The following is a 57,671-nucleotide window of genomic DNA, read 5'->3' as shown; positions in this document are numbered from 1 at the left end:
GTGGTCCCGGCAAGGAGTACCCAACGTGCCTGCGGGCGTTCTGGGTCGGCGCCTGCCCAGTGCCAGCGACGGCGGTCGCCGAGCGCGGGCACCAGCAGGAGCAGGGTGAGCACAGCGGTCATCTGGTCGCCGCCGTCACCGATGGCGATGCCGGTAAACACACTGAAGCTGACGTAGGCATGTGGCAGTGCCGTCAGCCGGGGCTGCCAGCCGCTGGCCACCACGAGCAGGACCAGCACACAGGCCCATCGCATCCAGTCCAGTTGATCGTGGCCGGCCAGACAGAAGGCGCCGCCGGCCTCCACGCCGCGACAGGACGGGTGGTCGCCCTGGAAGGCGACTGGGCGGAAGAGTGTCGCGGAGTCGCTGAAAGCCAGAGTCAGCAGTGTGCCGAGGGCGAGAAGGGTACGGGCCAGACCGTAGACATTGGTCCAGGGCGCGGGGATACGTACCGACGTGTTCAGCATGTCACGTCCAGGACGGTGAGACGGTCGGGGGTGTGTGTGCCCGGAAGGAGGTGGCGCCACGCGAACGGCACCGGCTTCTGCTCGACCAGAGCGACCGTGCCGCACAACGTCGGTTCAGGAGTGCGATTGGTGACATGTCCGTGCCGCGTCGCACGCGCCAGACACGCTTCCAAATCCCGGTCGCAGGCCGTCCAACGCAGACTGCGGGCCTTGGAGAGCAGCAGCGCCATCTCGATGCCTTGCGAGCGCGAGCGGCGATTCACCCCGAATGCGTTGTGCGGGGCGCCATGCGGGGCGAGCAGCCGGTCCTGCCAGGCGCCGTCGCGCAGGACGAAGGGCTGTAGTTCGCTCTCGCGTGGCGACTTGGTGAAGAAGCTCCATCCCTGCGGAGCCAGCCGGTTGACGGTGGGCGCCATCGCCGTCTGCCCGGGAAAGGTGAGGGCGTTGCCCGGCAGGTGGATCTGGGCCACGTACAGCACTGGCACCAGCCAGGCCACGGCAGCTAGCACCACCCAACGACGGGTGAAGCGAACGAAGGAGAGTGCTTCCCCCACAGCCAGCGGTAGTCGGTCCTGCCAGTCCTTGAGCCTTGCCATGCCCTTGTGCGTCCTTCCCGCTTGCCCTGCTGCCGGGGATGCGGCAGGCAGCCGGGCAGCTGCCTGCCGCAAGGTGGTCAGTGCGTCAGATGACGCGCAGTTGCTCGGTGAACCGGGCGATCTGCTGGTCACTGCGTTCCGGGGCGGGCGATGCGGCCGAAGAGCCCCACCAGAAGTTCAGCTCCAGTACCACGTTCGCCTGGGTGGCAGCGTTGATGCCGGCCACCACGTTGACGAATGCACCGACGTTCACGGTGACCAGGCAGGTGGGGCTGTTGGCATCGTCCTGGGATTCCACTTTGGCCACCTTGGCCACCTCGGCGGCGCCGTTCTCGACAGCCGCCTTGACGCGGAAAGGGTTTCCGCTGCGAATGTCAGCGGAGAAATCACTGAAGAATTTAGGCGATGACTTGTCTATCGCGGCGGTGAGATCCGCGATCGCCTTGTGAGCCTCGTCCGTGCCGTTCTCCTGGAGCTGGCCCGACTCGTCACCGATGTAGGCGTCGCTCTTGAGGAGCTTCGCCCCGACGTCGCCCTGACCGAAGTACAGGCCGTTGAAAAGGGTCTTTCCGTCGGCCTTGGCGTCGGCCACCTTCACGGGGGCTGACGCCGGTACCGACGCAGCCGACGTCGAGTCGGCTGCGTACGACGCCGTGACGGCTCCGCCGGCCAGGAGTGCGCCAGCGACCACAGCACCAACAATGGATCTATGCATGCCGAATTTCTTCTCCTCTTAATGCGAGAGCGGCGCGTTCCGATACGCGCCGCCGGGAAAGTTGAAGATGGCATGTTTTCGCAAACTTGAGCGAGCGCTCCCCATAGAATTCGCTTTCCAAACATCAAGGAATCGGCCCCTCCGGATATGTTGGACAAATGGGGTAATTATGTAGGTTGCGTGAGCCGGGAAGGCGGAATGGATGATTCCCTAGTGGGTTCCCAACTTTTTACGGCAGTCGATTTGGCTGGGAACGTGGGCGCCCGTCAGTCAGGTCTCAAACGCGTACATGTGCAGTCCATTGGAGGAAGGTCATGGCCACGGCGTGTCGTCGCCTACACAACGACTGCACCGCGCGGCGCCCATGCGGGATACTCGTGGTGCGGGGTCATGTTTTGGATGTACCGCGCGGCGAGCGGTCTGACCAGCAGACAAAGAGTAGTGGGCCGGAAACCTATGCCGACCTGCTAGCCAGTGCCCGGGTCGGCTTAGGTCGGCTCGGGCGCTTCTTCGTTCGCGAGCCACTGCGCGAGCGATGCGTGAGCCGACGAGGTGGACGATTGCTGGGCGGGCGACTCTGGAGTAGCAGGCTTCGGCACGCAGGCGCGGGGGATCAAGCCCGCCGCCTTCTCCGCGATCTCCCGGTCGAGTTCCGGCAGCAGGCTCGTGTACGTGTCCGAGGTCAGCGCGATGGTGGAGTGCCGCAGGGTCGCCTTCACCGTGTGGATGTCGCCGCCTCCGCCGTGCGTGAGCGTCGCGGCCACGTGCCGCAGGTCCCGGAGGGTGATGGGTGGCAGGTCGGTGGTGGCGAGGATGCGACGGAAGGTCGCGGAGAGCGTCTCGGGGTGGAGCCAGGAGCCGTCTTCCTGGGTGAAGACCTTGCCGGTGTTCTGCCAAGCAGGGCCCCACTTCGCGCGCTCCTTGTCCTGACGCGCCTTGTGCTCGCGCAGGACGAGGACGTTCATGCTGGCCAACGCGATGGTGTCGGCGCTGCCGTCCGTCTTGGGATCCGACTCGTACGTGTCCCAGCCGTCGACCACGATCTCTTTGGAAGGCGTGATCTGCCCGCCGACGAGGTCGACGTTGTGCCAGTCCTGGCCGACCGTCTCGCCTCGGCGGAGGCCGCGAGTGCCCATGAGGTGGAAGGCCGCGTACAGGCGATCCCCCTCGGCCGCGTCGAGGAACGCGCCGAACTGGGCGGGCGTCCACACCATGACCGGGCCGGGGATCTCGCCGGTCGCACGCCAGCGGCGGACCCGTTCGTCGGTCCAGAGCAGGGGCTTGGGGCGCCGGCCTGAGGCCATCTCGACGTGGGACGCCGGGTTGAACGTGATGAGCTGCTGCGAGATTGCCGAGTTGAGGGCCGCGCGGAGAGTGCGGCGGATGCCCTGCCAGGTGGAGGGGCCGCTCAGCCTCCGGAACGGCTTCATGTCGGCGAGCTTGGCCCGCTCGGCAGAGAGACGAGCGCGTTCGGCGGCTGCAGGGCGGCCGGGCTTGGGCGGCTTGGTGCGGGCGACTTGTTCGTGGCGGGCCGCGTTCTCAGCGGTGATTACCTCGTTTTCGTCTGCGATGGCGTCGAACATTTCCACCAGGTGGCCGACGTTGAGGCGGTCGAGGCGTATGTGCCCGATGCGGGGCTTCAGGTGGACGCGTATGTGGGAGGCGTAGCTGTTGAGCGTCGTCCGGCGACTCTTCTTCGACGCGAACCACAGGTCCAGCCACTCGCCGACGGTCATGCTGCCGCGTAGGTCGATGCCGGCCTTCAGGCGGCGCCGGGTCTCCTCGATCTCGGGCAGCGGAGCCTTGTCTGTGGTGAGTTCAACCAGGAGGGCTGTGATCCTCTCGACGCTGTCAGGGTCGTCGCTGTCGGCGAGCGCGATGAGGGAGCGGACGTGGTCGAGATCGTTCTGGGCGGCCTTGAGGGTCTCGTAGCCCCCGCGATTGAACGAGCGGCGGGTGCCGTCCTCGCGGGGCGGAAGCTCCTGGCGGATCGAGTACGAGCCGTGCTTTCGGCCTGCGAGCTTGGGGCACTTGCTGCCGAGCGGCTTGCCGGTCTCGGGATCGCGGCAGTAGCAGCGGCGGTGGGTGGAGCCCTTCAAAGGCCGTTCTCCTCCAAGGTGTGGGGATCGATGTCGTCGAGCTGCGATGGAAGGTCGGGCGGGGTGCCGCCTTCGGCGCGGATCAGGTCGCGGTACTCGGCCAGAGCGGACTTGGCCTTGGCGGCCTGGTCGGCATAGCGGGCGAAGGCGCGCTCAGCGGCTTCCCGCTGGATGTGGTTGGCGGCAGTCCTGACCTTCCAGCGCTCGTAGTCCTCGCTCTCCACGGCGGCCAGGGCGGAGCGGAGTTCGAGGTCGTGAGCGAGGAAGTGGTCCAGCATCGAGTCCTCGGAGCCGAAGTCCGGGTCCTGGCCTGTGAACCACTGCAAGACATCCCAGGTCGGGCGCGGATCCTCGTAAGGGAGGGCGCGGACCTCGGGGACGTAGCCGACGGGGTAGATCAGGCTGATGGGAGTCACGCGCAGGGCTCTGGCGAGCACCATGACCTCGACCAGGGGCAGGGTGGCGCGACGGCCGGACTCCATGTTGGCGATCACGTTGCGGGGGATCGGGTAGCCGACCTCCTCGCACTTGTCGGCCAGGTCCTGGGCGCTCCAACGCAGCTCCTTCCGCCGTCTGCGGATCGCGCCGGCCACGGTGGCCATGACGTGGTCCTCCCATTCGAGGACGTCGTCGCCGTCCTCTTCCCTCTCGCTTCCATGGTCGGAAGTGTGTTGTGTCATGGCAACACATTAGCTCGCCCATCCTGGTTCTTGGACGTCTGGAGACGGGCGCGGTCGTCGCGTTCGCCGAGGGCTCAGTCATGGATGGAGTACGTGTGCACGAGAACGAAGCCGCAGGGCGTGAGGACGGCATGAGCCGGGACGAGCTGCTCGCCCTTCCGGTCTCCGTTGACCTGGAGACGGGCAACCGGGCGTTGGGGCTCGGGAGGAGCAAGGGGTACGAGCTGGCCAAGCGCGGCGAGTACCCCTGCAAGGTCCTGAGGCTCGGTAACGCCTACCGGGTGGTGACGGCCGAGCTGCACCAGTTGCTGGGGCTGGCCGCGTGACGGGGCGTGGGCTTCGGCAGGACTTCTGCGCTGAGCTGACACAGTCCCGCTGGACTGTGCCGGGGTGTGGTCATACCGTTCCTGGTCGCTCGCGGGGGCCGTATGCCCGCGAGAAAGGGGTGAGCCTCCGGCGGTGCGTCGCCGGAGGCCCGATGGCTCCCCTGTGGCCCGAAGTGAACCGACACGGCGGCAAGGGCGTGCGAGCCCGCCACCGCCAGACAAGGAGCTGCCGAGTGCAACCCCTGCCCCCAGATCCCTATTCCCCTGACGCGACGATCGTCTCGAAGGACGGGGCCGAGCTGCTGGACGAACTGCGAGCGCAGATAGCCCGGTTCGTGATCCTGCCATCCCAAGATGCTCTGCACGCCGTCACGTTGTGGGTGGCGGCCACGCACCTGCAGCCCGCGTGGCAGCACGCCCCGCGCCTGGCGGTGGTCGGTCCGGCGAAACGGTGCGGCAAGTCGCGTCTCCTTGACGTGGTCACCGAGACGGTGCGAAACCGCCTGATCACGGTCAACGCCAGCCCGGCGGCGATCTTCCGCTCCATCACCGACGAGGACCCGCCCACGCTCCTGGTCGACGAGGCCGACACCCTCTTCGGATCCGTCAAGGCGGCGGAGAAGAACGAGGACCTGCGCGGCCTCCTCAACGCAGGGCACCAGCGAAACCGTCCCACGCTGCGGGTGTCCGGACCCGAGCACAAACCGCAGGCATTCCCTACGTTCGCGATGGCGGCGCTGGCCGGGATCGGCGACCTGCCCGACACGATCATGGACCGGTCCGTGGTGATCCGGATGCGGCGGCGGGCAGCCGGTGAGGAGGTGGCCGCCTTCCGCACCGGACGGGACACACCGGCGCTGCACGCCATCCGTGACCGCCTCTCCGCCTGGATCCAACCGCTGTACCCGCAGGCGCTGGAGGCGGAGCCGGTGATGCCGGTCGAGGATCGCGCGGCGGACACCTGGGAACCGCTGATCGTGATCGCCGACCTGGCCGGTGGCGAGTGGCCCACGTTCGCCCGCACCGCCTGCCGCTCCATGTCCGACTACGAGGCCGGGCAGGACGAGGAAGGCGGCCTGCGGACTCGCATCCTGGTCGACATCCGCCGGGTGTTCGCCGCCGAGGGCGATCCCACCGTGCTGCGTACAAGCCGTCTGCTCGACGAGCTCAACGCGGACAAAGAGGCGCCGTGGGCCGAGTACGGCGCCGGTGGCCTCACCCCGCGTGGACTGCAACTGCTGCTGAAGGACTACGGAATCGGCTCGGCCAACCGCCGTTTCCCCGACGGCACCCAGGCCAAGGGCTTCGCCCACAACCAGTTCCTCGACGCCTGGGCCCGCTACTGCCCGGAGCCGGAGGCCGCGCCCGACATCGCAGCCTGACCCGACTCGACCCGTCGCACTCGTCCCCGCGCAGGTCAGCGCGGGGACGGGTGCCGGACCCGCAACGAGTCGTCTCGGCATCATCAATCCACTCGTACCTGCTCTGACCAGGCGTGCAACGAGTGGTACGAGTCCACGCACCTCGCAGCGGCCACCTTCTGTCCACAGCCTGTGGCCCCTGCCCAGCTCACTGGAGCCCTTCCCCTTGGCCACCACCGCCACCAGCACCTCATCGATACCAGGGACGTCTGCTGTCCGCGCCGGCATCGCGCTGCTGGCCGCGTTCGCCTTCGCCCTCTCCTACGACGCTCTGCGACAGATGGCCGTCGCCATCCACATCCGCGGCCTGCTCACGTACGCCTTCCCGCTTGTGATCGACGGGTTCATCGCCATCGGTGTGGGAGCCCTGCTCATGCTGCGCACCGCGCCGCTGCGCTCGCGCGTGTACGTGTGGGCGCTGGTCGGTGCCGCCACCACGACGAGTATCTGGGCCAACGCCCTGCACGCCGTCCGCCTCAATGAGCAGGGCCGACATGGCGACGGCCTTCGGCTCGACGACGTCACCGTTGGTGTCCTGTCCGCCATCGCTCCGCTCGCGCTGGCCGGTGCTGTTCACCTCTACATCGTCATCCGACGCCATCCCGCAGTCACCTGCGAGGAGACGGCTCCCACGCCTGCCGGCGATGTGACCCCGGATGCCATCAACGTGGCGAATGAGCGCAGGCCGACCGCCGCCTCGCACGACCAACTGCCCGCCGACGTCTCCGCCGAGCGGTTGGCCCTCGCCCGCTCCGCGCCTCTTGGCCGCCACGGCCGCGCCTCGCGCCGCCACATCGAAGCCACGTTTCGTGAGAAGGACCTGACGATCGGGCGGGTCGAGGCAGACCAGCTGAAGGGCCTCGTCCAGAAAGAACTTGATGCCAGCGCAGGCCAGCCAGAGCTCGCCGCAAACGCCGCCTGACGCGGCCCCTCGCCCCCGGTCCCGTACTCCCGGAGAACCAGCTCATGTACGCCCCGCATCACCACGAACCGCACACCGCCCAGCAGGAGGCGACCACCCAACCCAACAGCGCAGCAAGGTATCCCGTTGGACCGTCCAAGGGCCGGTCCAACGGGGGAGCCTCCGCCCCGGGGGAGGCGGAGGCAGCCGAGCGCCAGGGGGCACTCGACCACGAAGAAGCGCGATCCATGCCGTCCCGCGCTGCCGACGAAGCTGCCGTGCACCGCGTCGCCCGCCGCCGACGCCGCGAGCCCGTGCAGCGCAAAGAACGCGTCGACGTCCGCTACAGCAGCGCCGAGAAGGCGGCCATCCTCGCCAAGGCCCGCTCCCTGAACATCGCTGGGGCCCACTACGTCGGTGCTGTCGTCATGGCGCATCTTCACGGAGACCTTGCCCTGCCAGGACAGCGCACCCAGCTCGACGACTACATCGACGAGCTGGCCGCCCTGCGTGAACAGGTCGCGGCGATCGGCCGCAACACCAACCAGATCGCCAAGAAGCTCAACTCCGGCGGCACGCCACACCCCGGCGACACCGCCCTGCTCGCCCAGGCCGAACGCACCCTCACCAAGGCCGCCAGCGCCGTCACCGACATCGCGGCCGGAGCCAACCAGGCCGTCACCAACGGCAGGAAGCCCAGCAAGGCGGTGCCCCGTTGATCGCGAAGATCAGCAGCGGCAAGAGCACTGGCGGCCTCATCCGCTACCTCTTCGACACCAAGAAGGCCACCGACCACACCGACCCGCACCTGGTCGCCTCCTGGGACAACTTCGCCCCCGACCCAGGCCGCACCGCCGAGAACCCCGACGCCGTCCGCAAGCAACTCGTGGCGGACCTCGACCTGCGTGTGAACCAGGCCCGCCGCCACGGCCGCGCCCCCGAACGCTACGTGTGGCACTGCTCGATCCGCGCCGCCACAACCGACCGCCACCTCACCGACGACGAGTGGGCCGACATCGCCCATCGCGTCGTCGCCACCACCGGCATCGCACCGAAGGGAGATCCGGACGGCTGCCGCTGGGTCGCCGTCCGCCACGCGCCCGACCACATCCACATCGCCGCCATCACCGTCCGCGCCGACCTGCGCCCCGCACGCCACTGGAACGACTACCTCACCGCCGACCGCGAACTCGCCAGGATCGAGAAGGAGTACGGCCTCTTCCAGGTCATGCGCGGCGACCGCACCGCCGCCAAGCGACCCACCCGCGCCGAGCAGGAGAAGGCCCACCGCAACGGCCGGGCCAACACCCCGCGCGAGCACCTGCGCACCACCGTGCGCACCCTCGTGGCCGCCGCCCGCAGCACCGAGGAATTCCTGCACCTGCTCGCCCACACCGACGGCGTCCAGGTCGAGGTCAAGCACTTCCCGTCCGGCGACATCCGCGGCTACACCATCGCTGTCACCGGCGACACCAACCAGGCCGGCAATCCTGTCTGGTTCTCCGGCTCCGAACTCGCCCCGGACCTGTCCTTCCCAAAGATCAAAAAGCGCCTCGACGACCTCGCCCCGCAAAACGGAGAACAGTTCGCCGGGCGGCGCACCAACCCCTGGCATCAGGCAACAGCCGCCGTCGAACGCATCCCCCACCACCTCGACGGCAACGTCGACGACGAGGCCGCCCAAGCACACATCAACGCCCTCGGCGAAGCCCTCGACGCCCTACCCTTCGTCGCGCCCGCACCTCTGCAGGCTCCACTTCGGCAGGCGACAACGGAGTTCGAACGTGCCGTCCGCTCTCGCGTACAGGCCGAGCACCAACACGCTCGCGCCCTGCGGGGAGCGGTCCGCGCGATCCTGCGCTCGCCGTCACCGAAGGACGGAGCCGCGTTGGCGATGTTCCTCGACGCCGCGCTTCTGGCCACGCTCGCCGCCGCTCGCTGGCACCAGCGCCGCCACCACAACCAGCAGGTAGCCGCCGCTCAGCGCACTCAGCTCCACATCCAGGCCGCCTACGACGAAGCAGCCGCCGCCCCTATGGCAGCGCTTGCCCGGCAACGGCCTCCCCAGCTCACCGTCGATCGGCACATCGCCTTGGTCCGCGATGTCGTGCCCGACTATGCCGAGAAGATCGTTGAGGATGCCGCCTTCGACGCGCTCACCACAATGCTCGTCCAGGCAGAGGAGGCCGGACACACCCCCGAGCAGATTCTGCGCTCGGCTGTTGACCGACGCACTCTGTCCGACGCCGAGTACCCGGCCAGGGCCCTCACCTGGCGAATTCAACGTCTTGCCGCCCGTCCGGCGCCCAGCCCACTGGCCCGTGCCGCGCAAGCCCGCAGCATCCATGGCGCGCCTCCTCGGTTCACTGCGCCTGCCAGCGTCATCACAGCTGCACAGCAGGCACGCCCCGAGCCCATCCGACGCCCCAAGCGGTGACACGAAGGACTCCTCACACGCACCCGGGCACGGCCCCAACATGCTTGACCCGACCTGATCTCGAAAGAAGGATGACCGGCGACCGGCCGCCGCATCACTGACCAGATCGGCGGTCAATAGCACCAGCATCACCACGGGGAGTTTGATGTTCTCGGCTACAAAGAAGCGTGTCGGCATCACGGCATTGGGAATCACGCTCGGCCTCTTCGGCGCGGCAGTCGCGCCGGCGCAGGCAGCCACTAACCCCAACCCCATCGACTGGAGTGTGTACTCCACCCACTTCGGTCCCGACGGCGAGGACCTCCCGCTGCGCGTAGGGCAGAAGGACGCAGCAAGCATCGACGGATTCGGTAAGCGGCACATCGAATCCGGGCACGGCGACCAGATCTCCAGCTGGTCGAACATGAAACGCGACATCGACAAGACATTGGACCGCGGAAAATGCGGATCCAAGGGCAGCAAGACCACGTGCAAGCTCCAGAGCAACACCTTCAGTAACGTCCGTGCCGGCGCCATGAAGGTGGTGTTCACCGAACGAGTGGACTCCCGGTCCAAGGACCACCGTCCCGTCGGCATCATCACGGCCTACTACTACGACTGCGGCTGCTAGGAAGTGGAATGGCATTGATCACCGAATACGGGGACTACCTTGAGGAGTTCCGGTCGGAGGTCGTCGACGGCCTGGCCTCCGATCTGACGGATCGCGGAGCTACGCTCCGCGACCTCGCCTTCTCGGAGGACGAGGACGGCGTCTGGGTGGAAAGCATCGTCGACCTGCCGAACCAGCAAGAACCATGGGTTCGTCGGCGTCTGATCATCCCCGCGCAGGGCCCCGACAAGGACGCCTGGCTCGCCGGAGTCATCTTCGCCTCGGCCGTCAACGAGGAACTCGACACGAGCCACTAGCCAACTACTGCTGATCACCTCCGGCAGGTGGCCAGCAGGCAAACACGCGACGGACCGGCCCGATCGCTTGGCGGTCGGGCCCGTCCCGCGTCGCCATGGGGACCAGCCGGGAGTCTTCCTGTTACGCCGCTGCTGCCGTGGGCGGTAGTGCCGTCAGGCTTACGGCCCGGATGACCACGGTCAGGAGGTGCTCGGGGAGCATCCCGACGTACGGATCGAACTGCACGAGCAGGGCTGGTGCGAGAACGGCGGTCAGAGCCTGCGCGCGGTGATCAACAGCGTGGTGGGCCACGGAGCGTGGCGACCGTCGTGGAACTCCTGCGCAGAAGTGAGCCCGAAGCCGGCCCAGCGCTGCCTATTGACTGAGGGACTCGGCGCCGTGAGCCTGCGCGATGTCGTCGATCCGGTGGGCCAGGTCGAAGTCAGCGGCGGTCAGCCTGTGGCCCGCATCGTGCGTGGTGATCCCGAAGCGAATCGTGTCCCAGCGCAGGTCGATGTCCGCGTGGTGGCCGATGAGCCGTTCCACGTCGGCCACGTGCACGATCAGCGCGACGCCACCGTGGTACCGGATGCCGAACGTACGCGTGATCTCGTCGCCGTCTCGGCGCCACCCGGGCAGGCCGTCAAGCGCGATCACGATCTCGTCCTCGGTCAGCGGCACCGGGTTCTCGGCCACGCTTCAGCTCCCCTCGATCACGGGCGCCAGGGCCTCGGCAAGCTCCTGGCCAATCGGGGCATCGTGCCACGGGCGCATCGCGCGGTGAAGAGTGCCGAGTTCGCGCCGCATGCGGGCCGACCTGGTCTCCACCGCGATGTCGGCGACGGCCCGCGCGATGTGCACGGCCTGATCGGGATCGCCCGCACCTGCTGCGGCCGTGGCCTGCCGGGCCATGTAGACCCCGCGGTCCCGGCGCGCCGTTTCCGGGACACCGCGGAGGACCTGGTCCCACAGGTCGCCGGCCTCACGGCCGAGACCGAGGCGCCCGTAACAGGTGGCGCGCTGCACCTCCAGATAGCCGGGGGTGCGACGGCAGGTGTTGCCCCAGGGCAGGTCGTCATCGACTCGGGGCAGCAGCCGGTCGGCGTCGTCGAGCAGCCGGTCGACCGCACTGCGGTCGTTGTTCAGGCTCGCACCGTGGGCCTGCTGCTGTCGCGCCATGATCCGGACCTTCGGAACCAGCTGCTGCTCGTCGATCAGCGCCGCCTCACACAGGTCGATGACCGCGTGACCGTCGCCTAGGTCGGTCCTCACCTGGGCCTGGTTCACCAGGCTGTAGCCGACCAGGTGCGGATCGCGGGACCGCATGGCGATCTCCTGGGTGACGCCTCGCCAGAAGCTCGCGCCCTGCATGTCCCCGGCGTCCTGATAGAGCCAGCCGACGAGCGCCGCGTAGGCCGCGCCCACCCGGAGCAGACCGTTTCGGGTCTCGCCCTTCGCCGAGCGCAGGAGCTTGTCGATGAGCTGGTACTGGGCGCTCACCGTGCCGATCAGGTCGTGCGGCCCGAGGAGCATGTCAGCGCGATAGTGGCCCTCGAGTTGTTCCTGAAAGTACGAGACCAGGGCGGGGTCGACGTGCTGCCGCGCAACCGGCCCCGGGACCAGGGCGGCAGCGGTGACGAGGCCGAACTCGCGACGCTTCACCTTTTCCTCTTCGTGGTGTTCCGGTCGGATCCACCCCGGCGGCGTGGTAAACCCGAGATCCTCTGGCCAGCGCCCGAGCGCGTCATGGATCACGATGGCCGTTTCTTCGTTCGGCCATCCAGGGCGCTCGCCCTCCCACCGCCGCCACGTACGCGCGGACACCGTGAAGTGCCGGTCGTCGAGAAGCTGTTGGCCGTGCACGCTCAGCGCGGCGGCGGCCTTCTCCACAGTCCGCCAGCCCTTGCCGAGGCGCGCGGCTCTCAGCGCATCATTGCGGCTCACACGTGCAGTCTGAAGTGCCATCGCGCCCGCTTCCGGCCATGGCCGCACCGTGGCCACACATGGCCACGGCCTGACCTAGTCCCGTATCACCGTGCGTAGACATCATCCTGCTGTGAGCAGCAGACGTGCACCGAACGCGAGAGAAGATGCCACCACGGGTGTCCCGGCCCGCGGTGCAGACGCCCGGGTCGGTCTTCCTGCCGAGGAACCCATTGAGTACCAGCTGGTCCGCGCCGTCGTCCGGAAGGCCGAGGCGCTGGTGTTGTCCGAGACGAGTCGCGGGGGTCTGGACGCGGACAACAAGCTGCTGACGGAGCTGGTGCAGCGGATGATCCGCGCGGACTACCCCGACCAACGCCCCGCCACGATGGCCGTGTTCCGTTCCGCGTACCGCGTGCTGAGCTCACCTGCGAATCCGACGCCGCTCGACAGCGACTACCTCGTGTACGCGCACGTGAAGAACCTTGCGCGCGCCGCTGGCGCCCTCGCGGACGTACTCGATCCACCCGGATCCGCCGCCGGGTTCGTCGCCCGGCCCGGTCTCCCGCCGGAACGCCGACTGCCCTAAGCCCCCTGCCCCGTGGAGGCCCGAGATGCACCGCATGATCGCCAGCCCGTTCCTCGGCAAGTACCTGCTCGTACGCCCTGGCCACGAAGCCGGCGTCCGTATCCCCGAGACCCGCTACAAGGAGCTGGGTGCCGCGACGGCGGCCCGGGCCGCCGCCCCTGACTGGCTGCGCGACGCCGCCCGCGAAGCCTGGGACATGGACCTCGACCACCCTCTCGACACCGACCTGCTCGTACGCGAGCCCTCCAAGCACCCCTACGGGCGCGCGTCTTGGGAGATCAACCTCGGCTGCGACTACGACTGCGCGTTCTGCTACCTCGGCGAGAAGAAGCGCGAGGGGCTGCCCTGGGACAGCAAGCAGCGGCTCCTCGAACTCCTCCGGGACGCCGGTGTCCTCTGGCTGCAGATCACTGGCGGCGAAGCGCTCATCGACCGTGACTTTCCCGCCGCTTACCAGTACGCCAACGAACTCGGGCTGATGATCTCCGTATCGACGAACGGCTCCCAACTCCACAAGCCACGGATGCTGGACCTGTTCGACCGCTATCGCCCCTACCGCCTGACGATCAGCCTGTACGGGGCGACCAGCGAGAGGTACGACCAAGTAACTCGCAACCGAGGCGCGTTCGGTCGTTTCCTCCGCGGTCTCGAAGCAGCCCGCGAGGCCCGCCTGCCCGTCCGGCTCAACATCGTCGTCTCGGACGGCAACGCACACGAACTCGACGCGATGCGCGCCCTGGCCGACCGGCTCGGCTTCCCCCACCACGTCTTCACCAACCTGTCGCCGACCATCGACGGCGCCGCGAACCCGCTCGCCTCCCAGGCCGACGAACACCTCCGTGCCCGCACCCCGTTCCGCGGATGCAACGCCGGCCACACCTTCTTCCACGTAAACCCGCACGGCGTCGCCTCGATCTGCAAGGTCGGCCGCGACCCGAACGTGCAACTCCTCACCGAGGGCATCGACGCCCTGCCCCGACTCGGCGGCATCGCCGAGTCCCTACAGCTCCGCACCGGTGGATGCTCCGGCTGTCAGCTCTCCGGCACCTGCTGGACCTGCCGACCACTGGCCAAGCTCTACCAGGAGGCGGAGGCAGATCGATCGCTGTACTGCCAACACGGAAGGAACTAGCCATGCCCCCACCCACCGCCACCGCGACGCGCCCCGAACCCGTACTCGTCGCCATCAGCCGGCGCCCTCCCGCAGAGGAGGCGGACACCCTCCCGATCCCGCTCGACGTCGACGCCATCGCCGACGACACGTTCATCGTCATCGGCGACATCGACAAGGAGTCCGAGGCCGCGATGTGCAACTGCTCGGCCAGCGACGACAACCCGTACTGAGCCCGGACCCTGCTCAGTAACCGCTGCCTCGCCCCCTACCCTGAGGGCGGGGCAGCAGCCCGTACCCCACCGGCGAGGACACCGCATGGCCATGCCCCGGCTCCACTTCGAGGAGCTGAACGACGCCGTCCGCGAGGCGATCACCGACAAGACCGGCACCATCTACGCAGCCCGCACGGCAGGCGGCGGCATGAACTCCGGCATCGCCGCACTCCTCGACACGGACAGCGGCCACGTCTTCGTCAAAGGCATCCCCCACGACCACCCCCAGGTCCACGCCCAACAACGGGAAGCCGTGATCAACCCGTATCTCCCAGCGGCCAGCCCGCGCCTCCACTGGCACATCGAGGCCGGAGGCTGGGACCTCCTCGGCTACGAGGTCCTCCAGGCACGGCACGCCGACTACCGGCCCGGCTCACCCGACCTCGACCTCCTCGTGGCCGCGATCGACGAACTCCAGAAGGTCGAGGCCCCGGACGTCGACCTGAAACGCGCCGAGCAGCGATGGGGCACGTACGCACCGCCAGGCACAGCCGACCTCTTCGCAGGAGACCGGCTGCTGCACACCGACTTCGCCCCGGACAACGTCCTCATCGACGACCGAGCCCACATCATCGACTGGGCCTGGCCCACCCGCGGCGCCGCCTGGATCGACCCCGCCGTCCTGATCCTGCGCCTCATGGACGCGGGCCACCCGGTGGCAGACGCGGAGGCATTCGCGTGGCGGTTCGCGTCCTGGCGAACCGCACGACGGACAGCCAAGTGCGCCTTCGCCGCCGCCAACGCGGCTCTGTGGCGGGAGATCGCCGAGGAGTCCCCGACACCGTGGAAGCGCGGGATGAGCCGGCACGCCGCCGCGTTTCACGAGCACATGGCCACAGCCGTCTAGAAATCCACTCAACCTGCCTGCCCCACAACCAGGTCGATGAAAGGAACTCTGTGGCCAAGCCGACGACCAATTCGCGCCTTCAAGCCCTCAAGCCCGCCCTCGAATCCATGACCCTGTTGGTCGCGGCCGTCATCGTCCACGACAAGGCCACCAACCGCATCGTGCTGCTGCAGCGCGGCGAGAACGCCAAGTTCGCCCGAGGCAAGTGGGACCTGCCGGTCGGCAAGAGCGAACCGAGGGAGCCGATCACGCGGACCGCAGTACGGGAGCTGTACGAGGAGACCGGCCTGGTCGTGAAGCCGGAGGCGCTCAAGGTCGCCCACATCATCCACGGAGCATGGGGAGTTGAGGCGCCCAACGGTTTCCTGACGGTCGTCTTCGTAGTCCACGAGTGGAGCGGCGACCCCGAGAACCGTGAGCCGCACAAGCACGCCCAGGTGCGGTGGGTCGACACTGACGCCATCCCCGAGGAATTCGTCGATACGACCGACAGCGCGCTGCACCGCTACCTGGAGGGCGGTCCGGAGGTATCCCTCGACGGTTGGAAATGACTGGTCGGCCTATGAAAAGGCTCGGACGGGGTGCGGAACAGTAGTCACCGGAGGCGCAGGCCTTTAGACCTACTCGGGCCCGGCGCTGCTTCGGTTCCAAAGGTCGCCGTAGACCTGGAGTTCCTCTGCCGTCAGCTGACTGAGCCCGTGGGTCCGCACCATTGTTGTGTCCCAAAGGCGATAGCCATCGTGCCGCGGGGTCAGCAGAACGCCGAGAGTGGCTGTCTCTTCGGCTGCGCCGATTCGTTGCTGCACCTCATGGTGGCGGAGTTGGACGTAGGCGGAGAAGGACGCCTGGATCTCCGGTGCAAAGCGGGTGGCAGCGCCAAAGATTAGTTGTCGCAGGCCGTCATCGTCGACTTGGCGTCGGAAGCGCCATTTGCAGTGGCCGTCAGGCACGTGTGGAACATCGTCCAGCATCTCCAGCAGGAGGCGTCCCCAGTCGGCGCGGGTGGCTACAGGCAGCCGGTCGACGTCGTGTAGCACGGTCAGGCGGTTGGCCTCCGTGATCGGTTCTTGAAGCGGGCTGGTGGCAAGGTCTTCCAGAACCATTCGGATCATGCGGTGCGCTTGACTGCCGTCAGCTCCAGCCGGGGCCTGCGGCAACTGAGGAGCGGAGGCTACCTGCGCATCAGGGCCGAAGAGGCGGAGGTCGATCGACCCTGGTGGAGTGTCGAGGTCAGCCCTTGCGAGCTCGTAATAGCGCATGGGCTCTTCCCCCAACGCCACGGCAGGCAAATCGGCCACGCGGAAGAGATAGTCAAGAACTGCTGTGGTTGAGCACAGTTGGTGGAAGAGGAAGTCGAGGTCCCGGCGGGTGACGGTGATGGCCGGCATTCCCGGCGCTCCGAGATCGAGGCATGTCCCTGGAGGGACCTGTTCGTGATCCAGAACCACGAGCGCGATCCACTCGAACGCGTTGCCGTCCACTTGCAGGGATCGACCGCGTCCGTTGGTCATTTCGGCGCTGCACAAGCGCAGTTGCCGCACCGTTCCCTTGGCCTGCTTGAGGGCCTTGTTCGCGTTCTTCTGCAGCCAGGAACGCTCGCCGTCCGTGTCCCCTGGCGTCACTGTGCGACGTTTGCTTTGCAGTACCGTGCCACGGGATCCACTCAGCAGGAGGCGGTCTCCCTGCTCTCGTCGCCCTGAGCCTTTGACAGCGTAGGAAGGTTCGAAGACGAAGTCGGGCAGTCCCCAGGTGGCTGCTGCCTGGTGGATGGCCAACTCCGCGCCCACTCCCGGCTCTACGTGAGACGGAAGTGGAAGGGCCGGGGCGATGCGGCGCACGTGGGGCCCATCGGGTGTCTCCACGATGAGAGTGAGATCTTCAGGGCGATCATCCGGGAAATAGCGCCACAGGCCAGGGACATAGGTGCGGTCGGTCATGAGTGCTATTACAGAGGGCGACTGGGGCGAAATCACCCGGTTTTCGGCAAAGCCCGGTCCGGAGGTCAGTTGCGGTGATCGCCGAGACTGCACTGGAGCGGTAGCCCTGAACGGCGCCAACGCCTGCATTGCGGCCCTGGCCTGCCTCTGTTCATGCACAGGCGACGCGCTCTCTCAGGGGCAGCCAGTACGCACTAGGATCCCGGTCCATGGCCGATCGTCCCTTAGCTCCTTCTCGATCCTCCTCCATGCGGACGCTGGCCGCTCGAGTGCGCAGCCTTCGTGAGCAACGCGGATGGACGCCTGAACGGTTGGCGAAGGAGGCCGGACTCCAGCCTGCGACGGTGGCGCGCCTTGAGGGCGGGGGAGTAATTCAGCCAGGTTTCTTCACGGTTGGCGCAATGGCCGAGGTACTCGGCGTCTCGCTCGATGAGCTGTTCCGTCATGCACAAGAGCCGGAGGCCGGCCTGTGGTCCGCTGGTTATGAGGGGCGGGACATCGATTCGTTCGTCGTCTCTCTGCTGGAAGCCCAGATCAGCATGGTCGCCGATGTCCGCCTGACCCCCATCAGTCGCAAGCCCGGATTCAGCAAGACCCGCCTCGGACATGCCCTCGACGAGGCGGGCATCGCCTACACCCACCTGCGTGCCCTGGGGAACCCGAAGGACAACCGGGCTCCCTTCTGGGAAGGGCGTATCAGCGAAGGCCGAGCCCACTTCCGCAGTCTGTTGCGCACCGACGCAGCTCAGGCTGATCTCGACGAACTCGCGAAACACGCAGCTCAGGCTCGAGTGGCGGTGCTGTGTTTCGAGAAGGACGAGCAGCGCTGCCACCGCCACGTGGTCCTGGAGATGTTGCGTAAGCGCATGTCACTACCTGTCAGCCCCTTGGCCTGACTTCAACTACCTCGCGTGAACGCACTCTTGCGTGTGCGAACCCACTCATTTCCAATCTGGTCCAGACGATACGGACCGGGGGTGGGGCATGGCCGGAGCGTGGCAGCGGGCACGCATCGTGATCACAGTCAAGACGTATCCGGAGCTGTCCGCGAAGTACCGCGAGACGAGTTGCGTCGCCGGGATACGGCTTGACCGCGACAGCCCTGAGCATGTCCGCCTCTTCCCGGTTCCCTTCCGGCTCCTTGAAGAGAAAACCCAGTTCGCCAAGTACGCGATCGTCGAGGTCGACGTCCGCCGTCACCAGCAAGACCGTCGGCCCGAAAGCCTGCGTCCGAACCTGGACACCCTCAAGGTCGTCGACAGGATCGGCACGAGCGACGGCTGGCGTGAGCGCTACTCGATCGTCCGTCCGCTGATCGCCCCGTCTTTGTGCGCCATCAAGCGGGACCAGGAAGAGCATGGCACCTCTCTGGGACTCTTCCGTCCGGCGGACACTGTCGACTTCCGCTTCGAGCCCGCCGATCCCTGGCCCCCCTCCAAGGCCGCCCTGGCCGACCAGATGGATCTCCTCGACCAGGACCTGCGCCGGTTGGAATGGGTGCCCTTGGAGTTCCGCTACACCTTCAGCTGCAACGATTCCCGCTGCACGGGGCACGACCTGGCGCTCAGGGATTGGGAGGCCGGCGAGTCGTACCGCAAGTTCTTGCGTCAGTACGGGCCGCGAGGCGTGGAAGAGAAGCTGCGCGAGGTCTGGTTCACTCGGATGTTCGCCCCGGACCGTGCCGCTCACTGTTACGTCGGGAATCTCGCCAAGCGGCCCAAGACATTCATGCTGCTCGGTCTGTTCTACCCCCGGCGGGAAGCCGTCGAGAACTACCAGGAAGAGCTGTTCTCCCTGTAAGGCAATCGGCCCGCCATGCGTGAGCGATGCGTGAGCGGACGTGGCCCCACAGTCCGTCATGCGGCGGACCCAACCATTCAGCACCAGCTCTCTGACCTGGCCTTTTCGGATAACGCGTCAGTCCCTGCGGCCACCCAGCACAAGATCGCCGACACTTTTAATCCATTGGTTGTGGGTTCGAGTCCCACAGGGTCTACGAGAAGTAGGTGGGGGGATACCCCCTCTGACCTGCTACGCAGCGTCCGGGTCGGCTTCGGTCGGCTCGGGCGCTTCTTCGTTGGCGAGCCATTGCGTGAGCGGTGGCGCGACAGGGACTTGCTGCACGGCCGACCGCGCCGGTGAGCCACCCAGGTGTTTTTCGCCTGGCTCGGGCAGCCACAAGGGGCTGCGGGAAGTGGCGGTCAGCCCGGCGGCTGAGCCGTGGCCGCCCGGTGGGTGTGGGGGGAGCAGCCGAACCAGCGGCGGCACGAGCGGGTGAAGCTGCTCTGTTCGCTGTAGCCGAGGACGTCGGCGAGCTGCGCGAGCGGCATGGTCGTCGTGCGCAGGTAGCGGTCGGCGAGATCGCGGCGCACGTCGTCGACGATCTCCTGGAACGTGGTGCCGTGGGTGGACAACTGCCGTTGCAGGGTGCGCGGGTGGAGGGCGAAGTTCTCCGCCACGTCCTCCAGGCCGAAGCGTCGCGTGGGCAGCGCCCGCTTGACGGTGGCGCGGACCTCGGAGGGCAGGCCGTGGCCGACGGCGCCGCCGGCCATGCCGCTCAGGTACTCCAGGACGACCCGGCGCACCGTCGGATCGCTGCCCTCGACCGGGCGATCCAGCACGTCGGCCGGGAAGCGGAAGCCCCAGTGGTCCTGCTCCACCGCGACCGGGCAGCCGAAGTAGCTCTCGTGTACGGCCGTCGGGGCCGCGGGCCGGTGCAGGAGTGAGACGGACAGCGGTGTGAAGTCCGGGCCGATCAGCATCCGGAAGATCTGCAGGGACAAGCCCAGGGACAACTCGCCGATCTGCACCAGGTCGGTGAGGGTGCGCTGGACCCGCGGGCGGAGCCGGAAGCCGTAGTTGGTCACCGGGCCGGTCGTCTCGAAGGTGATCTCGACCGCCGGGCTGTACTGGTAGAGGAACTGGGCGATGCGGTCGAGCGCGTCGCCCACCGAGGCGGCGTGCCGTCCGATGACGCCGACCGGGCCGAGGATGTCCAGACCCTGATGGGCGGAGAGCCGCAATCCGAAATCGGGTTGGCCGAGCCGCGCGGCGGCCAGGTCGACGGCCATCACGAGCGAGCGGTACGGGACGTACTCGTCCGGGTCGTCGATCGCCTCGGGCCGGATGCCCGCCTGCCGCAGCAGTGCATCGGGGTCTCCGCCGAGCGAACGCACCAGCGTGGGAAACCCGGTGAGGCTACTGGAACGGATCAGCGAGCTCATAGTCGCCAAGTGTCAAATTCCTGTCGCTCCATGTCAATACGTAGCAGACGCGGAGTCGCAAGCTGGGGCTGTTCATCTTTCGGATCCGGCGCAAGGGAGCCCTCGGATGCCCGTCGACTTCGACGTATCAGGCAAGCACGTCCTCATCACCGGCGGCCGCGGCGGCATCGGCGGCGCGATCGCGGCGGCGTTCGTCGAGGCGGGCGCGCACGTGATCGCCACCGATGTCTCGCCGGTACCGGCCGAGCCCCGCAAGGGCATCGACGACCGCGTGCTCGACGTGCGCGACGCCGACGCGGTGCGCGATCTCGCCGAGGACCTCGACCGGCTCGACGTGCTGGTGCAGTGCGCGGGCCGTGCCGTGCCGATGGAGGAGTACGAGCTCGCCACCTTCGAGGAGATCGTCGGCATCCACCTCACCGGCTCGTTCTCGATGGCGACCGCGCTGCGTCCGCTGCTCGCGGCGTCCGGCGGCAGCGTCCTCAACGTCGGCTCGATGTACAGCTACTTCGGGTCCCCGCTCGTGCCCGCGTACGGAGCCGCGAAGGCGGCCATCGTCCAGCTCACCAAGACGCTCGCCGTCGCCTGGGCGGCCGACGGCATCCGCGTCAACGGAATCGCGCCCGGCTGGATCCGTACCGCGCTGACCGCGCCGCTCGCCGATGTGCCCGAGGCGGCGCAGGCGATCGTCAGCCGCATCCCGAGCGGAGAGCTCAGCGCGCCGGAGGAGCTCGCCGGAACCGCCGTGTTCCTGGCCTCCCCGGCGGCCCGCCTGATCACCGGCGCGACCATCCCGGTGGACGGCGGATACAGCGCGAGCTGACCACCCGCGCATCACCTCGCCACCCCGCCCAACTGCCCCGTGAGGAAATGCCATGACGATGCAAGCGGTGGTCCTGACCAACGGCTCACTCGAACTCGCCGAGGTGCCGATCCCCGAGCCCGGCCCCGGTGAGGTCCTGGTCAAGACCCTGGCCAACGGCATCTGCGGCTCGGACCTGCACTGCGTGACGCACAGCCACGCCCTCGCCGCCGGAGTGAAGGCGGTGACCGGCGGCGACCTGCTCGACCCGGACAAGCCGGTCGTGCTCGGTCACGAGTTCTGCGCGGAGGTCGTCCGCAACGGCCCCGGCACGCAGGGCACGCATCGGCCCGGCGCCCGCGTCGTGTCGCCGCCCATGCTGATCCGGCCCACCCCGGTCAACCTGGGCTTCGGCGGCGTCGAGGCGCCCGGCGGCTTCGCCGAGTACATGGTGCTGTCCGAGGCGCTGCTGATGCCGGTGCCCGAGGACCTGTCGACCGAAGTCGCCTCACTGACCGAGCCGTTGTCGGTGGCGCTGCACGCCGTGAACCGCGGCGCGCTCGGCGCGGACGACGTGCCAGTCGTCATCGGCTGCGGTCCGATCGGCCTCGCCGTGATCGCCGTGCTGAAGATGCGGGGCGTCGGGCCGATCATCGCCGCCGACTTCTCGCCGACCCGGCGCGCGCTGGCCGCGGAGCTGGGCGCCGACATCGTGGTCGACCCGCGCGAGACGTCGCCGTACGACTCCTGGCACGAGGTCGCGGCCGTCGACGACCCGGCCCGCTACGGACGGCAGACCGCGCTCTTCCCCGAGCTGCCGTACCGCCCGTCGGTCGTCTTCGAGTGCGTCGGCGTGCCCGGCGTCATCCAGCAGGTCCTCGCCGGTGCCCCGGCCTGCTCCCGCGTGGTCGTCGCGGGGCTGTGCATGGCCGAGGACCGCTTCCTGCCGACGTTCGGTGTGCTCAAGGAGATCGACCTGGTCTTCTCGCTCTACTACACCGTCGAGGAGTTCGCCCAGACCCTCGGGCACCTCGCGGCGGGCGAGCTCCACGTGGAGCCGCTCATCACCGGCCGGGTCGGCCTCGACGGCGTCGCGGACGCCTGCAAGGGCCTCGCCGACCCCGAGAAGGACGCCAAGGTCCTCATCGTGCCCGGCATCTGACGACCCATTACCAAAGTACGTACACCCCCTCAGATCAACAAGGAGACCCGCAGATGGCCGACCAGCCCTCCGCCGCCAAGCTTCCCGTCATGTCGCTCCCACAGGGCGAGCTGCTGACGCTGAACGTCAACGACATCCCGGTGATCAAGGACTCGCTCGGTCCCGGCATCCACTACCAGCCCCTCTTCCTCGACCCCGAGGTCGGCGTCTGGGTCGTCCTCGCCCACTTCGCCCCCGGCGCGGAGCTCCCGATCCACCTGCACACGGGCGCCGTGCACGCGTACACGCTGAAGGGCTCGTGGGCCTACCGCGAGTACCCGGACCAGCCGCAGACCGAGGGTTCGTACCTGTACGAGCCCGGCGCCTCCGTCCACAAGCTGTTCGTGCCGGAGAGCAACACCGAGGACACCGTCGTGCTGTACGTGGTCTACGGCGCGAACATCAACTTCACCGACGACGGCCAGTTCCACTCGGTGCTCGACGCGGTCACCATCCAGGGCCTGACCCAGCAGCTCTCCGCCGCGCAGGGCCTGGACGTCAACTACCTGACCGGCGGCGCGGCCCGCTACGCGGCGAGCAAGGAGGCGTGAGCCGTATGAACAGGACTCCGGGCACCGCGCGTGACATCGGAGGAGTGCCCGCGGGCACGGTGGTGACGGCGGAGTTCGCGCGCCTGCTGGCACGGGACGTGTACGTGTGGGGCTGGCCGATCGTCAACGCATTCCACCGCCGCGCCTCCTTCGCCGCGGCCCCGGAGCGGGGGCTCGTGGGCGGCGTCCTGCCCGCGGCCCCCATCGGCTACGTCACGATGCTGAGCGGGTACGTCGACCCGGCGCAGCGCTGGGTGGCCCACCCCAACCAGGACGTCGTCTACGGCTTCGGCTACGGGGCGGTGGACGACGACCCCGTCGTGCTGCAACTGCCGGACTTCGGCGACCGCTTCTGGGTGTGCTCCCTCTACGACGCCCGCAGCGAGGAGTTCTCCCGCCTCGGGAGCCAGTACGGCACGGAGCCGGGCAACTACCTGGTCGTCGGCCCCCGTTGGGACGGCAGGGTGCCCGACGGCATCCGTGACGTCCTGCACGCGCCCACCGAGCTGGTGGCCATGGGCCCCCGGGTGTTCCTCGACGACACGGCCGAGGACCTTCAGGCCGTGCAGCCGCTCCTGAACCAGCTGGTCATCCACCCGCTCAGCGCCCACACCGGCGAACCGAGCCACGTGGACTGGCGCGAGATCCCGCACTTTCCCGGCGGGGCGAACACCTCGGGCGAGCACCAGTGGGTCGACCCCGGGACGTTCTTCGACGAGCTGCCCGGCATCCTCGACCGCGTCCCGCCGCTGCCGGGTGAGGAGTCCCGGTACGCCATGATGCGGGCGCTGCTGGCCGCGGCCGGCTCGGACCCGGCCGTCGCGGCGGCGCTGAAGGAGGCCGCCGTCGAGACGGAGGCCACGGTCGTCGCGCCGCTCTTCGACTTCCGGACGAACGGCACACGGCTGCCCGGAGGCTGGAACTCGCCGCTCAATGTCGCCCGTTGGGGCTTCGACTACCTGACGCGCACCGCGACGGCCAAGTCGAACATGTACGTGAACCAGCCCGAGGAGACCCGGTACTTCTTCCAGGAGTACGACAGCCTGGACCGGCGCCTCGACGGGGACCGGCGGTACACGATCACCTTCCCGCCAAGGCAGGTCCCGCCGGTGAACGGGTTCTGGTCGCTCACCCTGTACAACCCGGAGCACTTCTTCGCTCCGAACGCGCTCGGGCGCTACTCGATCGGGACGAAGAGCAAGGATCTGACGTACGCGTCGGACGGCTCGCTCACGATCCACATCCAGCACGAGCGGCCCAGTGACGAGCACGCGGCGAACTGGCTGCCCGCGCCCCGTGGCGCGTTCGAACTGACGATCCGTGCCTACTGGCCGGGCCCGGCGATCGAGGACGGGACCTGGACACCCCCGCCCGTGCACCAGGTGTGAGACAGCACGAAGCCCCCGTACGCCGACCGGCACGTACGGGGGCTTCGTGCTGCCACCCGGCTCCCTACTGCAGGGACGCCTTGGCCTTGGCCTCGCCCAGCAGGTCCGTGTGCGCGTCGTCGCCGGACGCAAGCACGACCTTCTGGATACGGCCGCCCGTGAAGACGCCGCGTACGGTCCCGTAGTCGTCGGTGACCGGGTTGCCGTTGTCCTCACCCACGTCCAGGCCGTCCGTCATGTGGTAGATGAACGGCACCGTGTGCTCGATGCGCGTGGATCCGGCCGGCTTCCCGTCGACGAACAGCTCGCCCAGGCCGCCCTTGCCCACGCCCCCGCCGTCGTACGTGAACCGGTACGTCAACCGGTGGGTACCGGGAGCGAGTTGCTCGGGGCCCGCGATCTCGTAGCGCTCGACGTCGACCCAGTTGTAGTGGAACACCGGGATGCCGTCGCGCAGGTACAGCGCCCAGCCCGCGAACCGGCTGCCCTGGGCGACGACGACACCGCGCGCCGGCTGCCCGGGGGCCGCGGTGATCTCGACGTCCGCCGTGAGCGACCAGGAGCGGTTGCGCGTCGACGGCAGCACCGACTCGTGCAGGGCCCGCATGCCCGGGTAGAGGGTGACCGAGTCCGGGTTGCCGATCGTCGGGCGGCCCACCGCGTCACTGTTGGCCCGCACCGCCTTGCGGTCGTCGAGCGGGAAGACGTTGTACTTGGCGCCCTCGATGAGGAAGAGGTCCTTGAGGTTCTCCAGCAGGTCCGGCATCTCGGCCGCCAGATCGTGCGCCTGGCTGTGGTCGCCGGGCGCGTACAGCTCCCACGTGTCCTCGGAGAACGGCAGCTGCTCGCCGTTGAGCTCCCACGGCACGGCGTGCTTGGTGCAGGCCGACCAGCCCTCGTGGTAGATCCCGCGGTTGCCGAAGATCTCGAAGTACTGGGTGGTGTGCCGCTCGGCGGCGTCGGCGTCGTTCAGCGCGTAGGCGAACGAGACGCCCTCGAAGGGCTTTTGGGCCACACCGTTGACCGAGGTCGGCTCGGGGATGCCCGCCAGGTCGAGGAGGGTCGGAGCCACGTCGTTGACGTGCGTGAACTGTTCGCGGATGCCGCCGGGGGAGTCGATGCCCGCGGGCCAGTGCACGATGGTGCCGACCCGGGTGCCGCCCCAGTGCGAGGCCATCTGCTTGGTCCACTGGAACGGGGTGTTCATCGCGTGCGCCCAGCCCACCGGGTAGTGGTTGTAGAGCGTGGGCCCGCCGAGCTCGTCGACGCGCTCCAGCATCGACTCGACCGTGCCCGGCACGATGTTGTACGTCGCGTACTCGTTGACGCAGCCGTCGGGGCCCGCCTCGGCGCTCGCCCCGTTGTCGCCCATGATGTAGAGGATGAGCGTGTCGTCGAGCAGGCCCATCTCCTCCAGGGCGTCGACGACCCGGCCGACCTGCGCGTCGGTGTGCGTCGCCATTCCGGCGTACGCCTCCATCATCCGCGCGTACAGGTGCCTGGCGTCGTCGGACTGGTCGGCCCAGGCGCCGATCTCGTCCGGGCGGGCGCTCAGTTCGGCGTCCTCGGGCGCGAGGCCGAGCTCCTTCTGCCGGGCCAGGGTCCGTTCGCGCTGCTCGTCCCAGCCGTGGTCGAACTGCCCGCGGTACGCGTCCACGTAACTCTTCGGCGCCTGGAACGGCGAGTGGCAGGCGCCGAACGCGAGATAGCCGAAGAACGGCTGGTCGGGCGTGACGGCCTGCTGCTCGCGGATGTCGGCGATGGCCCGGTCGGCGAGGTCCTCGCTGAGGTGGTAGCCGGGCTCGGTGGGCGTCGGGACGGGAGTGGTGCCCTCGTACAGGTTCGGGTACCACTGGTCGGTCTCGGCGCCCATGAACCCGTAGAACCGCTCGAAGCCCTCACCCGTCGGCCAGCGGTCGTACGGGCCCGAGCGGGAGGTCTCCCAGGTGGGCGTCTGGTGCCACTTGCCGAACGCGAACGTGTTGTAGCCGTTGCGGCGCAGGATCTCCGGGATCGGGGCGCACGAGTCGGGCCGCGACGAGGTGTATCCGTCGTGGCTGGTGGCCAGTTCGGTGATTCCGGCCGCGCCGACGGTGTGGTGGTTGCGGCCCGTCAGGAGCGAGGCGCGGGTGGGGGAGCAGATCGCCGTGGTGTGGAAGCGGTTCAGCCGCAGACCGCCGCCCGCGAGCCGCTCGGCGGTCGGCATGGCGCACGGGCCGCCGTACGAGGACGAGGCACCGTACCCCATGTCGTCGACCAGGATCATGAGGACGTTGGGCGCGCCCTTGGGCGGGCGGACGCGCTCGATCGGCGCGGGCTGCGCGGCGTCGCGGACGTCCATCGGGGTCGCGTGCGGGCGCTTGGGCTGCTGGATCGGAAGGGTGGCGCGGTAGGCCGGATTCACCACGGAAGTGGTCCTTTCGGGATGGTGCGGGTGGTACGGATCAGACCCCGGCGGCGCCGGCGAGCGGGGCGCGCCCGGTCTGATCGGTCAGAGCGCGACGAAAGCGCAGGACGAGGGGGAACGTGGTCAGCAGCAGCAGTCCCGGCAGCACGGAGTAGGCGATCCGGATGCCTTCGAGCGCGGTCGAGGACTGGGTGACCGGGTGGTCGAGGGTCGAGGACGCGTAACCCGTCAGCGACAGCACGAGGGTGTACGCCACCGGGCCGAGCGCGTGACCGGCCGTGTCGACGGCCGTCCACACCCCGGAGAGCACCCCCGCGCTGTCGTGGCCCGTGCGCTCGGCCTGGATCCGGATGCAGTCGGTGAGCAGCGCGTACATCGCGACGAGCGAAGCGGCCTGCCCGAGGGCGACCAGCACGCTGACGCCCGCGGTGGCGCCGACGCCGACCCCAGCGGCGCCGTACAGGGCGATCCCGCCCGCCACCCACAGCGCGATCCCGGCCATGAGGAGGGGCACGTTGCCGAACCGCCGCGCGAGGACGCCCGCGCCGGGCACGGCGAGCGTGGAGCTCAGCGCGAACACCAGGAATACGGTGGCCTGTTCCTTCTTGCCGCCGAGGAAGTACGTGGCCACGTACGGCAGTCCCGTCAGGATCATCACGGTCAGGACGTAGTAGAGGAACAGCACGCCGGACAGCAGCACGAACGGCCGGTTGCCGCGGGCCGTGCGGAACGCCGAGCGCAGCGAGGGCACATCGGCGGCGGGCCGCGCCCGCACATCACGCGTGGACATTACGGGGACGAGCAGCACCACGAGCAGCACCACACCGACGATCACGGCCATGGTCCGGTACGCGGCCGGGGTCCCGTCCTTCGTCAGCAGCGGCCCCGCGACGCCACCCACGAGCATGCCGAGCGTGAAGAACAGGGTCCGCCAGGTCATCATCCGGGTCCGCTCCCGCGGCGAGTCGGACATCTCGGCGGGCAGCGCGGTGAACGGCACCTGGAAACAGAGGTAGGCGGCGGACGCGACGAGGAACAGCGCGAACACCCACAGGGCGGCGGCACCCCCGCGCACCGGAGAGCTGAAGGTGGCGACGAACGCGAACGGCAGCACCAGCGCACCCGACGTCATCAGCCGCCGGCGCCGCCCGGTGCGCGTCGCCTCGCGGTCGCTGAGGGCACCGAACCAGGCGCTCGCGATCAGGTCGAACAGCTTCGGCACGGCGACGACGACACCGGCGAGCGCGGCCGGGACGCCGAGGGCGTCCGTCATGTAGATGAGCAGCAGCAGGCCGGGCAGGGTGTTGAAGGCGTTCGACGCGAAGGCACCGACGCCCCAGCCGGCCATCCGGCGAGCGGTCAGGGGCCGCGAGTTGACCATGTCGTGCACCGTTCTTCGCGGGGGCCGTGAGGCCCTGGGAGCAGGCGTGCACGACACCATCCCTCCAGCCACCCGCCCGCGCCTTGGCACGCGACGTCAAAAACCTGTCGTCCCGGGACAAGCGGTCGGCGCCAGTGACGCGCCTCACCAGCACTTTGTCGCCCACGGGCAAGACGCGGCGGAAGCCCTCCGGCAGCCTGCGGAGGCCACCCGGAACATCCCGCAGGAAAGAGGTCGACGGTGACCAATCTCGTTCGCAACCTGGTGCACACCGCCGAGGCCCGCCCCGAGTCGCCGGCCCTGCGCCTGGACGACCAGGTGCTCGACTACCGCACGCTGGACGAGCGCAGCGCCCGGGTGGCCGCCTGGCTCGCGGCCGACGGCCTCGCCCCCGGCGACCGTGTCGCGATCATGCTGCCCAACGTCCCGCAGTTCGCGGTGGTCTACTACGGGGCGCTGCGCGCGGGCGCCGTCGTCGTGCCGATGAACCCGCTGCTGAAGTCGGGCGAGATCGCCTACAGCGCCGGGGACTGCGGGGCCCGGACCGTGCTCACGAGCGGGATGTCGCTGCAGGAGGCCTCGGCCGCCGCCGCGGACCTCGGCATCACCTGCACCCACGTCACCGGCGACGCGTTCGCCGCCGCCCTCGACCGTGTGGAGCCGTCCGCCGCGGTCGTGGAGCGGGCGGACGACGACCCGGCCGTGATCCTCTACACCTCGGGCACCACGGGCCGCCCCAAGGGAGCCGTCCTCACCCACGGCAACCTGCGCAGCAACACCGAGACCGTCTCCCGGCTGCTCGGCGTCACCGGAGACGACACCGTCTTCGGCGGCCTCCCGTTCTTCCACGTCTTCGGCCAGACCTGCGGCCTGAACGCCGCCGTCCTCACCGGCGCCTGCGTGACGCTGCTGCCCCGCTTCGACGCCGCGAAGGCGCTGGGCGTACTGGCCCGCGACCGGGTCACCGTCATGGAAGGAGTGCCCACGATGTTCGTGGCGCTGCTCGCGGCGGCCGAGGCGGCGGGCGGCGCGGGGACGGACACGATCCGGCTCGCGGCGACCGGCGGTTCGGCGATGCCGGTCGACGTGCTGCACCGCTTCGAGGCGGCGTTCGGCTGCCCGGTCGTCGAGGGGTACGGCCTGTCCGAGACGGCCCCCGTGGTCACGCTCGGCGCGCTCGACGGCCTGCGCAAACCCGGCTCGATCGGCACCCCGGTCGACGGGGTCGAGGTCCGCCTGCTCGACGACGAGGGCAACCCCGTCGCCGAGGGTGAGGTCGGCGAGATCGCGGTCCGCGGCCCCAACGTCATGCGCGGCTACTGGAACCGCCCCGAGGCCGACGCCACCGCCTTCACCGACGGTTGGTTCCGCACCGGCGACCTCGCCCGCCGCGACGAGGACGGCTTCTACTTCATCGTCGACCGCAAGAAGGACATGATCATCCGCGGCGGATACAACGTCTATCCGCGCGAGATCGAAGAGGTCCTCTACACGCACCCGGCGGTCGCCGAGGCCGCCGTCATCGGCGTCCCGCACGAGCTGCACGGCGAGGAGGTCTGCGCGATCCTCTCGCTCAAGCCCGGATCGACGGCCACCTCGGACGACCTGCGCGACTACGTCAAGGCGCGGGTCGCCGCGTACAAGTACCCGCGGACCGTCCGTTTCGTGGACGCTTTGCCCAAGGGGCCCACCGGCAAGATCCTCAAGAGGCAGCTGTCCGGAGCCCTCTGACCTACTCAGTAGCGCTCGAGTCGCTTTTGGGTGGCTCGGGCGCTTTCTCGTTCGCTGCCCATTGCGCGAGCGATGCGTGATCGGACGGGGCGTCAGGACGCCGGAAGGACGGCTTCGGTGCGGCAGGCTCAGGCACGCAGGCGCGGGGGATCAAGCTCGTCGCCTTCTCCGCGATCTCGCGGTCGAGTTCCGGCAGCAGGCTCGTGTACGTGTCCGAGGTCAGCGCGATGGTGGAGTGCCGCAGGGTCGCCTTCACCGTGTGGATGTCGCCGCCTCCGCCGTGCGTGAGCGTCGCGGCCACGTGCCGCAGGTCCCGGAGGGTGATGGGTGGCAGGTCGGTGGTGGCGAGGATGCGACGGAAGGTCGCGGAGAGCGTCTCGGGGTGGAGCCAGGAGCCGTCTTCCTGGGTGAAGACCTTGCCGGTGTTCTGCCAAGCAGGGCCCCACTTCGCGCGCTCCTTGTCCTGACGCGCCTTGTGCTCGCGCAGGACGAGGACGTTCATGCTGGCCAACGCGATGGTGTCGGCGCTGCCGTCCGTCTTGGGATCCGACTCGTACGTGTCCCAGCCGTCGACCACGATCTCTTTGGACGGCGTGATCTGCCCGCCGACGAGGTCGACGTTGTGCCAGTCCTGGCCGACCGTCTCGCCGCGGCGGAGGCCGCGAGTGCCCATGAGGTGGAAGGCCGCGTACAGGCGATCCCCCTCGGCCGCGTCGAGGAACGCGCCGAACTGGGCGGGCGTCCACACCATGACCGGGCCGGGGATCTCGCCGGTCGCACGCCAGCGGCGGACCCGTTCGTCGGTCCAGAGCAGGGGCTTGGGGCGCTTGCCCGAGGCCATCTCGACGTGGGACGCCGGGTTGAACGTGATGAGCTGCTGCGAGATTGCCGAGTTGAGGGCCGCGCGGAGAGTGCGGCGGATGCCCTGCCAGGTGGAGGGGCCGCTCAGCCTCCGGAACGGCTTCATGTCGGCGAGCTTGGCCCGCTCGGCAGAGAGACGAGCGCGTTCGGCGGCTGCAGGGCGGCCGGGCTTGGGCGGCTTGGTGCGGGCGACTTGTTCGTGGCGGGCCGCGTTCTCAGCGGTGATTACCTCGTTTTCGTCTGCGATGGCGTCGAACATTTCCACCAGGTGGCCGACGTTGAGGCGGTCGAGGCGTATGTGCCCGATGCCGGCCTTCAGGCGGCGCCGGGTCTCCTCGATCTCGGGCAGCGGAGCCTTGTCGGCGGTGAGTTCAACCAGGAGGGCTGCGATCCTCTCGACGCTGTCCGGGTCGTCGCTGTCGGCGAGTGCGATGAGCGTACGAGTCTCCGCCCCACACGGTGGCCACCTCCTGCTCGCAGCGCCCGTGGCCACCACCCAGTTCACAGGGAGTCCCTCCGCTTGCCCGCCTCCACTGACACTGCGCCCTCTGCGATACCGGGGACTTCTGCGATTCGCGTCGGCATCGCGCTGCTCGCCGCGTTCGCCTTCGCCCTCTCTTACGACGCGCTGCGGCAGATGGCCGTCGCCATCCACAGCCGCGGCCTGCTCACGTATGCCTTCCCGCTCGTGATCGACGGGTTCATCGCCATCGGCGTGGGCGCCCTGCTCATGCTGCGAACCGCACCGCTGCGCTCACGGGTGTACGTGTGGGCGCTGGTCGGCGCCGCCACCACGACGAGCATCTGGGCCCTGCCGGCCGGATCCGAGAGGGCGAGGCTGGCCTGGGGCTTCGACGTTGTGATCAACGGCATCGTGCACACGCCCGGCCCGGGTGCCGAGGGTTGAACACCCGGCCAGAATGGGCCGTATGGACCCTGATGTGCGGGCCTACATCGACGGGATCGCACCCGAGCACCGCCCGCTGTTCGACCGGGTGCACCGGCTGGTCCTGGCGGCCTGCCCCGAGGCCGGACTCGTGCTGTCCTACGGGATGCCGACGTACCGGGCGGGCAACCGCGGGCTGCACGTCGGGGTGTGGCAGCACGGCGTCTCGCTCTACGGGTGGGACAGGGAGCGGGGCGCGGACTTCGTCTCCCGCCATCCCGGTCTCCTCAGCGGGAAGGGGACGATCCGGCTGCGCACCCGGGACGCGGCGGACGTCACCGACGACGAGCTGAGCGACCTCGTCCGCGCTTCGCTGGGAACCTGACCCGCCCTCGTTGCCGTGCATGCGCGAGCGTCAGCACCGCTCAGGAGCACGAGCACAGGTCATGGCTCCAGCCGATCGCCGTGTCGAGGACGAGCGGTTCGGCTGTTCCGGCAGGCCGAGTGCCGCGGACACGGAGTGCGCGAGAAGGGCGGCAAGAAGCGACAAGCAGGGCGTCAGGAGAGGCCGCTGACCGGTCGCACACGACCGGCGCAACAGATCCTGCGGCAGCGGCCTCCACGCGTCAGGCTGCCATTGATCCGACCGGAGGTGTTGCATGGCAGCGGGCGCACGGACGCGACGCGTTCTTCTGGGGGGCCTCGTCCCCCTGTTGGTGGTGGCCGCGACGGCGTGCGGCGCGTCCACCCGGACCGACTCCGACGTGGGGGCGCACCCCGAGCACCGGCCCTCCGGCGGCCCCTTCGCGCACCCCGGCGTCCTCGTCGGCAAGGGTCAACTGGCCGCGGTCCGCGACCACGTGGCCCGCAAACAGGAGCCGTGGATCTCCGCGTACAAGGAGATGAGCGCCAGCAAGTACGCCGACCTCGACTACGAGGCCAAGCCGTACGCGACCGTGGAGTGCCCCTTCGACGCCCAGGCCGGACAGGGCTGCGTCGAGGAGCGCGAGGACGCCATCGCCGCCTATACGCAGGCCCTGCTGTGGAACATCACCCGTGACAGGGCCCACGCCGCCAAGGCCGTCGAGATCATGAACGCCTGGGCGGACAAGGTCACCGGGCACAGCGAGGACAACGCCGGGCTCCAGGCCGCATGGGCCGGCACGTCCTGGGCGAAGGCCGGCGAACTCATGCAGTACACGTACAAGAACTGGCCGGACGGGCAGGAGCTGAAGTTCCAGCGGATGCTGCGCGAGGCGTATCTGCCCGAAGTGCGCGGCGGTTCCGCCGACTTCAACGGCAACTGGGACCTGGTGATGGCCGACGCGACGATGAGCATGGCCGTCTACCTCAACGACCAGAGCGCCTTCGACCAGGCCGTCGGGCACTTCCGCGCCCGCGTCCCCGCGTACTTCTACCTCTCCTCCGACGGAAAGCTGCCGGTGAAACCGAAGGGCAGCGGCATCGACACCCCGAAGGAACTGCAGACGTACTGGTTCGGGCAGAAGACCTTCAAGGACGGGCTCGCGCAGGAGACCTGCCGCAACTTCAAGCACGCCAGCTACTCCCTCGCCGCCACCTCCCACATGGCCGAGACCGCCTGGCACCAGGGCGTCGACCTGTACGGGGAGGTGAAGGACCGGCTCGCCGCCGCGCTCGAACTGCACTCCAAGTACCAGCTGGGCGCCAAGGCCCCGTCCTGGCTGTGCGGCGGGAAGGTGCAGCGCGACATGGGGCCCGACACGGAGGTCGGCCTCCAGCACCTGCAGGGGCGGCTGAAGATGGATCTCCCGCAGACCGAGAAGCTCACCCGCACGCAGCGGCCGGAGGGGACGGACGACCTGTTCGTGGCGTGGGAGACGCTCACGCACGCCGCCGCGTGAGCGGTCACGCGAACCGATTCGCGTTCACTCCCCCTGATGGCGTAGAGTTGTGAACACAACGGCGCGGGGTGGAGCAGCTCGGTAGCTCGCTGGGCTCATAACCCAGAGGTCGCAGGTTCAAATCCTGTCCCCGCTACTGAAGACCGAGGCCGGAATCTCATCGAGATTCCGGCCTCGGTTTTTTTCTGTCCCCGTGTCCGCCCGCGCCGCCTGTGTCGCCGGTGTTGCGCCCGTCACGTTCCCCACCCGTACGGCCCACCCCTGCTCGCCTCGGCGCCGCCGTGCAGGAACTCTTGGTGAGACGCCGGAAGCTGGCAGGGAGCGGCAGGAGACGAGTGGTGGGGCAGCGAACAGGAGGCACCGGCGGGAGACGGAGGGGGCGCGACTCCGAGGTCGCGGGCACCCGGGTCTTCCTGCGGCTGCTGCCCCTGCTGCTCGTCGTCGGCGGCGCGGTCTACGAGTACGTGACCCCCAGCGGCTTTCCCGGCGCCCCCCTGTTCAGCGCGGCGCCCCTGGTGGCCGCCCCGTTCTTCTCGCTCGGTGCGACGGTCCTGGTCGGCGTGGTGTCGATCGGCGCGATCGTCGCGGTGCACCTGCGCTTCACGGAACACCTCGACTCCGTGTTCGTCACCGAGATCGTCACCGTGGCCACCGTCTGCCTGCTGGCCTGTGTGCTCAACCGGATCGTGTACCGCAGCTACCAGCAGCTGGCCTCCGCCCGCGAGATCGCCCAGGCCGCGCAGTTGGCGGTGCTGCCCGAACCGGCCCGCCGGCTCGGCGGTCTCGCCATCGCGGCGCGCTACGAGGCGGCGCAGGCCGACGCGTTCATCGGCGGTGACCTGTATGCGGTCCAGGACACCCCGCACGGCATCCGGATCATCGTCGGTGACGTGCGCGGCAAGGGCCTCGGCGCGGTCGCCGCGGTCGCCGTCGTCATCGGCGCGTTCCGGGAGGCCGCCGAGCAGGAGGGTTCCCTGGAGGCGGTCGCCCAGCGCCTGGAGCGGGCCCTGGCCCGCGAGGGCACCCGGCGCAGCGGCATCGACGACTTCGAGGGCTTCACCACCGCGGTGCTCGCCGAGATCCCGCACGGCGTCGACCTCGTCCGGGTCCTCAACCGCGGTCACCCCGCCCCGCTGCTGCTGCTCGGCGACGGCACCGTACGCGCACTCGACCCGTGCCAGGCGGCGCTGCCGCTCGGCATGAGCGAACTCGGCAGCTGGCCCGACCGGGCCGTCGAGGCGGCGTTCCCGTCCGCGGCCACGCTGCTGCTCTACACCGACGGGCTCTCCGAGGCGCGCGACCCGAGCGGCCGCTTCTACGATCCGGCGGCGCGGCTGTCCGGCCGTGTCTTCCCGGGGCCCGAGGAACTCCTCGCGGCCCTCGCCGCGGAGGTGCGCGCGCACACCGGCAACGGGACGACGGACGACATGGCGCTGCTCGCCGTGCGGCGCACCTGAGGTCCTTGATCGTTTGTTACCCGAGGTAGCCGACCGTAGTCGAACGGCGTCGCTCCGCATAACAATTGACGCACCGTCAGAAGATTGAGTTCGTTGAATGTGGGCAGGGTGTGACGTCAACTCGCCCCGATCCGCCCACTGGTGTCCCGATAAGTCCTGGCCAGAGTCGTGAACGATCAGTGGGAAGCGCTTGGAATTACTGTCTGCTGTCTATTAACGTTCGATAACGCAGCGCGGTCGTCCCAGCCGTCACAAGAGACGGCTCCGTGCGCACGCGCCTAATCCCGCAAGGGAGCCGGGGAACCACCAACTTGGGGTGAATCGGACACCTTTGGTGTTCGTAGGAGACCTTCCTGCTCCGAACCCGTCAGCTAACCCGGTAGGCGAGAAGGAAGGAAAGGAGAGCGCCCCCGTGGCGTCCAACCGGCCTGCCCCCGACTTCTTCTACGGCCCCGAAGACCACTCCGGCGTCGAGCAGGAGACCTGGGAGGAGTGGAATCCCACCGAGGATTCCGTCGCTCCCCTCCGCGGCAGGCATCGCGTAGCCCGCCGTCGCGGTGGATTCGCGCGCAGCTCCACTGTTCTCGGCGTCGGCGTGGTCGCCGCCGTCGGTGCGGGCGGTATCGCCACCGCACAGGGCGGCAAGCCGCCGGTCCACATCTCCATGCCCGACCTCTCCGCGGTCAAGGACTCGCTGCCCGAGGCCAAGTCGCTGCCGGGTGTGGGCTCGCTGATATCCGACGGTTCGGACTCCGGTTCCGACTCCGACGCCACGGCCTCCCCGCTGAGCGGCGCCGGAATCACCCAGGCCGAGGCCGCCGACGGACAGACCGGCGCCGGCGAGGCGCTGCGGGCCCGCATCATGCAGCAGGCCGAGACGCAGCAGGACGCGGCCGACGCCACCGCGAAGCAGGCCGCCGAGGAAGCCGCCGCCAAGCAGGCCGCCGAGGAGGCCGCCGCCAAGCAGGACGCGGCCAGGGCCAAGGAGATCGCCGCGAAGAAGAAGGCCGAGGCGGAGGCCCGCCGCAAGGCCGAGGCCGAGCGCCTGCGCAAGCTGGCCGCCTCCTTCAAGCTCCCGGTCGCCTCCTACACGCTCTCCGGCACCTTCGGCCAGCCCGGCTCCATGTGGTCCTCCGGCTACCACACGGGTCTGGACTTCGCCGCCTCCACCGGTACCCCGATCCGCGCCATCCACTCCGGCACGGTCACGGAGGCCGGCTGGGCGGGCGCGTACGGCTACCGCACGGTGCTCACCCTCGACGACGGCACCGAGCTGTGGTTCTGCCACCAGTCCTCGCTCAATGTCAGCGCGGGCCAGAAGGTCTCCACCGGCGATGTCATCGGCCGCGTGGGCGCCACCGGCAATGTCACCGGGCCGCACCTCCACCTGGAGGTCCACCCCGACGGGCAGTCCACCGGCGTCGACCCGGCGTCCTGGCTGCGCGACAAGGGCCTCACCCCCTGAGAGCCTGTGAACCCCGGCGGTCCTGGCGCTGACCCCCCGACGTCAGGGCTGCCGGTTCGCCCTTGCTCCGCCCGATCCCGGAATACCGTGTTCCGTACGGGTGTTGAGGCAGGGCATGACTTCCTCCTCTCCCTCGCTGCGCAAGCTCGGCACCTCCGACCTCGAGGTCTTCCCGCTGAACCTGGGCGGCAACGTCTTCGGCTGGACCGCCGACGAGGCCACGTCCTTCGCCGTGCTCGACGCGTACGTCGCCGCGGGCGGCAACTTCATCGACACCGCCGACGTGTACTCGGCCTGGGTGGACGGCAACCGGGGCGGTGAGTCGGAGACCGTCATCGGCAAGTGGCTCGCCTCGCGCGGCCGCCGCGACGACGTGGTCGTCGCCACCAAGGGCAGCCAGCACCCCGAGTTCCAGGGCCTGTCCGCCGCCACCATCAAGGCCGCGGCCGACGCCTCCCTGAAGCGCCTGGGCACCGACCACATCGACCTGTACTACACGCACTACGACAACCCCGAGGTGCCGGTCGAGGAGATCATCGGCGCCCTCGACGAACTGGTGAAGGCGGGCAAGGTACGACACATCGCCGCGTCCAACATCTCCGCGCGGCGCCTTCAGGAGTCCCTCGACTTCTCCGACCGCGAGGGCCTCGCCCGCTACGTCGCGCTCCAGCCGCACTACAACCTCGTCTCGCGCGACACGTACGAGGGCGAACTCCAGGACGTCGCCGCCCGCGGGGGCCTCGGGGCCGCGCCGTACTCCGCGCTCGCCTCCGGCTTCCTGACCGGCAAGTACCGGCCGGGGCAGCAGGTCGACAGCCCCCGCGCGGGCAAGGCCGGCGCGTACCTGGAGACCGAGCGCGGGCAGCGGGTCCTCACCGTCCTCGACGAGGTCGCGCGCGCCCACGACACCGAGATCGCCACGGTCGCCCTCGCCTGGCTCGCCGCGCAGCCCACGGTGACGGCGCCGATCGCGTCCGCGCGCACCCGCGAACAGCTCCCGGCGCTGCTCGCGGCGGCGGACCTGCACCTCACGCAGCCGGAGCTCGACCGGCTGACGGCGGCTTCCGCGTGAGCCCTCGGCAGGGCCGGCCTCAGTACCGGTAGGGGTTGTAGGAGTACGTCGGGTACGCGAGGCCCTGCGCCAAGGGGCCCGCGTACACCGGGGGCAGCCACATCGGCGCCGCGATCTGGGAGCCGTACGCGAGCGCCGGCCGCGCGTAGGCGCGCCGCGCCCACAGCGCCTCGAGGAGCTCGCGCTCCCGGGTGACGAAGTCCGTGCCCGCCTTTCCCCTGCGGCCGCGGTGGCGGAGCAGCGCCAGGGACGTCGCGAAGTCCTCGTACTCGGCGACGGCCGTTGCGGCCGGGCGGCCGCCGTAGTGCGTGGCGAAGTCGCGGGCCAGGCGCCGCGCCTTGAGCGAGCCGAGTGCGAACGGCTCCGGCGGGGCGAGCCAGCCCGCGGCGACGTAGGCGGGCAGCTCCTGGCGGACGGTGCGCAGCTCGCGCTGGCGTACGTACACCGAGAGCCAGGTGAGCACGCCGAACACCGGCACCATGAACGCGGCGTACACCGCGAAGAAGCCGTACTCGCCGAACGACGACGAGCCGTTCCAGAACGCGTGCATGCCCATCGCCGCGAGCAGCCCCGCGAGCGGGAGCAGCATCCGGCGCAGCCGGCCGCGGCCGGGGGCCATGGCGGCGGCGATGCCGAAGCCGATGCCGGTGAGCACCGTGAACAGCGGGTGCGCGAACGGGGACATCACGACGCGCACGAAGAAGGTGGCGGCGGTGACCGAGGTCAGGCCGGGGCCCGTGCCGGAGAGCTGGTCGGTGCCGAAGGCGTTGCCGAGATAGAGGATGTTCTCGGTGAACGCGAAGCCGGTGGCGGTTACCCCGGCGATCACGACGCCGTCGACGATTCCGGTGAAGTCCCGTCTGCGGAACAGGAAGACGAGCAGCACGGCCGCCGCCTTCGCGGACTCCTCGACGATCGGGGCTATCACGGTGGCGCCGAGGGTGTCGGCGCTCGACGGGTCGGCGGTCGCGGTCTCTATCCAGCGGGTCGCGAAGCTGTTGGCGACGATCGCTATCAGCGCCGCCGCGCACGCGCCCCACGCGAAGGAGAAGATCAGGTTCCGCCAGGGGCCCGGCTGTACGCGGTCCAGCCAGCGGAACGCGGATATGAGGAGGGGGACGGGCAGCACGGCGAGGCCGAGCCCGACCAGGAACCCCTCCGTGCCGGTCTGCTCGCGGACGAGGGCGAGGATCACGACCCCGGAGATCGCGAGCAGCGTCGCAAGCGCGGTGGCCCGCACGCCCTTCCGCTCCCACCAGCGGGGATGCCGAACCGCGCCGCTCGGGTGCGCGCCGAGGACGTCGCCCTGCGGGTGCGGATAGACGGGATACGAGGCCACGAATTGACCCTAACGAGGGATGTGCGCCGCCGCGACGGGGTGGCGGAACATCAAGCCTGCCTTCAGGTCCTTCGTCAGTCCCTTCGTCAGTCCCTTCGTCAGTCCCGTCGTCATTCCCGCCGTCAGGTCCGCCGGAACAGCAGGTCGTGGACGACGTGGCTCTTGTCCAGGCCCTTGCCCTCGAAGCGGGTCAGCGGGCGGAACGCGGGGCGGGGCGCGTAGCCGCCGTCCTCGATGGTGTTCTCGTAGTCGGGGTGGGCGGTGAGGACCTCGAGCATCTGCTCCGCGTAGTCCTCCCAGTCGGTCGCGCAGTGCACGAGCGCGCCCGGCTTGAGCGGCCCCGCCACCAGCGACAGGAATTCGGCCTGGATCAGCCGTCGCTTGTTGTGGCGCTTCTTGGGCCAGGGGTCGGGGAAGTAGACCCGCAGCCCGTCGAGGCAGTCGTCCGGGAGCATGTCGCGCAGCAGCACGATCGCGTCGCCGTTCGCCACCCGTACGTTGCCGGTGCCCGCGCGCTCCGCCAGGTTCAGCAGATTGCCCTGGCCGGGCGTGTGCACGTCGACCGCGAGGATGCCGGTCGTCGGATCGTCCTCCGCCATCTGCGCCGTGGCCTCGCCCATGCCGAAGCCGATCTCCAGGACGACGCGCTCGACGCCGGGGAACAGCTCCGCGAGGTCGAGCCTGCGCTGTCCGTCGATGTCCAGGCCCCACTTGGGCCACAGCCGCTGCAACGCGTCGGCCTGCGCGTCGGTGACCCGGCCGCGACGGGGCTGAAAGCTCCGGATGCGGTGCTCGTAGTGCGACCGCGCGGGGTCGGGCCGGGGCCCATCGGGGAACCGCGGCTCGTTGGGGCGGGCGGTGGACGCGGGGATCTCAGACGACTCAGACACAGTGGAACCGATTTTACGGCCCACGCCGACCGGTGCCGGCAAGCCAAGCCCCGCCGACGATTGAGGCGCGGGGTCCGGGGCAGAGCCCCGAGACGTCAACCACGGCCCGGCCTACAGCAACGCCAGGACCCGCCGCGCAATCTCCCGCCCAATCGGCAACGACGCCGTCGCCGCAGGCGAAGGCGCGTTCAACACGTGAACCGCCCGCGCCCCCTCCCGTATCAAGAAGTCGTCCACAAGCGTCCCGTCCCGCAGCACCGCCTGCGCCCGCACCCCCGCCGCCACCGGCACCATGTCCTGCGCGGTGACCGCCGGCACGAGCCTGCGCACCGCCTTGGTGAACGCCGCCTTCGACAGCGAGCGGTGCACCTCCCCCGCCCCGTACCGCCAGTGGCTGCGCGCCATCCGCCACGCTCCCGGCCAGGCCAGCGTCCCGCCCACCTCACGAGGCCGGACGACACCCCACCCGTAGCCCTCGCGCGCGAGGGCCGGCACCGCGTTGGGACCGACATGCACGCCGCCGTCGATCCCCCGCGTCAGATGGACCCCGAGGAACGGGAACGCCGGATCGGGCACGGGGTAGACCAGCCCGCGCACCAGGTCCGGGCGCCCGAGCTCGAAGTACTCGCCCCGGAACGGCACGATGCGCATCTCGGGGTCGTCCCCGGTCAGCCGCGCCACCTCGTCGCAGCGCAGCCCCGCGCAGTTGACGAGCACGCGCCCGCGCACCACATCCCCCGCCCGCGTCCGCACCGCGACACCCCGGTCCGCGCGGCGGTCGACCTGCACGACGTCCGCCCCGTAGCGGATCTCGGCCCCGGACGCCTCGGCGAACCGCTCGGCGACCGCGCGGTAGTCGACGATCCCCGTCGTCCCCACGTGGATCGCGGCGAGGCCGCGGACCTCCGGCTCGTACTCCTGGATCTGCGCGGAACCGAGCTCGCGCACCGGTATCCCGTTCTCCCTGCCGCGCTGGACGAGCGCGTGCAGGCGGGGCAGCTCGTCCCGCTCGGTGGCGACGATCAGCTTTCCGGTGACCTCGTGCGCGATCCCGTACTCGGCGCAGAACTTGACCATCTCGGCGGCCCCGCGCACCGCGAACCGCGCCTTGAGCGAGCCGGGCCGGTAGTAGATCCCGCTGTGGATGACCCCGCTGTTCCGCCCCGTCTGATGCCGGGCAGGTCCCTCTTCCTTCTCGAGGACCACGACCCGGGTCCCCGGCGCCGCCCGCGACACGGCATACGCGGTGGAGAGCCCGACGATCCCCCCGCCGACCACCAGCACGTCCCCGTCATACTCAGCCGCCCCCACGGGCCTCACCTCCGCTCCCGACACACCCAGCCACTCCCCACACCCAGCATCTTGCCCGACCCCACTGACAATTCATGCGGGCAGCCTCGGGCCCATGCGGACCGCGGCCTACGCCGGCGCCATCAGCAACGGCCGGGCCCGCTCCCGCAGCTCCACCACCCGCGGCTCGTCTCCGTACGGCTCCAGGCGGTGCAGCAGGTCCTTCACGTACTCCGTGGTCCGCGCGGACGAGATCCGCCCGGCCACTTCGAGTGCCCGGGTCCCCTGCTCGCATGCGGCGTCCAGGTTCCCCGACTCCAGCTCGGCCACCGCGGAGACCACCAGACGCAGGCCGTGCGAGCGCACGAACTCCTCGGTGGGCTTCGACAGCGCCTGCTCCGTGAAGCGCCGCACCTGGCGGGGCGCCTTCAGATCGCGGTAGCACTCGGCCGCGTCCGCCGCGAACCGGTCGTAGGAGTAGAAGCCGAGCCACGAAGGGTCGGTGTCGCCGTCCCGGGCCCGCTCCAGCCACCCCTCGGCGGCCCGCAGCGCGCCCCCGGCCGCATGCCCGTCACCGGTGCGCGCGTGCGCGCGTGCCTCGATGAGCCGGAAGAAGCTCATGGTCCTGGCGGTCGCGAGCCCCCGGTTGCGCTCGATGGCGGCCTGCGCGAGGTCCACGCCCTCGTCGCCGAACCCGCGGTAGGTGGCCTGCAACGACATGGTGGCCAGAACGTAGCCGCCCAGCGGCACGTCCGCCGCCGCGCGCGCGAGCCTGAGCGCCTGGATGTAGTAGCGCTGCGCCGCCTCCTGCTGACCGGTGTCGAACGCCATCCACCCGGCCAGCCGCGTGAGTTCGGCCGCCGCCCCGAACAGCGTGCGCCCCACCTCGTCCGAGTACGAGCCGAGCAGCAGCGGCGCCGCCTCCACCCGGAGGCACTCGGGCACCATCGACGAACGCCAGTCCCCGCCGCCGTACTTGGAGTCCCAGCGGCGCGCGTCCTCGGCGGCCTCGCGCAGCTTCTGCACATCGCTGTGGCCGACCCTTTGCGGCGCGCCGTCCTCCACATGGTGTGCCTCCCGGGCCACCGAGGAGTCGGCCGGGGTTATCAGCCACCGGGACGCGGGCGTCGCGTACGCGCTCACCGCGAAGGAACCGGCCAGCGACTGCCAGATCCCGCCGCTGCCGGCCCGCCGCCCGGCGAGGTCGAGGCGGTACAGCTCGGTCGCGGACTTCACCGCCTGCCCTACGTCGCGCGGGAAGGCCAGGCCCACCTCGGGCGCGGGATCCGCGTCGGCCAGCCCGATCTCGTGCAGCGGCACCGGCCGGCCGAGCTTTTGGCCGATCGCGGCGGCGATGAGGTGCGGGGCGGCGCCCTGCGGCACCATGCCCTTCGACACCCAGCGCGCCACCGACGTCTTGTCGTAGCGCAGCGTCAAACCCCGTTGCGACCCCAGGTCGTTGACGCGGCGGGCGAGTCCTGCGTTGCTGATTCCCGCGAGGGCGAGAACGGCGCCGAGCTTTTCGTTCGGCCCGCGTTGCTCCCTGGACATGAGCCACCCCTCGACACAGACGGCTGCCGCGCCGGGCACCACGCCGACTTTTTCGGCCTGGCATAACCGCGCGGCATTCGTACACACAGCGTAGTTCGCCGCATCCCAAGCGTTAAGGGTCGGCATTCCGGATGGCGGGATTGTTGTCCGTACTGAAGTACGGCGCAGGCCACGCCGTGTGACCGTGTGCTCCGGGCGTGGTGCCGTGCGCCCGTGCGTGCGCTCTTACCCGGACGGCGGGCCGGCGGTTGCATGGGACCTGCGTGGGTCGGCCCGCTGTACTGGATCCAGTGGGCTGGGGGACACCGCCGCCTACATCCCCGCGGGCGGCGGACCGGTCCGGGAGGCGAACTGCGCCTCCCGGACTGTGCGTTGCGCGCTGTGGCCGAAGCGGGGTGTTCAGCTCCGGCCAACCACGGCCGATTTGGCCGAATCTCGCCCCTGTCATCCGGACTCGCCCGGGTCGTACCACGGTTCAACCACGGCTCAAATGGGGCGCATTAGGGGGAGCGTACGCCATGTCCCGGCCGCTCCTTCCCTGCGTCGTGTCCCCTCTTCGGGGGCGCCTTCGTGGCAGCATGGGGACCCCTTGTGTTGTCCACAGCCTGTGGAGGCGGCGATGCGCTGGTTGGTGGGGTGGAGCAGTGCCGCCTCCGGGCCCGTTGTCCCCGGTTCCGCGGGTGCCACGGGGACGGAGGGCGAAACGGTACATCCGGTCGGCTCCCAACTCCTGTGGGGTGACCCGGATCCGCTGTGGGCGGTCGGCGACTGGCGCGCCGACGAAGTGCGCATCGTGCGGGCCGACGACCAGACGCGGATCGCGGTCCTCGGTGTCTGCGGGGCGTCCGACGAGCAGCTACGGGTGGGCCTGTTCGCCGCGCGCGGCGGCGCCCTGCGCCACCTCACGGCCTGGCCCGGCAGTTACACCGCCGTCGTCCAAGTGGGCCGCCGTGTCACGGTGGTGGGCGATCTGGCGGGCGCGCGCCCCGTGTTCCACACCCCTTGGGCGGGCGGCACCGCGTACGCGACGGCGGCGCTCCCGCTCGCCGACCTCATCGAAGCCAACCTGGACGTGGGGCACTTGGCCGCGCTCCTCGCCGCGCCCGACGTCCCGGAGGCGCTGCACGACTCGACGCCGTACCAGGGCGTGCACCGCATCCCGCCGGGCCACGCGCTGATCCTGCGCACCGGTTCCCGCGAGATCGCCGGCTACGAGCCCGTGGCCTCGCTCGCCGTGGGCGTCGGCGCCGTCGACCCGGAACGCGCCGTGGACGACGTGCGGGACGCCCTCGTCGAGGCGGTACGGACCCGGCTCGCGGCGCCCCGGCACGTGCCCGGCACCGACCTGGACCCCGGCCCCGTGCCCGGCATGGGCCCCGCCGAGCGGCGGGCCGCCCGCGGCATGCCGGTGCCCGGCATCGGCGCCGACGTCTCCGGCGGACCGGCGTCCGGCACCCTCGCCCTGCTCGCGGCGGGCCTGCCCGGCATGCCCGGCACGGTCCTCGGACACGGCACCGGCGCGGGCGAGCGCCTCCTGGCGGTCACCTTCAACGACCGCTCGTCGCGCGCGGACCAGCACGAGGCGGAACTCGAGAGAGCCGGGGCGCTCGCCGCGAACCCGCGCCTGCACCACGTAGTGGTGGCGGCAGGCGAAGAGGCGCTCCCGTACGCCGACCTGGACGGACCGCTCACCGACGAGCCGAGCCCGTCCCTCATCACGGCCGCCCGGCACCGCGCACGCCTCGTCTCCGGCAGCGCCGACCACTTCACCGGCTACGGGGCCCGGCAGGTCCTGGACGCCCACCCGGCACGCCTCGCCGACCTGCTGATGGACCGCCAGCGCCGCCACATGCTGCGCCCCGTCGCGGCGCTCACCAAGGCGGACGGCTCCCTCGCGGTGCCGGCGCGCGTCTACGGTGCAGCCAGAAAGCTCGCACGTACGCCCTACAAGGCGGGCCTCGAAGGGCTCGCAGGGCGGCTCCTGCAGCGCAGTTTCGAGGAGCCGGGCGGCGCCGTCGGGGCCTCGCTCGCCGCCCTCGCGTGGGCCAGACCGGGGCCCGCCGCGCGCTGGCTGACCGGGGAGGCGCTCGCTGAAGTATCGGTTCGCCTCCATGACGGCAAGACCCGCCCGGGGCCCGGACCGGGCCAGCGCCCCGGCGAGTTCCGCGCCCGCGCGGGCCTCGCCCGGCACGCGGCGGACCTGCGCATCCTCGAACAGGCCGCCGAGGTCCGCTTCCAGCGCCTGCACGCCCCCTTCCTCGACAACCAGGTCGTCCGCGCCTGCCGCGCCCTGCCCGAGGCGCTGCGCGTCCAGCCGGGGGCCCGCGCCGAGATCCTGCGCCGCGTCCTCGAAGGCGCGGGTGTCAGCGAACTGCCGCCCGGCTGGGGCGCCCCCTCCCACACCTCGTCCTCCGCCGCGACCCGCGCCGGACTCCGCCTCGCCGCCGACCAGCTGATCGGCCTCTTCGACACGCCACTGCTCGCGCAGACCGGCCTGATCGAGGCCCGCGTGGTCCGCAGGGCCCTGCGCTCGGCGGCCGAGGGCGAACCCCTGCCGCTCGACGGCCTGGCGGACCTGGTCGCCCTCGAACTGTGGCTGCGCCGCCTCCTCGCCCGCCGCGGCACCTGCTGGACCGGCACCCCCGCACGCGCGCGTGCCGTGCCGACGGGGAGCGTCGTCCCCGAGCGCGCACTGGGCGCGGGACCGAGGTAGCGGCCCGCCGGCCGCGCGTGGCATCGGTTCACGGGCGGCCGCGCCGGGGAAAAGACCGGGACCTCGGGCCGCGCAGCGGCGACAATGCCTCAGTGCAGTACAAGATCCTGGGCACCACACAGGCATACGACGACGAGGGCACACCCGTGCCCGTGGGCGGCCCGCGGCTGCGCGCCCTGCTCACGTCCCTGGCCCTGCACGCCCCGCACACCGCCCCCACCGACGCGCTCATCGACGACGTCTGGACCGACGACCCGCCCGCCGACGCCCCGGCCGCCCTGCAGGCCCTCGTCGGCCGGCTCCGCCGCACACTCGGCAAGGAGTCGGTCGCCTCCGAGACCGGCGGCTACCGCCTCGCCGCGGCCCGCCCCGACATCGACCTGTACGTCTTCGAGCGCCTGGCCCGCGAGGGCGCCGCGGCCCTCGCCGCCGACGCCCCGGAGACCGCCGCCCGGGCGCTGCGGGACGCGCTCGCCCTGTGGCGCGGCCCGGCCCTCGTCGACCTCCCCGACCACACGGCCGCCACCCGCCACGAGGCCCGCCGCCAGGACGCCGTCCGCGCGCGCGTGGAGGCGGACCTGCGCCTCGGCCGCGCCGTGGATCTCGTACCCGAACTGCGTGAACTCACGGCCGCGCAGCCGTACGACGAGCCGCTGCACGCCCTGCTGATCCGCGCGCTGCGTGATGCGGGGCGTGGGGCGGATGCGCTGGCCGCTTATGAGGAGGCGCGTCGTGTGCTGGCGGACGGATTGGGGGCGGACCCGGGGCCGGAACTCTCCGTTTTGCACGCGGAGTTGCTGAACGCCCCGGCCCCGGGCGCCCACTCGGGGTTGACGTCTCGGGGCTCCGCCCCGGGCCCCGCTGCTCAATCGCCGCAGGGGCTTAAATTCCCTCCGCCCCGAACCGGAAATCTCCGGCCCCGGCTGAACTCCTTCGTCGGTCGGGAACCCGAACTCGCCGCCATCCGTTCCCACTTGCGAGGAGCACGCCTGGTCACGCTCACGGGCCCGGGCGGCTCCGGCAAGACCCGCCTGGCGGAGGAGGCAGCCGCGCCGCTGCCGAACGCCTGGCTGGTCGAGCTGGCGCCGCTCGACGATCCGGGGGCGGTCCCCGGCGCGGTGGTCAGCGCACTGGACCTGCGCGAGACGGTCCTGATCACGAACGAGTTGTCGAGCGCCCAGACCGATCCTTCCTCAAGCTCTCAACAGGGTTCGAGCAGGGGAGACCCCACTCGCCTCCTCGTCGAGCACTGCGCCCACCGCAGCCTGCTCCTGATCCTTGACAACTGCGAACACGTCATCGGAGCGGCGGCCCAGCTCGCCGAGACCCTCCTGACGCGCTGCCCCGGCCTCACGATCCTCGCCACCAGCCGCGAACCCCTCGGTGTCCCGGGGGAGTCCGTGCGCCCCGTCGAGCCGCTGCCCCCGGACCCCGCCCACCGCCTGTTCGCCGAACGGGCCGCCGCGGTCCGCCCCGGCTTCGACCCCAGCCAGGACCAGGCCGCCATCGCCGAGATCTGCCGCCGCCTCGACGGGCTGCCACTCGCCATCGAGCTGGCCGCGGCCCGCCTCAGACTGCTCACGCCCCGCCAGATCGCGGACCGGCTCGACGACCGCTTCCGCCTGCTGACCGGCGGCAGCCGCACCGTGCTGCCCCGCCAGCAGACCCTCCGCGCGGTCGTCGACTGGTCCTGGGACCTGCTCGACGAGCGGGAGCGCGACACCCTGCGCCAGCTCTCGGTCTTCGCCGGCGGCTGGGACCTGGAGGCGGCGGAGGCCGTGTGCTCCAGTGGCGAGGTCGCCGACGTCATCGGCTCCCTCCTGGACAAGTCCCTGCTCGTCGCCGCGCCGTACCAGGAGCAGCGCGCCGCGGGCATGCGCTACCGGATGCTGGAGACCATCCACGAGTACGCCACGGAGCGCGCCGCTCAGGCACCCGAGCTCCTGGCGGAGGCCGAGCGGCGGCACACCGCGCACATGCGCGCGCTGGTCGAGGCGGCCGACCCCAAGCTGCGCTCCGCCGAGCAACTCCCGTGGATCCAGCGCCTGGAGACGGAGCTGGACAACATCCGCGCGGCGCTGACCCGCGTCATGTCCGGGCCGGGCCCCACCGATCTGGAGTCGGCGATCGCCCTGGCGCTGCACATGGGCTGGTTCTGGTGGCTGCGCAACTACCGCCACGAGGGCTCGAACTGGGTCGAGCGCATCATGCGCATGCTGCCGGACGGTGTGCTCCCCGAGGACACCAAGGACCCGATGTACTGGCCGCAGATGAACCTGCGGCTGCTCTCCCTGTTCATGCTCTCCGAGATCCACCCGCACAGCGCGGTCGCGGGTGGGGAGCAGCGCGCGTACGCGCTGCGCGTGCAGTCCGTCTTCGCGCCGCCCAATCCACAGGGCGCCCGCTTCCCCGGCATCGTCTGGCCGTTCACGCTGTTCCTCCTCGACGGCCGCGACGTGCGGGCCGATCTGGACGCCGCCGTCACCAACTGCCGTCGCTTCGGCGGCGAGTGGGAGCTCGGCGTCACCCTGATGTTCCGCGCCCACATGGCGGTCGACATGCCCGGCAACATGAGCGGCGTCGACGAAGATCTCGCTGAGCTGCGGGACCTGAGCCGCAGGGTGGGCGACCGCTGGATGCGGGCCCAGGTGTGCAGCGCGGCGGGCGAGGCCGCGATGGGGCGCGGCCGGTTCGAGGAGGCCAAGGGCGAGTACGAGGAGGCCAAGGGCGAGTACGAGGAGGCGCTGCTGCTCGCCTACGAAGTGGGGGCGTACGCCGAGTCGCCGTTCCTCATGGCGCGCCTCGCGGAGATCGCCTTCCGCGCGGGCGACCGGGACACCGCGCAGAAGACGCTCGACATGGCGACCGACGAGGCGGAGCGGTACGGGGTGGTGGACAGCGCCGCCTTCGCCCGGCTGCTGCGGGCCTACCTCGCCCTGTCGGAAGGCGATGTGGCCCGCGCGCGCGAGCACTGCGACGCCTCGCGCGCGGTCGCCGAGCGCGGCACGCCGCCACCGCAGTTCGTCGCGGCGCTCGGCATGGTCGACGCGCGCGTCACAGCGGCCGAGTCGGGGCCCGGGGCCGGTCTGGAGAAGGTGGTCCGCCTGCTGCGCGACGAGGTCCTGGGACAGACGGCCGAGTCGGTGACCGCGGGCCTCGTCGACGTCGGAGCCGAACTGCACGCGCGCGCGGGCGACGTGGCGCGCGCCGTGCGCCTGTTCGCGGCCGCCGACGTGATGCGCGCCGGCCTGCCGAGGTCGATGCCGGAGCGCGAGGAGTACGAGGGCGCGGAGTCCCGCGCGCGGGCCGAACTCGGCGACGCGCGGTACGAGGCCGAGCGCGCGGCGGGCGCCGCACTCACGCACGAGCGACTCCTGGCGGAACTGGCAACTACGGGTTGCTGACGCCCGCTGATCACGTGCAGGTGAAGCGGGACTCCGCCCAGTCGGCGAGCGCCACCGAGTCGGCCGGGCTGTTCGGTTCGGTCACGAGCCGGATCGTCTTCGCCCCCGACACGTTCACATGGACCGGCACCGCGGCCTCGCGGCCCTTGACCACGGACGAACTCCAGGCCCGCGCCCCGTCGACGTAGACGGAGAACCGGACGGCGCCGAGACCGAGCGTCATGTCGTCGACACCGGCAAGGGCGTCGTACGCCGTGCAGCTGCGGTTGAGGTCGATGGTGACGGAGGACTCGGAGTGCACCGTGACCCCCTTCGCGTACTGCTTGCCGCCGATCGACATGCCGTAGCGCTGCCACACCCAGCTGCTCTCACCGAGACGGATCTCCGGCTGGGAACCGTCCCCGAGGGTGTCGTACCGCAGCTCGTTCACCGGGTAGACGGCCGGGGCGGGCGGCGGCTTGGGAGCCGGCGGCTTCGGCGGGGGCGGCGTCGGCTTGGGGGCCGGCGGCTTCGGCTTCGGAGGCGTCGGCGTGGGCTTCGGGGTCGGCTTGGAGGAGGGCTTCGGCGGGGGCGGCGTCGGCTTGGGGGCCGGCGGCTCGGGCTGCGGCTTCGGCGGCTTCGGTTCGGGCTTCGGCTTCTTCGGCTCGATCGGCTGCGAGGCGGGCGGCGGCGCCTTCTCGTGCGCCTCCGGCTTCGGCTTCGGGTCGCCGCCGGTGAGCGCCATCGCCAGCGCGACGGCGGTACCCGCGGCCACCACACCGGCCGCGATCCCCGCCTTCGCGGGTGCCCCGAGTCCCTCGGAGGCCGCTCCACCGGCGGCGCCACCGCTCGTGGAGCCGCCGCCCGTCGCCGCGGCCGCACCGGCGCCGGCCGCGCCCGCCGCGCTCGCGGCGCCACCGCCGATGAACGCCGCGGCCTTCGCGTACCCGGCGGCGCCGAACCAGCCGATGACCGCGATCGGGACGACACCGGGGATGCCGCTCGCGACTTCCTTGATCTGGCCGGCCGCGAGGCGGCACTTGGCGCACTCCTCCATGTGCTTGCGCAGGCCGCGCTCCGCCCGGGTGCGCAGGCTGCCGCGCGCATAGGCGCCGAGCCGGTCCGCGTAGCGGGCGCACTCCTCGGACTGGGTGAGCGTGGTCGACACATGCGCCTGGAGGTAGGCCTCCTTCAGGCCCTCGCGGGCGCGCTTGGCGAGCACGCGCGTGCCGTTGGCGTCGAGTCCGAAGAGCGTGGCGACCTCGCTGGGCGACTCCTCCTCGACCTCCGTGTGCCACAGCACGGCCTGCCAGCGCTCCGGCAGCGAGCGGAAGGCCTGCATGGCCATCGACTGCTCGGCCTCGTGCATCGCGCGGACGTCGGCGCCCAGGTCGAGCGTGTCGTCGTCGCTGGCCTCCAGCGAGCGGGCGTCCTGCGTGGCGAACACGGCGAAGTCGTCGACGAGGTGCTCGCGCTTCGCCGACTTCGTCCAGCCCGCCGCGACGCGGCGCACCGTGGTCAGCAGATAGGCGCGCACCGCGTGCTCGGGGCCGCTGCCGCTCCGGACGGCCTGGAGGGTGCGGGCGAAGACCTCGGCCGTGAGGTCGTCGGCGGTGTGCCCGTCGCGGCAGCAGGTGCGGGCATAGCGACGCACGGCCGCGGAGTGGCGGCGGTACAGCTCTTCGTAGGCGCCGTCGTCGCCCGCGCGCATCCGGCCGATCAGGTCGGCGTCGGAGGACGGAGCCGGTGTCTCACCCTCGACGCCGCTGGAGCCGCTCTCGCGCTGCGGCGGCACGGACCTCTGCACGTCCGGCTGCTCGGCGGACGTGCGCCCCGGACCGCCCTGGCTCGGTACCTGCCGCGAGGGCGGGCTCTCGGCACTTGTCCCGCCGCCCTCGGGCCGCTGCTCGTCCCGCCCGTCAACGCTCATTGCGGAATGCCCCCGACCGCCCACTCTGACCCGATCACCGGGAAAGAGTGCCACACGCACCGGTGCCCGAAGTGGTTGCTGCACTGCAACCACTCATCCGTGGAGATTTCGCGTGCGAGATCCCTAAGGATCACCCGTTCTGGGAAGCCTCAACCACCATGCCCACAACAAGAGTTGACCGCGAGTGACGGTGTCGTCGACTCGCGGTCACTCCCTCGGTGCGGTGAGGATCCGAGCGCTCACGCAGGCCGCGAGCGCAGCCCCTCCAGCAGGATGTCGAGCAGCCGGGCCGAGGCCGCCTCCTGCTGCGCGGCGTCCGGCAGCGACGGGGCCGCCGTCGCGATGACCAGCAGCACGTCCGACACGGTCACGTCCACGCGCAGCTCACCGGCCTCCCGGGCGCGGTCCACGAGCCGGCCCACGACATCGAGGAGCGTCGCGGCGCCCGCGTCGTCCGCGGGCAGCCCCTCGCCGCCGACCGGCGGCTGCTCGACGAGCCGCAGCTCCGGTGTCGCGGCCCGCTGCTCGGGAACGCGCGGCTCACCGCGCACGCCCTCCTCGGAGTCGGCGACCCCGACCCGCAGCACCTGCGGGGGCAGCAGCCGGCCCGCCCCAGAGGCGACCGAGGTCCGCAGGAAGCGCGAGAGCGCCGACCACGGCTCGTCCTCCTGACCGAGCGCCGTGCGCGCCTGGTCGGTCAGCCTGGCGGTCTCCTCCTCGGCGATCCGCCGCACCAGTACGTCCTTGCTGGGGAAGCGCCGGTACACCGTGCCCACCCCGACGCGGGCGCGGCGCGCCACGTCCTCCATGGGGGCCCCGTACCCCAGCTCGCCGAAGACTTCCCTGGCCGCGCGCAGCACGTGCTCGAGATTGCGCTGTGCGTCCACACGCAGCGGTGTGGAGCGCGAACTGTCGCCCGCTCCCCGCCCGTTGGCCCCCGGGGCCGCGCCGGACGGCGCGACGGCAGAGGCTGAGGTCCAATGAGAGTCCTGAATGTGCATATGTGTTCCCCCGGTAATGACGTCTCCCCCCGGAGACACTCCCCGCCATTGTCTGTCGGAGTCAGAGGAACAGACAGCGATTTCCGGGACCCTTCCCGATCGCCCGCGTATCCCCCCAGACACCCCGACAGGAGACGAACATAGTTGAGCCGGGAGCGATTCAGAAGAGGCAGGTTCCGCACCGGGTGCCCCTCGAAAGGAGTATGTGCGGGATTTCGCCATGACGGCCGCACCGCACTCCGCTCCGGTCCGCGGCCCCGCCGCGGACGCTGACCTGGGACGCTCCCGCGCGCGCGGGTCGATCGCCGTTCCAGAAGGGGCACTTCTGGTCGTCATACAAATGGTCGGGACTGTGGACAAACGCATGGGCCCGATGCGTCATGGGAGGGTGAGGGAACCTGCGCGCATTCTTGTAGTCGGCGGCGGATACGTCGGGATGTACACGGCCCTGCGGCTCCAGAAGAAGCTCAAACCGGAGCTCAAGAGCGGTGCCGTGGAGATCGTCGTGATCACCCCCGACCCGTACATGACCTATCAGCCATTCCTGCCGGAGGCCGCCGCCGGCTCGATCTCGCCGCGCCACGTCGTCGTCCCGCTGCGGCGCGCGCTCGACCAGTGCCAGGTGATCGTCGGCGAGGCGCAGTCCATCGACCACGCCAAGCGCACGGCCACGTACACCACGCTCGCCAGCGACGAGGAGGGCACGGGCGCGGCCGCCCTCACCTACGACGAACTGGTCCTGGCCCCCGGCTCGGTCTCCCGCACGCTCCCGGTCCCCGGGCTCGCCGACTTCGGCATCGGGTTCAAGACCGTCGAGGAGGCCGTCGGCCTGCGCAACCACGTCATCGAACAGCTCGACATCGCCTCCTCCACGCGCGACCCGGCGATCCGCGACGCGGCGCTGACCTTCGTCTTCGTAGGAGGCGGGTACGCGGGCGTGGAGGCGCTCGGCGAACTGGAGGACATGGCCCGGTACGCGGCGAAGTACTACCACAACGTCAAGGCCGAGGACCTGAAGTGGATCCTCGTGGAGGCGAGCGACCGGATCCTGCCCGAAGTGGGCCCGGAGATGGGCCAGTACACGATCCGCGAACTGCGCGGCCGCAACATCGACGTACGCCTGGAGACCCGGCTCGAATCCTGCGAGCACCGCGTAGCGGTGCTCAGCGACGGCTCCCGCTTCCCGACCCGCACGGTCGTGTGGACCGCCGGCGTCAAGCCGAGTCCGCTGCTCGCCGCCACGGACCTGCCGCTGAACGAACGCGGGCGCCTCAAGTGCACCGCCACGCTCGCCGTCGACGGCGCCCCGCACGCGTGGGGAGCGGGCGACGCCGCCGCGGTCCCGGACGTCACGGCACCCGGCAAGGAGTGCGCGCCCAACGCCCAGCACGCGGTCCGCCAGGCCAGGACCCTCGGCGACAACATCGCGGCCTCCGTGCGCGGCGAACCGCTCACCGACTACGAGCACTCCTACGCGGGTTCGGTGGCCTCCCTCGGCCTCCACAAGGGTGTCGCGCACGTCTACGGCCGCAAACTGAAGGGCTACCCTGCCTGGTTCATGCACCGCGTCTACCACCTCAGCAGGGTGCCCACCGTGAACCGCAAGGCCCGTGTCCTGACCGAATGGACGCTCTCCGGACTGTTCAAACGAGAGATCGTCTCGCTGGGCTCGCTGGAACAGCCCCGCGCCGAGTTCGAACTCGCGGCCGGAGCGGTCCCTCCTACGGACCCATCTGGCGGACCCACCCGCGACACCCCGCAGGGGCCTCCCGAAAACCCGAAGGGGTCGCCCTGACCCCGCTGTTGACGTCCCTGACGGAGCACCGGTGACCGGAGCGCGGAACTCCCGCCCGCGGACCGGCGTCTGACGTTTGTCAGTACGGTCGGCCAGACTGGTCCACGACCCCGGGCGGGCTCCTCGCCCACCCTCGAACCCACGAGGCTTTTCCCCTGTGAACTTCACGCGCTGGAGCGCCCGGCTCCCCGGAACGCAGCGCCGCGCGGCGGCGCGGGCCGACCACGGCGGACCCCAGCGGGCCGACGGCGCGGTCCCCGCCGCCCGCGCCGAACACCTGTCCGCGAAGGCGCCCGGCGAGGCGGGCGGCGTCGACGAACTGCCCGTACGCCAGGTCCTCGACCGCATCCCCGCCCTGGTCGCCCTGGTGCACGGCCCCGAGCACCGCGTCGCGTACGTCAACGACGCCTACGTCGCGGCCTTCGGCGAGCGCACCGCGGGCGAGCCCGCCCGCGAGGAGCTGCCCGAGCTCGACGAACTCAGCCTGCTCCCGTTCCTCGACCAGGTGCTGCGCAGCGGCAAGCCCCGCACGGTCAAGTCCCGCAAGACCGCGGGCGGCCGCTCGTACACCGTCACCTGCACCCCGCTGGAGACGGCGGACGGCCCCGGCGTGCTGATCTTCGCGGCCGATGTCACCGACCACGCGGAGGCCGCCGAGCGCCTGCGCACCAGCGAACGCGAACAGCGCGAAACGGCGGTCACGCTCCAACGCTCGCTGCTGCCACAGGAGTTGGAGGAACCCGACGACCTGCGGATCGCGGCCACCTACCAGCCGGGCGGCACCGAGGCGGCGGTCGGCGGCGACTGGTACGACGTGATCACCCTCGGCGGCGGCCGCACGGCCCTGGTGATCGGCGACGTCATGGGCCGCGGCGTCCGGGCGGCGGCGGTCATGGGCCAGCTCCGCACGGCGGTCCGCGCCTACGCGCGCCTGGACCTGCCCCCGCACGAGGTACTTCAACTGCTCGACGGGCTGGCCACGGAGATCGACCCGCATCAGATCGCCACTTGCGTCTACGCCGTCCACGACCCGAACGAGGGCCGCCTCGTCTACGCGTCCGCGGGCCACCTGCCGATCCTCGTACGTGACGAGAACGGCACGATCCACCGCGCCGACGAGCCCACGGGCCCGCCGCTCGGCACCGGCGGCTGGCTGCACGCCTCGGGCTCGGTGCCGCTCGGCGCGGGGTCCACGGCGGTCATGTACACCGACGGCCTGGTGGAGCGGCGCGACGAGGACATCGACGAGGGAGTGGCCGCGCTGGAGAACGCCCTGGCGGGCGCGACCGGCACGCCCCAGGTCGTCTGCGACCGCCTGATCCGGGCGGCCGGGGTCACGGCCGATCACGACGACGACGTCGCGGTCCTGGTCCTCCAGCACCCGGCCCGCAAGGGCACCGACGGCGAGCGCTTCCGCAACGCGGCGCTCGAACTGCTCGGCGGAGTGGAGGCCGCCCCACGCGCGCGTGCCTTCGCGTCCGGCGTCCTCACCAGCTGGCGCTTCGCCGACGAACTCCACGACCTGGGGGTCCTCGCGGCCAGCGAACTCGTCGCCAACTCGCTCCAGCACGGCACCCCGCCCATGCGCCTGCGGCTGCGCCGCACGGACCGCCGCCTGATCATCGAGGTGACCGACGGCGACGACCACCTGCCGCGCCGCCGCCGCGCGGAACCGGCGGACGAGGCGGGCCGTGGCATCGCGATCGTCGCCACGATCGCCTCGAACTGGGGCTCGCGGCGCACGCCGGACGGCGGCAAGGCGGTGTGGTGCGAGTTCGTGCTGCCGGAAGGCGCGGGCTGAGGGCCTACGCCTCCGCGGCGGCGGGCTCCGGCGCACTGCGCATGACCACACGCGTGCCGGCCAGCGACGGCTGGTCCTGCACCGGCGTGAGCCGCTTGCCGAGCCGCAGCGCCAGCACCGTGATCGCCAGCGAGAACAGCACGAACGTCACGATGTAGGGACCGTGCAGCGCGGCGCCCATCGGCCCGCCCACCGCGGGCCCGACCGCCAGCGCGAGCTGCTTCACCAGAGCGAAGGCCGAGTTGTACGAGCCGACCATGCCGGCCGGAGCGAGATCGGCGACGAGCGGCGCCACGGTCGGCGACAGCATCGACTCACCGAGACCGAACAGCGCGTACGTCGAGATGAACGCGGCGGTCGCCATCGCCTGGCTCCCGTGCCCGATCCCCGCGTACCCGGCCGCCAGCCACGCGCCGGTCCAGATGAGCCCCACCGCGGCGATCACCCGCGAGCGCTTGCGGCGCTCGACGAGCTTGAGCACGGCGAACTGGGCGACCACGATCATCGCGGTGTTGGCGGCGAGCGCGATGCCGAGCGTGGACGCGGAGATCCCGGCGGTCTCGACGCCGTAGGCGCTCAGCCCCGACTCGAACTGCCCGTAGCAGGCGAAGAACAACACGAACCCGAGCACGCACAGCTGGAGCATCGCCCGGTGCCCGAGCAGTGCGCGCATGCCGCCCTTGCCCTCGCCCTTCGGCACGGCCTCGCCGAGCGTGGGCGCGTGCGGCATCCGCACGGTCAGCACGATCCCGGCGAGCACCAGGAACATCACGGCCTCGATGGAGAAGAGCAGCAGGAAGCTGTCCGGCCGGGTCTCGTCCACGATCTGGCCGCCGATGAGCCCGCCGATGCCGAGGCCCAGGTTCTGCAGGAAGAACTGCGTCGCGAAGGACCGGGTGCGCGTCTCCGGGGCGGAGCACCACACGATCATGGTGGCGAGCGCCGGTTGCAGCACCGCCGTTCCCGCGCCCAGCACCGCGGCGCCCACGATGGCGGCCGGTTCAATGGTCGCGAGCCCGAGGCCGACCGCGCCCACGGATGCCACGACCGAGGCCGCGACGAGCACGGGCAGCGGACCGCGCCGGTCGATGGCACGACCGGTGAAGGGCAGGACGACCAGGGCGGCCATGGCGAACGCGGCCAGCACGATGCCCGCCGCACTGGCGCCGAGACCTCGGACCTCCGCCACGTACACGTAGAGGAACGGAACCGTGAAGCCGATCCCGAACGCGCTCAGCGCGCTGCCCACCTGAATCCGGCGCATCGCGGCGCCCATCGCCCTGGTCACTTTCACCTGCCCTTTCACTGGCCCGGCCACTGGTCCGGGTCTTAGCACTGAAGACTTAGAAGCTAAACTTAGAAGCTAAAGAGTACACACGCAAGGACTTCAACGCCAATCACTCCCGTGCCATACTTCGCGCCATGGCGGACACCCCAGGCGCGCCGGCCGCCGAGCCGACGCTCGAAGAGCAGATCGCCGCGTACCAGCGCGAGTTCCAGGCCCTCGACCCGCAGGTCGAGCAGATCGTCTCGGCGCTCGGCAGACTCAACCGCCGCATGAACGTGGCGTACGGGCGTCACACCTCGGAGATCGGGATCAGCAACACCGACTGGGAGGTCCTCAAGGCCCTCGTCCTGTCGGGCACCCCGTACCGACTGGGCCCGGGAGACCTCGCGAAGCGTCTCGGCCTGACCCCCGCGGCGATGACCCACCGGATCGACCGCATGGTTCAGGAAGGTCTGGTCACCCGTGACCGCGACGAGAACAACCGCGTCCGCGTCATCGTCGAGCTGACCGAGGAGGGGCGAGAGAAGTGGCTGGAGGCGATGCGCCTGGCGTCGGTCTTCGAGGAGGACCTCCTCCAGGACCTCAGCGCCAAGGAGCGCAGCACCCTCGGCGAGGTCCTCACCCGCCTTCTCCGCCGCGTGGAGGACGCCCAGCCGGACGCCGGCGGCCGCCTCACCGACCTCGACTGAAGTCGGACAGAGGGGAGGGTTGACACGGCCTTCCGCGATCCGTAAGGTACCTCGGGTTGCCACGGGGCCGTAACGGTTCTGCGGCGACATATCCGCCGCTCAAGCGGCACCCAACCTCAGCACGATCTCCCGACCGGGATTCTATTCGGCATGCCCGAATTCCATTCCGAACCCCCGATTCGCTCGGGAGCCGGGAATCCGCTAAAGTTTGGGACGTCGGAACGGCCCAACAGCCGCAAAGACAAACCCCGCTGACTGGGAATCAGGCCCGAAAGGATCTGATAGAGTCGGACTCGCCGGAAAGCCGAAAGGCCGGAAAGCGAAGCGGGACCGAGGGAAATCGGCCGGTGAAACGGTCTGATAGAGTCGGAAACGCAAAACAGCAAGACCGAAGGGAAGCGCCCGGAGGAAAGCCCGAAAGGGTGAGTACAAAGGAAGCGTCCGTTCCTTGAGAACTCAACAGCGTGCCAAAAATCAACGCC

Annotated in this window: 48 protein-coding genes, 1 tRNA gene, 2 pseudogenes and 1 riboswitch (1 of these 52 running past the window's edge); of the genes and pseudogenes, 31 read left to right on the top strand and 20 right to left on the bottom strand. The window is 70.4% G+C overall.

The features are described from left to right. From ACIA8D_RS04450 to ACIA8D_RS04430, 5 genes are all read right to left on the bottom strand, one after another. Positions 1-467, bottom strand: partial view of a sporulation-delaying protein SdpB family protein gene (locus ACIA8D_RS04450; protein WP_399228616.1) — the beginning only. 508 nt of this gene lie to the left of the window's left edge; the window shows 467 of its 975 coding nt (coding positions 1-467); the start codon lies at positions 465-467; its stop codon lies off the left edge, out of view. Next, positions 461-1,063, bottom strand: a complete 603-nt coding sequence (locus ACIA8D_RS04445; RefSeq protein ID WP_399228614.1) for an SdpA family antimicrobial peptide system protein — start codon at positions 1,061-1,063, stop codon at positions 461-463. Before ACIA8D_RS04445 ends, ACIA8D_RS04450 begins: the two co-directional genes overlap by 7 nt. Positions 1,064-1,148: 85 nt before the next feature. Beyond that, positions 1,149-1,655 carry a hypothetical protein gene (locus ACIA8D_RS04440; RefSeq protein ID WP_399228612.1) on the bottom strand — a complete coding sequence of 169 codons (507 nt, stop codon included), beginning with the start codon at positions 1,653-1,655 and terminating at the stop codon, positions 1,149-1,151. A 611-nt stretch (positions 1,656-2,266) separates the two neighbouring features. After that, on the bottom strand, positions 2,267-3,877 hold the full coding sequence (gene xerC / locus ACIA8D_RS04435; protein WP_399228611.1) for a tyrosine recombinase XerC: 1,611 nt from the start codon (positions 3,875-3,877) through the stop codon (positions 2,267-2,269). Beyond that, complete coding sequence (locus ACIA8D_RS04430; protein WP_399228610.1) at positions 3,874-4,557, bottom strand: helix-turn-helix domain-containing protein; 684 nt, start codon at positions 4,555-4,557, stop codon at positions 3,874-3,876. Before ACIA8D_RS04430 ends, xerC (ACIA8D_RS04435) begins: the two co-directional genes overlap by 4 nt. Positions 4,558-4,688: 131 nt before the next feature. Between ACIA8D_RS04430 and ACIA8D_RS04425 the strand changes: the two genes are divergently transcribed. The 7 genes from ACIA8D_RS04425 to ACIA8D_RS04395 all read left to right on the top strand — a co-directional run bounded on the left by ACIA8D_RS04425 (position 4,689) and on the right by ACIA8D_RS04395 (position 10,548). Further along, on the top strand, positions 4,689-4,883 hold the full coding sequence (locus ACIA8D_RS04425) for a hypothetical protein (protein WP_399229080.1): 195 nt from the start codon (positions 4,689-4,691) through the stop codon (positions 4,881-4,883). A 233-nt stretch (positions 4,884-5,116) separates the two neighbouring features. Next, entirely contained in the window at positions 5,117-6,265 is a 1,149-nt protein-coding gene (locus ACIA8D_RS04420) for a DUF3631 domain-containing protein (protein WP_399228608.1), read from the top strand. Between the two features lie 205 nt (positions 6,266-6,470). Beyond that, a complete protein-coding gene (locus ACIA8D_RS04415) occupies positions 6,471-7,226 on the top strand; it encodes a DUF2637 domain-containing protein (protein ID WP_399228606.1) in 756 nt (251 codons plus the stop codon). A gap of 227 nt (positions 7,227-7,453) precedes the next feature. Beyond that, positions 7,454-7,924, top strand: a complete 471-nt coding sequence (locus tag ACIA8D_RS04410; RefSeq protein WP_399228605.1) for a plasmid mobilization relaxosome protein MobC — start codon at positions 7,454-7,456, stop codon at positions 7,922-7,924. Next, positions 7,921-9,642: a relaxase/mobilization nuclease domain-containing protein gene (locus tag ACIA8D_RS04405; protein WP_399228603.1), complete on the top strand. Its 1,722-nt coding sequence runs from the start codon at positions 7,921-7,923 to the stop codon at positions 9,640-9,642. Before ACIA8D_RS04410 ends, ACIA8D_RS04405 begins: the two co-directional genes overlap by 4 nt. Positions 9,643-9,787: 145 nt before the next feature. Beyond that, positions 9,788-10,252 carry a hypothetical protein gene (locus ACIA8D_RS04400; protein WP_399228601.1) on the top strand — a complete coding sequence of 155 codons (465 nt, stop codon included), beginning with the start codon at positions 9,788-9,790 and terminating at the stop codon, positions 10,250-10,252. Between the two features lie 8 nt (positions 10,253-10,260). Further along, positions 10,261-10,548 carry a hypothetical protein gene (locus ACIA8D_RS04395; RefSeq protein ID WP_399228599.1) on the top strand — a complete coding sequence of 96 codons (288 nt, stop codon included), beginning with the start codon at positions 10,261-10,263 and terminating at the stop codon, positions 10,546-10,548. Positions 10,549-10,800: 252 nt separating this feature from the next. Here the strand turns inward: ACIA8D_RS04395 and ACIA8D_RS04390 are convergent. The 3 genes and pseudogenes from ACIA8D_RS04390 to ACIA8D_RS04380 form a co-directional block, all read right to left on the bottom strand. After that, a pseudogene (locus ACIA8D_RS04390) lies at positions 10,801-10,893 on the bottom strand (SAM-dependent methyltransferase); the annotation flags it as partial. Between the two features lie 10 nt (positions 10,894-10,903). Then, on the bottom strand, positions 10,904-11,224 hold the full coding sequence (locus ACIA8D_RS04385) for a 4a-hydroxytetrahydrobiopterin dehydratase (protein ID WP_399228598.1): 321 nt from the start codon (positions 11,222-11,224) through the stop codon (positions 10,904-10,906). Positions 11,225-11,227: 3 nt separating this feature from the next. Continuing rightward, on the bottom strand, positions 11,228-12,493 hold the full coding sequence (locus ACIA8D_RS04380; RefSeq protein ID WP_399228596.1) for a Twin-arginine translocation pathway signal: 1,266 nt from the start codon (positions 12,491-12,493) through the stop codon (positions 11,228-11,230). A 91-nt stretch (positions 12,494-12,584) separates the two neighbouring features. Here ACIA8D_RS04380 and ACIA8D_RS04375 point away from each other — a divergent pair, with 91 nt between their 5' ends. From ACIA8D_RS04375 to ACIA8D_RS04355, 5 genes are all read left to right on the top strand, one after another. Then, on the top strand, positions 12,585-13,040 hold the full coding sequence (locus tag ACIA8D_RS04375; protein ID WP_399228595.1) for a hypothetical protein: 456 nt from the start codon (positions 12,585-12,587) through the stop codon (positions 13,038-13,040). 25 nt (positions 13,041-13,065) lie between these two features. Beyond that, a complete protein-coding gene (locus ACIA8D_RS04370) occupies positions 13,066-14,172 on the top strand; it encodes a radical SAM protein (protein ID WP_399228593.1) in 1,107 nt (368 codons plus the stop codon). 2 nt (positions 14,173-14,174) lie between these two features. Continuing rightward, entirely contained in the window at positions 14,175-14,384 is a 210-nt protein-coding gene (locus tag ACIA8D_RS04365) for a hypothetical protein (RefSeq protein WP_399228592.1), read from the top strand. A gap of 85 nt (positions 14,385-14,469) precedes the next feature. After that, entirely contained in the window at positions 14,470-15,273 is an 804-nt protein-coding gene (locus ACIA8D_RS04360) for an aminoglycoside phosphotransferase (RefSeq protein ID WP_399228591.1), read from the top strand. Positions 15,274-15,290: 17 nt separating this feature from the next. Next, a complete protein-coding gene (locus tag ACIA8D_RS04355; RefSeq protein ID WP_399229078.1) occupies positions 15,291-15,824 on the top strand; it encodes an NUDIX domain-containing protein in 534 nt (177 codons plus the stop codon). A 69-nt stretch (positions 15,825-15,893) separates the two neighbouring features. Here ACIA8D_RS04355 and ACIA8D_RS04350 read toward each other — a convergent pair whose 3' ends face one another. Continuing rightward, on the bottom strand, positions 15,894-17,210 hold the full coding sequence (locus ACIA8D_RS04350) for a hypothetical protein (protein WP_399228589.1): 1,317 nt from the start codon (positions 17,208-17,210) through the stop codon (positions 15,894-15,896). Positions 17,211-17,419: 209 nt separating this feature from the next. On the opposite strand from ACIA8D_RS04350, the gene ACIA8D_RS04345 reads away from it, so the two are divergent. Further along, positions 17,420-18,106, top strand: a complete 687-nt coding sequence (locus tag ACIA8D_RS04345) for a DUF488 family protein (protein ID WP_399228587.1) — start codon at positions 17,420-17,422, stop codon at positions 18,104-18,106. An 88-nt stretch (positions 18,107-18,194) separates the two neighbouring features. Next, on the top strand, positions 18,195-19,010 hold the full coding sequence (locus tag ACIA8D_RS04340; protein ID WP_399228585.1) for a hypothetical protein: 816 nt from the start codon (positions 18,195-18,197) through the stop codon (positions 19,008-19,010). 401 nt (positions 19,011-19,411) lie between these two features. On the opposite strand, the gene ACIA8D_RS04335 is transcribed toward ACIA8D_RS04340, so the two are convergent. Beyond that, positions 19,412-20,434, bottom strand: coding sequence for an AraC family transcriptional regulator (locus ACIA8D_RS04335; RefSeq protein ID WP_399228583.1), 1,023 nt, complete (start codon positions 20,432-20,434; stop codon positions 19,412-19,414). Positions 20,435-20,540: 106 nt separating this feature from the next. Between ACIA8D_RS04335 and ACIA8D_RS04330 the strand changes: the two genes are divergently transcribed. The 4 genes from ACIA8D_RS04330 to ACIA8D_RS04315 are packed head-to-tail and all read left to right on the top strand — an operon-like array spanning position 20,541 to position 24,376. Further along, positions 20,541-21,257 (top strand): SDR family NAD(P)-dependent oxidoreductase, encoded by a 717-nt coding sequence (locus tag ACIA8D_RS04330; RefSeq protein WP_399228582.1) that lies wholly within the window; start codon positions 20,541-20,543, stop codon positions 21,255-21,257. 52 nt (positions 21,258-21,309) lie between these two features. Further along, entirely contained in the window at positions 21,310-22,398 is a 1,089-nt protein-coding gene (locus ACIA8D_RS04325) for a zinc-binding dehydrogenase (RefSeq protein ID WP_399228580.1), read from the top strand. A gap of 53 nt (positions 22,399-22,451) precedes the next feature. After that, positions 22,452-22,988: a 2,4'-dihydroxyacetophenone dioxygenase family protein gene (locus ACIA8D_RS04320; protein ID WP_399228578.1), complete on the top strand. Its 537-nt coding sequence runs from the start codon at positions 22,452-22,454 to the stop codon at positions 22,986-22,988. A 5-nt stretch (positions 22,989-22,993) separates the two neighbouring features. Further along, positions 22,994-24,376: a DUF1214 domain-containing protein gene (locus ACIA8D_RS04315; protein WP_399228576.1), complete on the top strand. Its 1,383-nt coding sequence runs from the start codon at positions 22,994-22,996 to the stop codon at positions 24,374-24,376. Between the two features lie 64 nt (positions 24,377-24,440). On the opposite strand, the gene ACIA8D_RS04310 is transcribed toward ACIA8D_RS04315, so the two are convergent. Together ACIA8D_RS04310 and ACIA8D_RS04305 are read right to left on the bottom strand one after the other, a co-directional pair. Then, positions 24,441-26,783: an arylsulfatase gene (locus tag ACIA8D_RS04310; RefSeq protein ID WP_399228575.1), complete on the bottom strand. Its 2,343-nt coding sequence runs from the start codon at positions 26,781-26,783 to the stop codon at positions 24,441-24,443. A 37-nt stretch (positions 26,784-26,820) separates the two neighbouring features. Continuing rightward, positions 26,821-28,164 carry an MFS transporter gene (locus ACIA8D_RS04305; protein ID WP_399228573.1) on the bottom strand — a complete coding sequence of 448 codons (1,344 nt, stop codon included), beginning with the start codon at positions 28,162-28,164 and terminating at the stop codon, positions 26,821-26,823. A 240-nt stretch (positions 28,165-28,404) separates the two neighbouring features. On the opposite strand from ACIA8D_RS04305, the gene ACIA8D_RS04300 reads away from it, so the two are divergent. After that, positions 28,405-29,895, top strand: a complete 1,491-nt coding sequence (locus ACIA8D_RS04300) for a long-chain fatty acid--CoA ligase (protein ID WP_399228572.1) — start codon at positions 28,405-28,407, stop codon at positions 29,893-29,895. A gap of 1 nt (position 29,896) precedes the next feature. On the opposite strand, the gene xerC (ACIA8D_RS04295) is transcribed toward ACIA8D_RS04300, so the two are convergent. Continuing rightward, positions 29,897-31,252: a tyrosine recombinase XerC gene (gene xerC / locus ACIA8D_RS04295; RefSeq protein ID WP_399229076.1), complete on the bottom strand. Its 1,356-nt coding sequence runs from the start codon at positions 31,250-31,252 to the stop codon at positions 29,897-29,899. Between the two features lie 24 nt (positions 31,253-31,276). On the opposite strand from xerC (ACIA8D_RS04295), the pseudogene ACIA8D_RS04290 reads away from it, so the two are divergent. The 7 genes and pseudogenes from ACIA8D_RS04290 to ACIA8D_RS04260 all read left to right on the top strand — a co-directional run. Further along, a pseudogene (locus ACIA8D_RS04290) lies at positions 31,277-31,567 on the top strand (DUF2637 domain-containing protein); the annotation flags it as partial. A gap of 118 nt (positions 31,568-31,685) precedes the next feature. Then, positions 31,686-32,027 (top strand): iron chaperone, encoded by a 342-nt coding sequence (locus ACIA8D_RS04285; protein WP_399228570.1) that lies wholly within the window; start codon positions 31,686-31,688, stop codon positions 32,025-32,027. A gap of 274 nt (positions 32,028-32,301) precedes the next feature. Then, entirely contained in the window at positions 32,302-33,525 is a 1,224-nt protein-coding gene (locus ACIA8D_RS04280; protein WP_399228568.1) for an alginate lyase family protein, read from the top strand. Between the two features lie 62 nt (positions 33,526-33,587). Further along, positions 33,588-33,661 (top strand) — tRNA-Met (locus ACIA8D_RS04275). A 202-nt stretch (positions 33,662-33,863) separates the two neighbouring features. Continuing rightward, the gene (locus ACIA8D_RS04270; protein WP_399228567.1) at positions 33,864-34,982 is read left to right on the top strand and encodes a PP2C family protein-serine/threonine phosphatase; all 1,119 of its coding nucleotides are present in this window, start codon (positions 33,864-33,866) and stop codon (positions 34,980-34,982) included. A 265-nt stretch (positions 34,983-35,247) separates the two neighbouring features. Next, a riboswitch (cyclic di-AMP (ydaO/yuaA leader) is annotated at positions 35,248-35,383 on the top strand. 11 nt (positions 35,384-35,394) lie between these two features. Further along, positions 35,395-36,447 (top strand): M23 family metallopeptidase, encoded by a 1,053-nt coding sequence (locus tag ACIA8D_RS04265; protein ID WP_399228566.1) that lies wholly within the window; start codon positions 35,395-35,397, stop codon positions 36,445-36,447. Positions 36,448-36,562: 115 nt separating this feature from the next. Beyond that, complete coding sequence (locus ACIA8D_RS04260) at positions 36,563-37,519, top strand: aldo/keto reductase (RefSeq protein ID WP_399228565.1); 957 nt, start codon at positions 36,563-36,565, stop codon at positions 37,517-37,519. A 19-nt stretch (positions 37,520-37,538) separates the two neighbouring features. Here the strand turns inward: ACIA8D_RS04260 and ACIA8D_RS04255 are convergent, their stop codons facing one another. The 4 genes from ACIA8D_RS04255 to ACIA8D_RS04240 all read right to left on the bottom strand — a co-directional run bounded on the left by ACIA8D_RS04255 (position 37,539) and on the right by ACIA8D_RS04240 (position 42,589). Continuing rightward, the gene (locus ACIA8D_RS04255; RefSeq protein WP_399228563.1) at positions 37,539-38,858 is read right to left on the bottom strand and encodes a PrsW family intramembrane metalloprotease; all 1,320 of its coding nucleotides are present in this window, start codon (positions 38,856-38,858) and stop codon (positions 37,539-37,541) included. A gap of 122 nt (positions 38,859-38,980) precedes the next feature. Then, on the bottom strand, positions 38,981-39,748 hold the full coding sequence (gene trmB / locus ACIA8D_RS04250) for a tRNA (guanosine(46)-N7)-methyltransferase TrmB (protein ID WP_399228561.1): 768 nt from the start codon (positions 39,746-39,748) through the stop codon (positions 38,981-38,983). A 111-nt stretch (positions 39,749-39,859) separates the two neighbouring features. Beyond that, entirely contained in the window at positions 39,860-41,068 is a 1,209-nt protein-coding gene (gene lhgO, locus ACIA8D_RS04245) for an L-2-hydroxyglutarate oxidase (RefSeq protein ID WP_399228559.1), read from the bottom strand. 99 nt (positions 41,069-41,167) lie between these two features. Further along, positions 41,168-42,589: an MFS transporter gene (locus ACIA8D_RS04240; protein ID WP_399228558.1), complete on the bottom strand. Its 1,422-nt coding sequence runs from the start codon at positions 42,587-42,589 to the stop codon at positions 41,168-41,170. A gap of 619 nt (positions 42,590-43,208) precedes the next feature. Here ACIA8D_RS04240 and ACIA8D_RS04235 point away from each other — a divergent pair. Together ACIA8D_RS04235 and ACIA8D_RS04230 are read left to right on the top strand one after the other, a co-directional pair. Continuing rightward, positions 43,209-45,302, top strand: a complete 2,094-nt coding sequence (locus tag ACIA8D_RS04235) for an asparagine synthase-related protein (protein ID WP_399228556.1) — start codon at positions 43,209-43,211, stop codon at positions 45,300-45,302. 92 nt (positions 45,303-45,394) lie between these two features. Beyond that, the gene (locus tag ACIA8D_RS04230) at positions 45,395-48,706 is read left to right on the top strand and encodes an AfsR/SARP family transcriptional regulator (protein WP_399228554.1); all 3,312 of its coding nucleotides are present in this window, start codon (positions 45,395-45,397) and stop codon (positions 48,704-48,706) included. Between the two features lie 10 nt (positions 48,707-48,716). Here the strand turns inward: ACIA8D_RS04230 and ACIA8D_RS04225 are convergent, their stop codons facing one another. Both ACIA8D_RS04225 and ACIA8D_RS04220 read right to left on the bottom strand, forming a co-directional pair. Continuing rightward, on the bottom strand, positions 48,717-50,615 hold the full coding sequence (locus ACIA8D_RS04225; protein WP_399228553.1) for a sigma-70 family RNA polymerase sigma factor: 1,899 nt from the start codon (positions 50,613-50,615) through the stop codon (positions 48,717-48,719). A gap of 239 nt (positions 50,616-50,854) precedes the next feature. Further along, a complete protein-coding gene (locus ACIA8D_RS04220; RefSeq protein WP_399228552.1) occupies positions 50,855-51,616 on the bottom strand; it encodes a TetR/AcrR family transcriptional regulator in 762 nt (253 codons plus the stop codon). A 373-nt stretch (positions 51,617-51,989) separates the two neighbouring features. On the opposite strand from ACIA8D_RS04220, the gene ACIA8D_RS04215 reads away from it, so the two are divergent. Next, on the top strand, positions 51,990-53,411 hold the full coding sequence (locus ACIA8D_RS04215) for an NAD(P)/FAD-dependent oxidoreductase (RefSeq protein ID WP_399229074.1): 1,422 nt from the start codon (positions 51,990-51,992) through the stop codon (positions 53,409-53,411). Between the two features lie 157 nt (positions 53,412-53,568). Next, on the top strand, positions 53,569-55,212 hold the full coding sequence (locus ACIA8D_RS04210) for a SpoIIE family protein phosphatase (protein ID WP_399228551.1): 1,644 nt from the start codon (positions 53,569-53,571) through the stop codon (positions 55,210-55,212). A gap of 4 nt (positions 55,213-55,216) precedes the next feature. Here the strand turns inward: ACIA8D_RS04210 and ACIA8D_RS04205 are convergent, their stop codons facing one another. Then, complete coding sequence (locus tag ACIA8D_RS04205; protein WP_399229072.1) at positions 55,217-56,488, bottom strand: MFS transporter; 1,272 nt, start codon at positions 56,486-56,488, stop codon at positions 55,217-55,219. Between the two features lie 146 nt (positions 56,489-56,634). Between ACIA8D_RS04205 and ACIA8D_RS04200 the strand changes: the two genes are divergently transcribed. Then, entirely contained in the window at positions 56,635-57,189 is a 555-nt protein-coding gene (locus tag ACIA8D_RS04200) for a MarR family winged helix-turn-helix transcriptional regulator (protein WP_399228549.1), read from the top strand. Positions 57,190-57,671 lie beyond the last annotated feature (482 nt).

This window comes from Streptomyces sp. NPDC051684 (assembly GCF_044453445.1).
Classification (GTDB): Bacteria; Actinomycetota; Actinomycetes; order Streptomycetales; family Streptomycetaceae; genus Streptomyces.
This window is presented reverse-complemented; position numbering and strand designations above follow the sequence as displayed.

Bases quoted from the DNA above. Each gene is read 5' to 3' on its own strand.
- ACIA8D_RS04315 (WP_399228576.1), top strand. From the start codon at position 22,994: ATGAACAGGACTCCGGGCACCGCGCGTGACATCGGAGGAGTGCCCGCG.
- ACIA8D_RS04305 (WP_399228573.1), bottom strand. From the start codon at position 28,164: ATGGTCAACTCGCGGCCCCTGACCGCTCGCCGGATGGCCGGCTGGGGC.
- ACIA8D_RS04425 (WP_399229080.1), top strand. From the start codon at position 4,689: ATGAGCCGGGACGAGCTGCTCGCCCTTCCGGTCTCCGTTGACCTGGAG.
- ACIA8D_RS04345 (WP_399228587.1), top strand. From the start codon at position 17,420: ATGGCCGATCGTCCCTTAGCTCCTTCTCGATCCTCCTCCATGCGGACG.
- ACIA8D_RS04340 (WP_399228585.1), top strand. From the start codon at position 18,195: ATGGCCGGAGCGTGGCAGCGGGCACGCATCGTGATCACAGTCAAGACG.
- ACIA8D_RS04205 (WP_399229072.1), bottom strand. From the start codon at position 56,488: ATGGGCGCCGCGATGCGCCGGATTCAGGTGGGCAGCGCGCTGAGCGCG.
- ACIA8D_RS04285 (WP_399228570.1), top strand. From the start codon at position 31,686: ATGGACCCTGATGTGCGGGCCTACATCGACGGGATCGCACCCGAGCAC.
- ACIA8D_RS04320 (WP_399228578.1), top strand. From the start codon at position 22,452: ATGGCCGACCAGCCCTCCGCCGCCAAGCTTCCCGTCATGTCGCTCCCA.
- ACIA8D_RS04240 (WP_399228558.1), bottom strand. From the start codon at position 42,589: ATGTCCAGGGAGCAACGCGGGCCGAACGAAAAGCTCGGCGCCGTTCTC.
- ACIA8D_RS04365 (WP_399228592.1), top strand. From the start codon at position 14,175: ATGCCCCCACCCACCGCCACCGCGACGCGCCCCGAACCCGTACTCGTC.
- ACIA8D_RS04330 (WP_399228582.1), top strand. From the start codon at position 20,541: ATGCCCGTCGACTTCGACGTATCAGGCAAGCACGTCCTCATCACCGGC.
- ACIA8D_RS04260 (WP_399228565.1), top strand. From the start codon at position 36,563: ATGACTTCCTCCTCTCCCTCGCTGCGCAAGCTCGGCACCTCCGACCTC.
- ACIA8D_RS04445 (WP_399228614.1), bottom strand. From the start codon at position 1,063: ATGGCAAGGCTCAAGGACTGGCAGGACCGACTACCGCTGGCTGTGGGG.
- ACIA8D_RS04200 (WP_399228549.1), top strand. From the start codon at position 56,635: ATGGCGGACACCCCAGGCGCGCCGGCCGCCGAGCCGACGCTCGAAGAG.
- ACIA8D_RS04380 (WP_399228596.1), bottom strand. From the start codon at position 12,493: ATGGCACTTCAGACTGCACGTGTGAGCCGCAATGATGCGCTGAGAGCC.
- ACIA8D_RS04280 (WP_399228568.1), top strand. From the start codon at position 32,302: ATGGCAGCGGGCGCACGGACGCGACGCGTTCTTCTGGGGGGCCTCGTC.
- ACIA8D_RS04410 (WP_399228605.1), top strand. From the start codon at position 7,454: ATGCCGTCCCGCGCTGCCGACGAAGCTGCCGTGCACCGCGTCGCCCGC.
- ACIA8D_RS04430 (WP_399228610.1), bottom strand. From the start codon at position 4,557: ATGACACAACACACTTCCGACCATGGAAGCGAGAGGGAAGAGGACGGC.
- ACIA8D_RS04350 (WP_399228589.1), bottom strand. From the start codon at position 17,210: ATGACCGACCGCACCTATGTCCCTGGCCTGTGGCGCTATTTCCCGGAT.
- ACIA8D_RS04335 (WP_399228583.1), bottom strand. From the start codon at position 20,434: ATGAGCTCGCTGATCCGTTCCAGTAGCCTCACCGGGTTTCCCACGCTG.
- ACIA8D_RS04360 (WP_399228591.1), top strand. From the start codon at position 14,470: ATGGCCATGCCCCGGCTCCACTTCGAGGAGCTGAACGACGCCGTCCGC.
- ACIA8D_RS04370 (WP_399228593.1), top strand. From the start codon at position 13,066: ATGCACCGCATGATCGCCAGCCCGTTCCTCGGCAAGTACCTGCTCGTA.
- ACIA8D_RS04235 (WP_399228556.1), top strand. From the start codon at position 43,209: ATGCGCTGGTTGGTGGGGTGGAGCAGTGCCGCCTCCGGGCCCGTTGTC.
- ACIA8D_RS04225 (WP_399228553.1), bottom strand. From the start codon at position 50,615: ATGAGCGTTGACGGGCGGGACGAGCAGCGGCCCGAGGGCGGCGGGACA.
- ACIA8D_RS04220 (WP_399228552.1), bottom strand. From the start codon at position 51,616: ATGCACATTCAGGACTCTCATTGGACCTCAGCCTCTGCCGTCGCGCCG.
- ACIA8D_RS04325 (WP_399228580.1), top strand. From the start codon at position 21,310: ATGACGATGCAAGCGGTGGTCCTGACCAACGGCTCACTCGAACTCGCC.
- ACIA8D_RS04400 (WP_399228601.1), top strand. From the start codon at position 9,788: ATGTTCTCGGCTACAAAGAAGCGTGTCGGCATCACGGCATTGGGAATC.
- ACIA8D_RS04395 (WP_399228599.1), top strand. From the start codon at position 10,261: ATGGCATTGATCACCGAATACGGGGACTACCTTGAGGAGTTCCGGTCG.
- ACIA8D_RS04215 (WP_399229074.1), top strand. From the start codon at position 51,990: ATGCGTCATGGGAGGGTGAGGGAACCTGCGCGCATTCTTGTAGTCGGC.